Annotated in this window: 37 protein-coding genes; 13 read left to right on the top strand and 24 right to left on the bottom strand. The window is 71.9% G+C overall.

The window, feature by feature from the left end; translation table 11 throughout:
• Nucleotides 1-160: 160 nt before the first annotated feature.
• On the bottom strand, nt 161-673 hold the full coding sequence (locus ACFV20_RS33865; RefSeq protein ID WP_385664133.1) for a MarR family winged helix-turn-helix transcriptional regulator: 513 nt from the start codon (nt 671-673) through the stop codon (nt 161-163).
• A 106-nt stretch (nt 674-779) separates the two neighbouring features.
• Here ACFV20_RS33865 and ACFV20_RS33860 point away from each other — a divergent pair, with 106 nt between their 5' ends.
• The 3 genes from ACFV20_RS33860 (at nt 780) to ACFV20_RS33850 (ending at nt 5,728) form a co-directional block, all read left to right on the top strand.
• A complete protein-coding gene (locus tag ACFV20_RS33860) occupies nt 780-1,760 on the top strand; it encodes an EamA family transporter (RefSeq protein WP_385664130.1) in 981 nt (326 codons plus the stop codon).
• A 225-nt stretch (nt 1,761-1,985) separates the two neighbouring features.
• Nucleotides 1,986-2,420 carry a hypothetical protein gene (locus ACFV20_RS33855; protein ID WP_385664127.1) on the top strand — a complete coding sequence of 145 codons (435 nt, stop codon included), beginning with the start codon at nt 1,986-1,988 and terminating at the stop codon, nt 2,418-2,420.
• Nucleotides 2,417-5,728, top strand: coding sequence for a tetratricopeptide repeat protein (locus ACFV20_RS33850; RefSeq protein WP_385664125.1), 3,312 nt, complete (start codon nt 2,417-2,419; stop codon nt 5,726-5,728). The genes ACFV20_RS33855 and ACFV20_RS33850 overlap by 4 nt, the downstream gene beginning before the upstream one ends.
• Nucleotides 5,729-5,804: 76 nt before the next feature.
• Here the strand turns inward: ACFV20_RS33850 and pepN (ACFV20_RS33845) are convergent, their stop codons facing one another.
• Nucleotides 5,805-8,384, bottom strand: coding sequence for an aminopeptidase N (gene pepN, locus ACFV20_RS33845; RefSeq protein WP_385664122.1), 2,580 nt, complete (start codon nt 8,382-8,384; stop codon nt 5,805-5,807).
• 170 nt (nt 8,385-8,554) lie between these two features.
• Here pepN (ACFV20_RS33845) and ACFV20_RS33840 point away from each other — a divergent pair, with 170 nt between their 5' ends.
• Nucleotides 8,555-9,058 carry a DUF1203 domain-containing protein gene (locus ACFV20_RS33840; RefSeq protein ID WP_385664119.1) on the top strand — a complete coding sequence of 168 codons (504 nt, stop codon included), beginning with the start codon at nt 8,555-8,557 and terminating at the stop codon, nt 9,056-9,058.
• Here the strand turns inward: ACFV20_RS33840 and ACFV20_RS33835 are convergent.
• Nucleotides 9,055-10,071 (bottom strand): aspartate-semialdehyde dehydrogenase, encoded by a 1,017-nt coding sequence (locus tag ACFV20_RS33835; RefSeq protein ID WP_385664116.1) that lies wholly within the window; start codon nt 10,069-10,071, stop codon nt 9,055-9,057. The two genes, ACFV20_RS33840 and ACFV20_RS33835, sit on opposite strands and share 4 nt — an antisense overlap.
• A gap of 371 nt (nt 10,072-10,442) precedes the next feature.
• Between ACFV20_RS33835 and ACFV20_RS33830 the strand changes: the two genes are divergently transcribed.
• Nucleotides 10,443-11,015, top strand: a complete 573-nt coding sequence (locus ACFV20_RS33830; RefSeq protein WP_385664136.1) for an RNA polymerase sigma factor — start codon at nt 10,443-10,445, stop codon at nt 11,013-11,015.
• 1 nt (nt 11,016) lies between these two features.
• Nucleotides 11,017-11,769: a hypothetical protein gene (locus ACFV20_RS33825; RefSeq protein ID WP_385664113.1), complete on the top strand. Its 753-nt coding sequence runs from the start codon at nt 11,017-11,019 to the stop codon at nt 11,767-11,769.
• Nucleotides 11,770-11,829: 60 nt separating this feature from the next.
• Here ACFV20_RS33825 and ACFV20_RS33820 read toward each other — a convergent pair whose 3' ends face one another.
• Nucleotides 11,830-15,141, bottom strand: coding sequence for a S8 family serine peptidase (locus ACFV20_RS33820; RefSeq protein ID WP_385664110.1), 3,312 nt, complete (start codon nt 15,139-15,141; stop codon nt 11,830-11,832).
• Between the two features lie 224 nt (nt 15,142-15,365).
• Between ACFV20_RS33820 and ACFV20_RS33815 the strand changes: the two genes are divergently transcribed.
• The 3 genes from ACFV20_RS33815 to ACFV20_RS33805 all read left to right on the top strand — a co-directional run bounded on the left by ACFV20_RS33815 (nt 15,366) and on the right by ACFV20_RS33805 (nt 19,083).
• Entirely contained in the window at nt 15,366-15,836 is a 471-nt protein-coding gene (locus ACFV20_RS33815; protein WP_385664107.1) for an NUDIX hydrolase, read from the top strand.
• 242 nt (nt 15,837-16,078) lie between these two features.
• Nucleotides 16,079-17,839, top strand: coding sequence for a TIGR03767 family metallophosphoesterase (locus ACFV20_RS33810; RefSeq protein WP_385664104.1), 1,761 nt, complete (start codon nt 16,079-16,081; stop codon nt 17,837-17,839).
• A 98-nt stretch (nt 17,840-17,937) separates the two neighbouring features.
• A complete protein-coding gene (locus ACFV20_RS33805; protein ID WP_385664101.1) occupies nt 17,938-19,083 on the top strand; it encodes a serine hydrolase domain-containing protein in 1,146 nt (381 codons plus the stop codon).
• A gap of 81 nt (nt 19,084-19,164) precedes the next feature.
• On the opposite strand, the gene ACFV20_RS33800 is transcribed toward ACFV20_RS33805, so the two are convergent.
• Nucleotides 19,165-20,205 (bottom strand): hypothetical protein, encoded by a 1,041-nt coding sequence (locus ACFV20_RS33800; protein WP_385664098.1) that lies wholly within the window; start codon nt 20,203-20,205, stop codon nt 19,165-19,167.
• Nucleotides 20,206-20,400: 195 nt separating this feature from the next.
• Entirely contained in the window at nt 20,401-22,980 is a 2,580-nt protein-coding gene (pepN, locus tag ACFV20_RS33795; protein WP_385664096.1) for an aminopeptidase N, read from the bottom strand.
• Nucleotides 22,981-23,118: 138 nt separating this feature from the next.
• Here pepN (ACFV20_RS33795) and ACFV20_RS33790 point away from each other — a divergent pair, with 138 nt between their 5' ends.
• The gene (locus ACFV20_RS33790; RefSeq protein WP_385664093.1) at nt 23,119-23,757 is read left to right on the top strand and encodes a DsbA family protein; all 639 of its coding nucleotides are present in this window, start codon (nt 23,119-23,121) and stop codon (nt 23,755-23,757) included.
• A gap of 3 nt (nt 23,758-23,760) precedes the next feature.
• Here ACFV20_RS33790 and ACFV20_RS33785 read toward each other — a convergent pair whose 3' ends face one another.
• From ACFV20_RS33785 to ACFV20_RS33740, 10 genes are read right to left on the bottom strand one after another with little or no spacing between them, the layout of a single operon-like run.
• The gene (locus ACFV20_RS33785) at nt 23,761-23,988 is read right to left on the bottom strand and encodes a hypothetical protein (protein ID WP_385664090.1); all 228 of its coding nucleotides are present in this window, start codon (nt 23,986-23,988) and stop codon (nt 23,761-23,763) included.
• Nucleotides 23,988-25,022, bottom strand: a complete 1,035-nt coding sequence (locus ACFV20_RS33780) for a glycerophosphodiester phosphodiesterase family protein (RefSeq protein ID WP_385664087.1) — start codon at nt 25,020-25,022, stop codon at nt 23,988-23,990. The genes ACFV20_RS33785 and ACFV20_RS33780 overlap by 1 nt, the downstream gene beginning before the upstream one ends.
• 26 nt (nt 25,023-25,048) lie before the next feature.
• Nucleotides 25,049-26,473 carry an FGGY family carbohydrate kinase gene (locus ACFV20_RS33775; protein ID WP_385664085.1) on the bottom strand — a complete coding sequence of 475 codons (1,425 nt, stop codon included), beginning with the start codon at nt 26,471-26,473 and terminating at the stop codon, nt 25,049-25,051.
• 19 nt (nt 26,474-26,492) lie between these two features.
• Nucleotides 26,493-27,524, bottom strand: coding sequence for a 2-hydroxyacid dehydrogenase (locus ACFV20_RS33770; RefSeq protein ID WP_385664082.1), 1,032 nt, complete (start codon nt 27,522-27,524; stop codon nt 26,493-26,495).
• Nucleotides 27,521-28,615 carry an ABC transporter ATP-binding protein gene (locus ACFV20_RS33765; RefSeq protein ID WP_385664079.1) on the bottom strand — a complete coding sequence of 365 codons (1,095 nt, stop codon included), beginning with the start codon at nt 28,613-28,615 and terminating at the stop codon, nt 27,521-27,523. The genes ACFV20_RS33770 and ACFV20_RS33765 overlap by 4 nt, the downstream gene beginning before the upstream one ends.
• Nucleotides 28,587-29,417, bottom strand: coding sequence for a DeoR/GlpR family DNA-binding transcription regulator (locus ACFV20_RS33760; protein ID WP_385664077.1), 831 nt, complete (start codon nt 29,415-29,417; stop codon nt 28,587-28,589). The genes ACFV20_RS33765 and ACFV20_RS33760 overlap by 29 nt, the downstream gene beginning before the upstream one ends.
• The gene (locus ACFV20_RS33755) at nt 29,414-30,502 is read right to left on the bottom strand and encodes an ABC transporter ATP-binding protein (RefSeq protein WP_385664074.1); all 1,089 of its coding nucleotides are present in this window, start codon (nt 30,500-30,502) and stop codon (nt 29,414-29,416) included. The genes ACFV20_RS33760 and ACFV20_RS33755 overlap by 4 nt, the downstream gene beginning before the upstream one ends.
• Nucleotides 30,499-31,323, bottom strand: a complete 825-nt coding sequence (locus tag ACFV20_RS33750; RefSeq protein WP_385664071.1) for a carbohydrate ABC transporter permease — start codon at nt 31,321-31,323, stop codon at nt 30,499-30,501. Before ACFV20_RS33750 ends, ACFV20_RS33755 begins: the two co-directional genes overlap by 4 nt.
• Complete coding sequence (locus ACFV20_RS33745) at nt 31,320-32,198, bottom strand: carbohydrate ABC transporter permease (protein WP_385664068.1); 879 nt, start codon at nt 32,196-32,198, stop codon at nt 31,320-31,322. Before ACFV20_RS33745 ends, ACFV20_RS33750 begins: the two co-directional genes overlap by 4 nt.
• 2 nt (nt 32,199-32,200) lie before the next feature.
• Nucleotides 32,201-33,622, bottom strand: a complete 1,422-nt coding sequence (locus ACFV20_RS33740) for an ABC transporter substrate-binding protein (RefSeq protein WP_385664065.1) — start codon at nt 33,620-33,622, stop codon at nt 32,201-32,203.
• Nucleotides 33,623-33,778: 156 nt separating this feature from the next.
• Between ACFV20_RS33740 and ACFV20_RS33735 the strand changes: the two genes are divergently transcribed.
• Together ACFV20_RS33735 and ACFV20_RS33730 are read left to right on the top strand one after the other, a co-directional pair.
• A complete protein-coding gene (locus ACFV20_RS33735; RefSeq protein WP_385664063.1) occupies nt 33,779-35,263 on the top strand; it encodes an FGGY-family carbohydrate kinase in 1,485 nt (494 codons plus the stop codon).
• A complete protein-coding gene (locus ACFV20_RS33730; protein ID WP_385664060.1) occupies nt 35,260-35,883 on the top strand; it encodes a histidine phosphatase family protein in 624 nt (207 codons plus the stop codon). The genes ACFV20_RS33735 and ACFV20_RS33730 overlap by 4 nt, the downstream gene beginning before the upstream one ends.
• 150 nt (nt 35,884-36,033) lie before the next feature.
• On the opposite strand, the gene ACFV20_RS33725 is transcribed toward ACFV20_RS33730, so the two are convergent.
• The 8 genes from ACFV20_RS33725 to ACFV20_RS33690 form a co-directional block, all read right to left on the bottom strand.
• Nucleotides 36,034-36,681: a superoxide dismutase gene (locus ACFV20_RS33725; protein WP_385664057.1), complete on the bottom strand. Its 648-nt coding sequence runs from the start codon at nt 36,679-36,681 to the stop codon at nt 36,034-36,036.
• A 131-nt stretch (nt 36,682-36,812) separates the two neighbouring features.
• Complete coding sequence (locus ACFV20_RS33720; protein ID WP_385664054.1) at nt 36,813-38,192, bottom strand: amino acid permease; 1,380 nt, start codon at nt 38,190-38,192, stop codon at nt 36,813-36,815.
• Between the two features lie 120 nt (nt 38,193-38,312).
• Nucleotides 38,313-39,206 (bottom strand): TauD/TfdA dioxygenase family protein, encoded by an 894-nt coding sequence (locus ACFV20_RS33715; protein WP_385664052.1) that lies wholly within the window; start codon nt 39,204-39,206, stop codon nt 38,313-38,315.
• 25 nt (nt 39,207-39,231) lie between these two features.
• Nucleotides 39,232-40,575 carry an LLM class flavin-dependent oxidoreductase gene (locus ACFV20_RS33710; protein ID WP_385664049.1) on the bottom strand — a complete coding sequence of 448 codons (1,344 nt, stop codon included), beginning with the start codon at nt 40,573-40,575 and terminating at the stop codon, nt 39,232-39,234.
• The gene (locus ACFV20_RS33705; RefSeq protein WP_385664046.1) at nt 40,572-41,306 is read right to left on the bottom strand and encodes an ABC transporter ATP-binding protein; all 735 of its coding nucleotides are present in this window, start codon (nt 41,304-41,306) and stop codon (nt 40,572-40,574) included. Before ACFV20_RS33705 ends, ACFV20_RS33710 begins: the two co-directional genes overlap by 4 nt.
• Complete coding sequence (locus tag ACFV20_RS33700) at nt 41,282-42,145, bottom strand: ABC transporter permease (protein WP_385664043.1); 864 nt, start codon at nt 42,143-42,145, stop codon at nt 41,282-41,284. The genes ACFV20_RS33705 and ACFV20_RS33700 overlap by 25 nt, the downstream gene beginning before the upstream one ends.
• Nucleotides 42,142-43,197 (bottom strand): ABC transporter substrate-binding protein, encoded by a 1,056-nt coding sequence (locus tag ACFV20_RS33695; protein ID WP_385664040.1) that lies wholly within the window; start codon nt 43,195-43,197, stop codon nt 42,142-42,144. The genes ACFV20_RS33700 and ACFV20_RS33695 overlap by 4 nt, the downstream gene beginning before the upstream one ends.
• Nucleotides 43,198-43,427: 230 nt before the next feature.
• On the bottom strand, nt 43,428-44,627 hold the full coding sequence (locus tag ACFV20_RS33690; RefSeq protein ID WP_385664037.1) for an ROK family protein: 1,200 nt from the start codon (nt 44,625-44,627) through the stop codon (nt 43,428-43,430).
• Nucleotides 44,628-45,077: 450 nt separating this feature from the next.
• Between ACFV20_RS33690 and ACFV20_RS33685 the strand changes: the two genes are divergently transcribed.
• Entirely contained in the window at nt 45,078-45,698 is a 621-nt protein-coding gene (locus ACFV20_RS33685; RefSeq protein ID WP_385664034.1) for a biotin transporter BioY, read from the top strand.
• Nucleotides 45,699-45,959 lie beyond the last annotated feature (261 nt).

Raw genomic sequence — 45,959 nt, 5'->3', positions numbered from 1 at the left:
GGTCCCACGGCTCCACGCAGCCCCCGTCCATCACGTCCACCCGGCCCACGCCCGCGCCGGCCAGCAGCGAGGCCAGCACGGCCGCCCCCCCCGCCCCCCCCCCGGACAAGACCCCCCGGGGGGCCCCCCCCGCCCCCCCCCGCCGCCGCCCTCGGTGTCGTCAGGGCCTCTCCGTCCCCGCCAGCAGCTCCCGCAGGAGGCCGGCCAGGAGCGCGGCCCGGTCCGCGTCCAGGGCGGACAGCGCCTCCGTCTGGACCGCCAGGCCCGCCGCGACCGCCTCGTCGACCAGCCCGAGGCCCTGGTCGGTGAGCGTGACCCGCAGCCCGCGCCGGTCGTGCGGATCCGGCGAGCGGCGCAGCAGCCCCGCCCGCTCCAGCTTGTCCAGGCGCCCCGTCATGCCGCCGGTGGTGAGCATCAGCGTCGCCGACAGCTGACGGGGGGAGAGTGTGTAGGGCTCCCCGGAGCGGCGGAGGGTGGCGAGCACGTCGAACTCCCCGCGTGAGATCCCGAACCTCGCGTACGCCTTCTCCATCCGGTCGCCCATCGCGAGCGAGAGCCGGCTGACCCGGCCGAAGACCTCCATGGCGGCGGTGTCCAGGTCGGGCCGGACGGAGGCCCACTGCTCGATGATCGCGTCGACGGGGTCCTTGCGCTGCTCCGGGCGTTCGCTCATGGCACGAGTATCGGCCGAGGCTCGGTCACACGCAAGAAAGTAGCTTGACGGAAAGTTGCTTAGCGGTAAGCTACTTTCTGCTGACCTACTCAGAAGGGTGTCTCCCATGGCCCTCTCCCGCCCGGCCCTCATCACCCTCACCGCCCTCGCGCCCGTCTCCTGGGGCACGACCTACGCGGTCACCACCGAGCTCCTCCCGCCCGACCGCCCCCTGTTCACCGCCCTGCTGCGCGCCCTGCCCGCCGGTCTGCTGCTGCTCGCCGTCGCCCGGGTGCTGCCGCGCGGCGCCTGGTGGGGGAAGGCGGCGGTGCTCGGCGCGCTGAACATCGGCGCCTTCTTCCCGCTGCTGTTCCTCGCCGCCTACCGGCTGCCAGGAGGTCTCGCGGCGGTCGTCGGCTCGGCCGGTCCGCTGTTCGTGGCCGGCCTCTCGGCGCTGCTGCTCGGGCAGCGGCCGTCGGCGCGGACGCTGGCGACCGGGGCCGTGGCCGCGCTCGGGGTCAGCCTCGTCGTCCTGCGGGCGGCCGGGGCGCTGGACCCCGTCGGTCTGCTCGCGGCCGTCGCCTCCACGGCGTCGATGTCCACCGGCACCGTGCTCACCCAGCGCTGGGGCCGACCCGAGGGCGTCGGACCGCTGGCGCTGACCGGCTGGCAGCTGACCGCGGGCGGCCTGCTCATCGCCCCGCTCGCCTTCCTGGTCGAGGGGGCCCCGCCGGCACTGGACGGCCCGGCGGTCGGCGGCTACCTCTACCTCGCCCTCGCGAACACGGCCCTGGCGTACTGGCTGTGGTTCCGCGGCATCGGCCGCATGACCGCCACCCAGGTCACCTTCCTCGGCCCGCTCTCCCCGCTGACCGCGGCCGTCGTCGGCTGGGCGGCGCTCGGGCAGGCGCTGACACCGCTGCAACTCCTCGGCATGGGCCTGGCCTTCGGGGCGACGGTGGCGGGGCAGGCCGTATCACGGCCGAAGCCGTCGCACATCGTGGCGGCACGGCGGGAGGTCGTGCTGCGGGACACTGCGGCGGACCGGCGGGCCCGGCGTGCCGCCCCGCTGCCGTGGACGGGGAGGACGGACAAGGGCGTGCGGTGAGCCGGTGCCGAGGAACCTGTGCCCTCGCGGTCATGCGCGTATACCACGACAGGAGCGCATAGGGGCTCACGGCACGCACTGGTCTCGATGCATCGAAGCTCACCCCGTGGTGCGCTCACCGGAGTGCGCCGGGACAGTGCGTCGAAGCCGGTGTCCAACCGTCCGCGACGCGCTACGTTCACAGAGTCACGCGTGGCGGGGGCACTTCCAGGGGGAGGCGAACGGATGCTGACGGAGGCGTTGACGGCACTGGCGGCGGCGGGTGGCACAGCCGTGGTGCAGGCCGCGGGTACCGATGTCTGGGCCGGATGCCGGCAGCGGGTGGCGCGGCTGCTGGGCCGTGGGGACACTGACCGGGAGCAGGACGAACTCGATCAGCTCGATCAGACCGCGGCTGCCCTGGAAGCAGCCGGCAGCAGCGGTGCGGCGGAACGGACGCGCAACGACCAGGAGGCCGTGTGGCGGACCCGCTTCGAGGCGCTGCTGCTGAGTCTGCACGGCGTGGAAAGGGAGCGCGCCGCGGCGGAGTTGCGGGCCCTGACCGAGGAGCGGGCCGCCGCCGGCGGACTGTCGGTGTTCCACAACACCTACTACGGGCCGACCGCCTCCCAGACCGGTGACCACAACGAACAGACCAACCACTTCGGGTCGTCTGCATGACTGGTCCCGTCCCGCTCCCGCCGGGCGTGACGAGGGTGTCCGGCAACAAGTTCAACCACCAGACCGCATTGCAGGCCGGGGCCGGCGGGACCATGAACAACAACTTCAACACGTTCTACGCCTCCCCCCGGCTCCCCGTCTCCTGGCCCCACCAGGTAGGGGTCCTGCCTCGGCAGGCGGACTGGTTTCAGGGCCGTGCGGTGGCCGGGGCGCTGGAGCAGGCGACCGCCGGGGGAGGCACGGCGGTCCTGGGCCAGGTGCTGGCCGGCACGGGCGGGGTCGGCAAGACCCAGCTGGCCGCCCACTACGCACGGGGACTGCTCCGGGACGGGCAGCTGGATCTGCTCGTGTGGGTCACCGCGGCGTCGCGCGAGGCGATCATGGACGCCTACGCCCGGACCGCTGTGGAGGTGTCCGGCGCGGATCCGGCCGGGCCCGAGCAGGCCGCGGAGGCGTTCCTGGCCTGGCTGGAACCCAAACCGGGCCGGCAGCAGCCGTGTCGCTGGCTGGTCGTGCTGGACGACCTGGCCGACCCCGCCGATCTGCGCGGCCTGTGGCCGCCCACGAGCCCGCACGGGCGCACCCTGGTGACCACACGCCGCAGGGACGCGTCACTGTACGGATCCGGACGCCACCTGATCGACGTCGGCCTGTTCACCGAAACGGAGTCCGCCGCTTACCTGACCGCGGCCCTGGCGGCCCACGAGCGGCGGGAACCGGCCGAGCAGCTCTCCGCCCTCGCCCGGGACCTCGGCCATCTTCCGCTGGCCCTGTCCCAGGCCGTCGCCTACCTCCTGGACGCCGGCTTGGATTGCGCCACCTATCGGCAGCGGTTGACCGACCGGGCCAGAACACTGACCGACGTCCTGCCCGAGCCGTCCGGTCTGCCGGACGACCAGGCCACCACTGTGGCCGCCGCCTGGGCCCTGTCCATCGACCGTGCCGACAAGCTGCGGCCCGCGGGACTGGCCCGGCCCATGCTGCACCTGGCGGCCGTGCTCGACCCCAACGGCATGCCCGCCTCGGTGCTGACCGGCGAGCCTGCCCTGACCTACCTCGCCGAGCACCGCACGCGGACGGCGGGGCAGGACCAGCGCCCGGGCGGAGCCGGTCACGTGACCCCGGAGGAGGCGGTCGACGCGCTGCGCGCCCTGCACCGCCTGAGCCTCATCGACCATGAGCCCGGCAACTCCCACCACGCGGTACGCGTCCATCAGCTCACTCAGCGAGCCACCAGGGACGCACTGTGCGCACAGGAGCGGGACGACGTCGCGTACGCGGCCGCCGACGCCCTGATCGCCGCCTGGCCCGACATCGAACGTGACGCCGCACTGGCCCAGGCCCTTCGGGCCAACGCCACGACCGTCGCACGGCGCGCCGAACACGCCCTGTACCGGTCCGGTGCCCACAGCCTGCTGTTCCGCCTCGGCAAGAGTCTGGGCGAAAGCGGCCAGAGCGCTGCGGCCGCGGCCCACTTCCAGCGTCTGGAGAGCACCACTCGCCGACAGCTCGGAGCTGAGCACGCCGACACCCTCACCGCCCGCCACGAGCTCGCCTACTGGCGAGGGGAGACAGGCGACCCGGGTGACGCCGTGTCCGGGCTCGAACAGGTCCTGGCCGACCGGACCCGGTGCCTGGGAAAGGACCACCCCGACACGTTGACGACCCGTCATGACCTTGCCTATTGGCGAGGAGAAGCAGGTGCTTCGGCGCGCGAAGTCGCGGTCGCCTACGAACAGCTGCTCGCTGACCGGACACGGGTCCGGGGGGAGGACCACCCCGAGACACTCAGCACCCGCCACAATCTCGCGTACTGGCGGGACCAGGCAGGCCATCCGGCACGGGAAGTCGCCGTCGCCTACGAACAGCTGCTGGCCGACCGGATACGGATCCTGGGAGCGGACCACCCCGAAACGCTGGTCACCCGGCACAATCTCGCCCACGTGCGGTGGGATGCGGGTGATCGAGCAGGAGCCGTCACTGATCTCGCGCGACTCCACGCCGACGAGACGCGGATCCTGGGCACGGACCATCCGGGCCAGTTCGTCACCCGTCGCAATCTTGCCGACCTGCGGGGGCAGGCCGACGACGCGACGGGTGCGGTCGCCGATCTGGAGCGGCTGCTGGCCGACCAGGTGCGGGTGCTGGGCGAGGACCACCGCGAAACCCTGGCCACCCGCCACACCATCGCCTACTGGCAGGGGCAGGCCGATGCGCGCCCCCAGGACGTCGTCGCCGCCTACGAGCGGCTGCTGGCGGACCAGGTGCGGGTGCTGGGCGAGGACCACCGTGACACCCTCGCCACCCGCCGCGAACTCGCCGACTGGCGGGGGCAGACGGACGGAGCGGCCGGAGCGGTCGCCGACCTGGAGCGGCTGCTGGCCGACCAGGTGCGGGTGCTGGGCGAGGACCACCGTGACACCCTCGCCACCCGCCGGACACTCGCCGACTGGCAGGGGCAGGCGGACGACGCGGCGGGTGCCGCAGCCTCCTTGCAGCTGCTGCTCGCCTCTCAGGTGCGGGTGCTGGGTGAGACCAACCCCGACACCCTCGGCAGTTGCCAGGACCTGGCCCACTGGCGGGGACAGGCGGGCGACGCGGCCGGTGCCGCCGCATCCCTCCGGCAACTGGCCGCCTGGAAGACCCAGCTACTGGGCGAAGACCACCCCGAGACCCTGGCCGCACGCCACCAGTCCGCCCACTGGCGGGGGCAGGCGGGCGACGCGGCCGGTGCCGCCGCGTCCCTCCGGGAGCTGCTCGCTCGCCACCCGAACGCCGCCGGCTCCCTAGCGATGCGTCAGGAACTCGCCTACTGGCTGATGAGGGCGGGGGACACCGAGGAGTCGGAAGCCGTCTACACCGCGCTGTTCAAGGAGATGGGCATGACATCGGTGCACTCGAGCGGAGTGAACGTACCCCTGCTTCCGGGCTGGGAAGACCGCTCCCAGGCCATCGTGGTGCAGACGGAGCAGACGGACGGATTCAGACCGAACATCGTGGTGGTCCATGAGGAGTCGAAAGGACGGACCGTGGACCAGATGGTCGCGGAGACCCTGGCGAACCTCAAGGTCACCTTCCAGCAGTTGAGGGTCGGCCACAGCGAGCCCGCCACTCTGGGACGCCACACCGGCCATCTGATCGATTTCACCTTCACGGCCGAGGGAAAGCGGTACCGCCAGACCCAGTTCTTCACGGCCTCCGGAGCGCACGTCTTCACCTTCACGGCGAGCCACATCGCTCATCGCTTCCCCGCCTTCTGGCCCGTGGCCAGGAAGATCATCGAGGAATCCCGCATCGAGGGCGTCTGACAACTGCCCCGGGCCGGTCGGGGAGGTGCGGGGGGGGGGCGCCGCGGCCCCCCCCCACCGCTCCTCCCGCATGCGGCTACTCCCCGGCCGCCGCGTCCGCCCGCTGGGCCCGCAGGGCGCGTTCGACGCCCGCGCGGGACTCCGAGACCAGACGGCGCAGGGCCGCGTTCGGCTCGGCGGAGTCCAGCCACGCGTCCGTCTTGTCCAGGGTCTCCTGCGAGACCTGGACCGTCGGGTAGAGGCCGACGGCGATCTGCTGGGCCATCTCGTGGGAACGGGACTGCCAGATGTCCTTGACCACCTCGAAGTACCGGTCCGCGTACGGGGCGAGCACCTCGCGCTGGTCGGTCTGGACGAAGCCGCCGATGACCGCCTCCTGCACGGCGTTCGGCAGCTTGTCGGAGTCGACGACCGACGCCCACGCCTCGGCCTTGGCCTCCGCCGTCGGACGGGCAGCCCGGGCCGTGGCGGCGTGACGCTCACCGGCCGCCGTGCGGTCCCGCTCGTACTCGCCCGCGATCTCCGCCTCGTCGAACCGGCCCACCGCCGCGAGCCGCTGCACGAACGCCCAGCGCAGCTCCGTGTCGACGACCAGGCCCTCGATGGTCTGCGAACCGTCCAGCAGCGCCTCCAGCAGGTCCAGCTGCTCCGGCGTGCGGGCCGTCGCCGCGAACGCGCGCGCCCACGCCAGCTGGTGGTCGCTGCCCGGGGCCGCCGCCCGCAGGTGCGCCAGCGTCGCGTCGGTCCAGCGGGCCAGCAGCGCCTCGCGGGCCGCCGGGTCGGCGTACAGGTCGATCGCCAGCTTCACCTGGCGGTGCAGCGACTGCACGACTCCGATGTCGGACTCCTTGCCGATGCCGGACAGCACCAGCGACAGGTAGTCGCGGGCCGCGAGCTCGGCGTCCCGCGTCATGTCCCAGGCCGACGCCCAGCACAGGGCGCGCGGCAGCGAGGACTCGAAGTCGCCGAGGTGCTCCGTGACGAAGGCCAGCGACTGCTCGTCCAGGCGGACCTTCGCGTACGACAGGTCGTCGTCGTTGAGCAGGATCACCGCCGGGCGGCGCTGCCCCACCAGCTGCGGCACGGCCGTCAGCTCGCCGTCCACGTCCAGCTCGATCCGCTCCCGGCGCACCAGCTTGCCGCTCGCCTCGTCCAGGTCGTACAGGCCGACGGCGATGCGGTGCGGACGCAGCGTCGGCTCGCCCTTGGCGCCGGCGGGCAGGGCCGGGGCCTCCTGGCGGATCCCGAACGACGTGACGACACCGTCGGCGTCCGTCACGATCTCCGGGCGCAGCACGTTGATGCCGGCCGCCTGGAGCCACTTCTCCGACCAGGTCTTCAGGTCACGGCCGGAGGTCTCCTCCAGCGCGCCCAGCAGGTCCGACAGACGCGTGTTGCCGAAGGCGTGACGCTTGAAGTACGCCTGCACGCCCCGGAAGAACTCGTCCATGCCGACGTAGGCGACGAGCTGCTTCAGGACGCTGGCGCCCTTGGCGTACGTGATGCCGTCGAAGTTGACCAGGACGTCGTCCAGGTCACGGATCTCCGCCATGATCGGATGGGTCGACGGCAGCTGGTCCTGCCGGTACGCCCAGGTCTTCATGGAGTTGGCGAACGTGGTCCACGCGTGCGGCCACCGGCTCCCCGGCGCGTGCGCCTGGCAGGCGATCGAGGTGTACGTGGCGAACGACTCGTTCAGCCACAGGTCGTTCCACCACTCCATGGTCACGAGGTCGCCGAACCACATGTGGGCCAGCTCGTGCAGGATGGTCTCCGCGCGCATCTCGTACGCCGCGTCCGTCACCTTCGAGCGGAACACGTACTGGTCGCGGATGGTCACCGCGCCCGCGTTCTCCATCGCGCCCGCGTTGAACTCCGGCACGAACAGCTGGTCGTACTTCTCGAACGGGTACGCGTAGTCGAACTTCTCCTGGAACCACTCGAAGCCCTGCCGGGTCACCTCGAAGATGGCGTCCGAGTCGAGGTACTCGGCGAGCGAGGGACGGCAGTAGATGCCGAGCGGGACGGACTGGCCGTCCTTCTCGTACACGCTGTGCACGGAGTGGTACGGGCCGACGATCAGCGCCGTGATGTACGTCGAGATGCGCGGCGTCGGCTCGAAGACCCAGACGTTGTCCTGGGGCTCGGGGGTCGGGGAGTTGGAGATGACGGTCCAGCCCTCGGGCGCCTTCACGGTGAACTGGAAGGTCGCCTTCAGATCCGGCTGCTCGAAGCTCGCGAACACCCGGCGGGCGTCCGGCACCTCGAACTGGGTGTAGAGGTAGGCCTGATCGTCGACCGGGTCGACGAACCGGTGCAGGCCCTCGCCGGTGTTGGTGTACGCGCAGTCGGCGACGACCCGGAGGATGTTGCGTCCCTGGAGCAGACCGGGCAGCGCGATCCGGGAGTCCGCGAAGACCTCGGCCGGGTCGAGGGAGTCCCCGTTCAGCGTCACCTCGTGCACGGCCGGCGCCACCAGGTCGATGAACGACTCCGCGCCGTTCCCGGCCGTCACGTCGAAGCGCACCGTGGTCACGGACCGGTAGGTGCCGCCCTCCTGCGCGCCGGAGAGATCGAGCTCGATCTCGTACGAGTCAACGGCGAGCAGCTGCGCCCGCTGCTGCGCCTCTTCGCGGGTCAGGTTTGTGCCAGGCACGCGGTCATCTCCTCGTTATGGGTGGGTTGCGTCATCTTTCCACGGAGGCCGGGCCTCAGGCGACGACCTGAGCGCCTGCTAGGGATACCCCTCGGCAGGCGAGGGTGCGCGGGAACACGACGTCCGGATCCCGCCGGTGACCGGGGCCCGTGCGCGCGAGCCTGAGGACCATGACGACGACCACGTACACCGCCCGCCCCATCGCCCCGACCGCGCTGAGGGAACTCCGCGCGACGGACGACGCCGGCCGTCCCGCGGCCCCGTTCACCGACCCCGAGGGCGGCGCCCCGCTCCGCTGCTGCCTGCGCCCCAGCACACCGGGCGAACGCCTCGCCCTGGTCGCGTACGCGCCGCTGCGCCGTTGGGCGGCTGAGACCGGCGCCGCACCCGGGGCGTACGACGAACAGGGCCCCGTCTTCATCCACGCCGAGGACTGCGGCGGGCCGGACGGCGGCGCTCTCCCCTTCACGGACAGCCACCGCACGCTCCGCCGCTACTCGGCCGACGGGCACATCCTGGGCGGACGGCCGGTCGACGGCACCGCCGCGGCCTTCCCGCACGCCCTCACGAAAGCATTCGACGACCCGGCCGTGGCGCTCGTCCACGTCCGGGCCGTCGAGTACGGCTGCTTCCTCTACGAGGTGCGCAGGGCCCCCGCGAAGGACAGGGACTAGCCCTTCAGCTCGTCCGCCACCAGCTCCGCGATCTGCACCGCGTTCAGGGCCGCGCCCTTGCGGAGGTTGTCGTTGGAGACGAACAGGGCCAGGCCGTTGTCCACCGTCTCGTCACGGCGGATGCGGCCGACGTAGGACGGGTCCTTGCCGGCGGCCTGGAGGGGGGTCGGGATGTCGGAGAGCTCGACGCCCGGGGCGTCCTTCAGCAGCTCCGCCGCGCGCTCCGGGGAGATCGGCCGGGCGAAGCGGGCGTTGACCTGGAGGGAGTGGCCGGAGAAGACCGGGACGCGCACACAGGTGCCGGAGACCTTCAGCTCGGGGATCTCCAGGATCTTGCGGGACTCGTTGCGGAGCTTCTGCTCCTCGTCGGTCTCGTTCAGACCGTCGTCGACGAGGTTGCCCGCGAAGGGCAGCACGTTGAAGGCGATGGGGCGCTTGTAGACGCCCGGCTCCGGGAAGTCGACCGCCTCGCCGTCGTGGGTGAGCTTCTCGGCGTCGGCGACGACCTTCTGCGTCTGGCCGTGCAGCTCGGCGACGCCCGCGAGGCCGGAACCGGAGACCGCCTGGTACGTGGCGACCACCAGGGCCTCGAGGCCCGCCTCGTCGTGCAGCGGACGCAGCACCGGCATCGCGGCCATCGTCGTGCAGTTCGGGTTGGCGATGATGCCCTTGGGGCGGTTCTTGATCGCGTGCGGGTTGACCTCGGAGACGACCAGGGGCACCTCCGGGTGCTTGCGCCACGCGGAGGAGTTGTCGATCACGACCGCGCCCTGCGAGGCGACCTTTTCGGCCAGCGCCTTGGACGTGGCACCGCCCGCGGAGAACAGCACGATGTCCAGGCCGGTGTAGTCGGCGGTGGACGCGTCCTCCACCGTCACGCCGTCCAGCTGCGAACCCGCGGAACGGGCCGAGGCGAACAGGCGCAGCTCGGTGACCGGGAAGTTCCGCTCCGTGAGGATCCTGCGCATGACCGTGCCCACCTGTCCGGTGGCTCCGACGATTCCGACCCTCACGGTGACTCCCTCTCCTGCGTCTCTTCACGTACTCGTTGCTTGGCCGAGGCTTTTCCATCATGCGGCCGACCACGGCCCGCCTGTCCACTTCTTTCCCCGGTCTGCCCGGAGAATGGGACGGCCTGTCTCGCCCCATGGTTGCGGACCTGCGGTGTCGACCCCGCTGAGCTGGAGGAATTCGTCCGGTGGGGGTCGTGCGCCGCAAGCTCGCCTGCCCATGCCGGTCCCGGCCACACGGAAGTGTGATGTACGCCTCGGCCGCTCCGTGGCCGGATCCGGGCGGCCCGAGCCGGAACTCGGCCGAAAGCCCATCGAACGTTCCGGGCCGTGCCGGCGTCGTAGGAGAAACACGGCTAGGGGGGTGGCTTGTGCTGCTGCGCGGGAGGGCCCGGCGGGCCCGGGAGGCGCACGCCGGGTCCGGTGAGGTTCCACCGAGAGCGGGCGGGCGCCGGAGCGAGTCCGATCCGCTGGACGCGGCACAGGAGCGCCGGGTGCGGGCGGTGCTCGCGCTCGGCGGAGTGCCGCAGGCGGACCTGCCGGACGGGGTGCAGCAGGTCCGCCTGCGGCTGCTGGAGCGGGCCGCGAGCGGCCGGGAGGCGCCGCGGGACGTCTCGGCGTGGGCGGCGGTCGTCGCCTCCAACCTCGCCATGGACTGGCACCGGGCCAAGCGCCGCCAGGAGCGCCTCGGGGAGCGGCTGGCCGCCCTGCGTCAGACGGAGCACCCCTCCGGGGAGGACAGCAGCGTGCTGTCCGTCGCCGTCGCCCAGGGCCTGGACGAGCTGCCCGACGCCCAGCGGCAGGTCGTCGTCCTGCGCTTCTACGCCGACCTGCCCGTCCGGTCCATCGCCGAGCAGCTCGGCATCCCGGAGGGCACGGTCAAGAGCCGGCTGCACACGGCGGTACGGGCCCTGCGTGCCCGCCTGCACGAGGACGAGGTGGTGTGACGTGACCGCCGGGTACGACAAGAACGGGCACGACGAGGCAGCGCTGCTGGCGGCGATCACCGGCGAGGAGCCAGCGCACGAGGCCCGCGCGAGCGACGCCTTCTTGGCCGAGTACCGGTCCGCGACCGCCGACGTGGCGTTGCTGCGCGAGCAGCTCGGGCTCATCGGACAGGCACTCGCCGAGCCCTCGGAGGCACCAGGACCCGAGACCGGCGGCGCCTCCGTGACCCGGCTGGCCGTCCGGCGTAAGCGGCCCGAGCCCCTGGCCCTCGTGCTGAAGGGCCTCGTCGCGGCCGTCGGGGCCAGTCTCGTGATCGGCATGGGCTGGCTCGTCGTCCAGAGCGACGGCATGGGCGCCGGAGACGATCGCGGGTCGGCCGCCGCCGACAGCTCCGCCGGCCGGCCGCACACCGAGGGGGACGCCAAGCTCGGTCACGCCGGATACCTCGCCTGCGCCCGGATCGTCGTCGAGGGCACCGTCGCCGGGGTCGAGACCCTTCCCGGCAGCGGCCAGGACCGGATCACCCTCGACGTCGCGCGCTACTACAAGCCCGACAAGGGCGGCAAGCGGATCATCTTCCCCATGGACACCGGCGTCGACCCCCGGCTCCGGGCCGGTGATCACGTCCTGGTCGGGATCCCCGCCGGTCAGGCCGAGCCGGACATATGGACCACGGGGGAGGAGGCGATCGCCCGCGACCGGGCGTGGATCACCGAGGCCCTGCCCGCCTCGCGCACCCTTCCGTGCCCGTGAGGAGCAGCAGAAGGGGCGGGCGCCCGCACGGACGCCCGCCCCACAGCTGCCGAGGTACCGCTAAGGCAGAACCTTCTCGATCTTCACGCTGCCCACGCCCGCGGCCGTGCCGCGCGCGTTGACCAGCTGGACCTGGCCGAAGAACTCACGCCCCTCGGGAGCGGCCGCGGCGGCGGTGACGCTGCCCGAGACGGTCGCCGAGTCGCCCGTGCCGAGCTTCACCGGCGCCGATCCGTCGACGGTGACGCTGCCGAGGGAGGGGGAGAAGAACACGTCCCGGTAGTCGTACTCGGTGGTGCCGGCCGGCACCGAGTAGCCGACGACCTCGATCGAGTACTTCCCGGCGGCCGGGGAGGGGATGGAGACCGACTCCTCCGAGTCACCGTCCGCGGAGCTGCCCACCTGCGTGCCCGACGCGTCGTACACGGCGAGGTCCAGGTCCGCGGCGTTGTCCGAGACACCGCCGATGGCGACGTCCAGCGACTTGGCGCCCGCGGGCACCTCGACCGTGGTGGTCTGCGTCTCGCCCTGCTTGATCGAGGGGCGGGCCGCCTTGGCCGAGCCGAGCGGGCCGCCGACCAGCTTGCCGTCGAGCGCGGCGAAGCCGTTCGTCACCTTCCAGGAGGCGGCGGCCGGGGTGCCGACCTTCGCCTCGGGCACCGTCACGGTCTCCGGGTCGAAGGCCGCGCCGAGCACGGCGACGTCCAGCTGGTACGGGTTGTCCAGCAGCGGCGACGTACGGCGCGACTCGACCTCGATCTCCCAGACGCCCGGCTGCGGGTCGGCGTAGGAACGCACGTCCGGACGGCAGGTGTTGGCCGGGTTGTCGTAGTTCGGGTAGCAGTTGACCGTCGACGACGGGTCCGACGGCGTGCCGTACGGGTGGATCGAGATGAAGCGCGTCTGGCTCTTGTCCTTCAGCCCGCTCATCGCGACCTCGAGGCTCTTGGCGCCCTCGGGGACGGTGACGAAGTAGTGCTGGGTGCTGTTGCGCTGCACCGAGTTCTTCGCCGTGTAGGTGTACTTCAGCGGCGCGGAGACCACGACCGTGCTGAGGACCTGCCGGTCGATGCCCTCGGTCCTCGGGTCGTCGACCTCCAGGATCGCGCTCTTGATGCCGGCGGACTTCGGCGCGGCCTGGACCTTGACGGTCACCGGCTGGTTCAGCGGCAGCTTCACCTCGTCGGAGCCGACGATGCGGAACGTGCCGCCCGCGTTGTTCTCGAAGTGCAGCTCGTGCCGGATCGCCTTGTCGGCGCCGGACGTACGGGTCAGGGTGATCTCGTACGTCTTCTTCTGGCCGGCCTTCAGGCCGCCCTCACGGTCGTAGAGGCCCGTGCCGAAGCCCGGGGTCTTCAGGAACTGGTCGATCGCGGTGTCGACCGGCGCCTTGACCGTGTAGGAGTGGGAGGTCGCCTCGTCCCGGATCGCGTCCCAGGCGTCGGGGATGTTCATGAGGCCCGCGCCCTCCTCGTACGCCTGCACACCCTTGATGTGGTCGGCGGTGGAGGTGAGGGCGGTGCGCAGGGTCGCCGGCGTGAGGTCGATCTTCTTCTGCTTGGCGGCCGACACCAGCAGCGCCGCGGCGCCCGTGGCCTGCGGGGAGGCCATCGAGGTGCCCTGGAGCATCGAGTAGCCGGCCGGCAGGGAGTAGCCCGCCTCGGCGACCGGGGAGCCCGGCAGCCAGGTCTGCGTGGTGTTGATCGCCGCGCCCGGGGCAACCAGGGTCGGCGTGAAGCCGCCGTCCTCACGCGGGCCGCGCGAGGAGAACGGCATCATCGCGTACTTCTTCTCCACGACCGAGCCGTAGTTGGCGGCCCAGGTCTCCTTGGAGACGGACGCGCCGACCGAGATGACCTTGTCGGCCAGGGCCGGGTCGCCGATGGTGTTGGCGCCGGGGCCGGAGTTGCCAGCGGAGATCACCAGCTGGACGCCGTAGGTGTCGATGAGGCGCGTGTACAGCTCGGCGCGCGCGTTGTTGCCGTCGTTCAGCGCCGGCAGGCCGCCGATCGACATGTTGACGATGTCGACACCGCGCTTGGTGACGAGGTCGATCATGCCCTCGGTCAGCGCCACGTTGGTGCAGCCGCCGGACCAGGTGCAGGCGCGCGAGGAGACCAGCTTGGCGCCGGGGGCGGCACCGTTCATCCTGCCGCCGAACAGGCCGTTGGCGGCGGTGATGCCGGCGACGTGCGTGCCGTGCTCGGACTCGATGACGCCGATGTTGACGAAGTCGGACTTCTTGCCCACCCAGGAGCCGCCCAGCGGGTCCATGGGCACGTCCTTGCGGATCTCCACGACGAACGGCTGCCGCTCGGCGACATCGGTCTTCGGGTCGTCGGTGCCGAAGTACCCGACCTGCTGACCGTCCTTGTACGGCTTCATCGGCTCGTCGTCGCCGAAGTCGTTGTTGTTGTTCAGGTCGACCCGGACCGTGCCGGTCGTGGCGTCGTACAGCACGCCCCACACGTCGGTGGTGTCGCCGTCGCGGTTCGCGTCGCCCTTGGCGTCGCCGCCCGCGGTGTAGGACTCCTTGAAGAGGCTGACGGCGTACGAGCCGGCCGGCGCCTTGTACGACTGGCCCTGGTAGGTGAAGGCCGGGCCGGACACGGCCGTGACCATCGGGCGCCAGGTGCTGTCGCTGTCGATGATCGGGTCGGTGGCCGTCACCCAGTCGACGATCTTCCGCTCACCGGTCGTCGTCTTCTGCAGCGCCGGGTGGCCGAGGTCCACGCCGGAGTCGAGGATGCCGATGGTGACGCCGCGGCCGTCCGCCTTCGGGTGGTCCTCGACGAAGTCGACCGCGCCCGTCTCGAAGGACGGGTTGTACGGGTTCTCGGCCGGGGTCTTCTTCCCCGGCGCGGGGTACGTCCCCTGCGCGGCCGCGGCGCCCTTGGCGGTGTCCGCGCTCGGCGTCGGGTCGTCCAGCGGGATCTCCTCGCGCAGGTCGATGCCGTGCACGGAGGACAGCTTCGCGGCGGCGGCGATCGCCGCGTCCGCCCTGGCCGTCGGGACGGTGGCGCGGACGTAGCCCAGCTTGTCGTCGGCCCGGCCCACCGAGCCGCCCTTGACCGCGTCCAGCTGCCCGGCGACCTGCTCGGTCTTCCCGGGCGCGGTGGCGATCATCATCGTGACGGTCTTGTCGCCGTCGGCCTTGGCCTCCGAGAGCAGGTCCGCGTCGTCCGAACCGAGCTTGGCGGGTGCGGACTTCACGCCCGGGCCGGCCGGGGCGTCCGCGCCCGGGCCGTCGGCGGAGAAGGCCAGCGGGATCGGCCCGGCCGCGGAGAGCGCGGCGACGAGACCGGCGGCCACGGCGACGCGGGCCACGCGTCTCGGGCCCGATATCTGATCGCGCGGGGTGGGAGGGGTCATCGGCATCCCTTGTAGGTAAAGGAACGAGCGGGAAGCGGCCGGGGCCGATCAGCCCTGGTCGCACACGGTCCGAACGGCAGGCCCGGACGATCGCACAGCCTTACGCAAGGGGAATGCGTTTGGGGAGAGTTGACCCAAACGAAATGGATGTATGGGGAAAACCCGCGATGCGATTTGTGAGCATCAGTCCCGAAGGTGGCGAAGAAATCGGTTAACGTCCCGGAGTGCGACAGAAGTTGAGGGTGGCGGCCTACGCCATATGCGTCCGGGACGGACAGATCCTCCTCGCCCGCTCACCCGCCCAGGACGGCACCCCCGAGTGGGTCCTGCCGGGCGGCGGCATGGAGCACGGCGAGGACCCCTACGACACCGTCCGGCGGGAGGTGGAGGAGGAGACCGGGTACCGCATCGAGGTGACCGGGCTGCTCGGCGTGAACTCCTCGCACCGCGTCTTCCGCAAGGGCTTCGGAGCGCCCGTCGACCATCACGGCGTCCGGCTCGTCTACGAGGGCCGCATCGCCGGCGGCGAACTCCGCAACGAGGTGAACGGCTCCACGGACCTCGCCGCCTGGCAGGACCTGGACGCCGTGCCCGGGCTGGTCCGGGTGTCCCTGGTCGACATCGCCCTGCGGCTGTGGCGCGAACGCCCCGTCACCGGACGGCTGGCCGACGCGCCGGACCAGCGCCGGCCGTAGGGCGGATCCCGGTCCGGTACCCCGCAAGATGAACGCCGCGTGACCGGTTCCGGGCCGTATCCGGAGCGCGCGACGACACACCGGGTGGCCCAAGATCCACGTACGGTGATCGGCGCTGCGCGTTGCCACCTCGTTCACGCGCAGGTCATCCCCGCTGCCAACGATCCAGTACGAGCGGGGTGTTCGCGTCAGGAGCACCCCGCGACCACTGCCGACGCGTTCGCACTCGGGGAGAGAAGCGCATGTCGCGCACACGCTCAGTCGCCGGCTCCGGCCAGGGCATCCACCGTCGTTCCGTTCTCGCCGCCGGCGGGGCGGTCGCCCTCTCCGCGGGCGTCGGCTACGCCCTGCGGCCCAGCGACAGCCAGGCCGCCACGGGCACCCGGCAGGCCACCGAGGCCGTCGCCGCCTCCTCGCGGCAGGCACCGGCCGCGCCGCTCGCCCCCTACACCAAGGGCACCACCGTGGCGAACGTCGCCACCCCGCGCGGCGGCTCCGGCTACCGGCGCCTGGGCGACGGCCCCGGCTGGAGCAGAGTCGTCCGCTCCGACCTGGCCGCGCCCAAGTCCGGCCGGGCCGGGCGCCGTACCGCGCTCGCCGCGTTCGTGCAGCTCACCGACCTGCACATCATCGACGCCCAGCACCCGCTGCGCCTGGAGTACCTGCGCGCGGCCGACCGCCACGCCTGGCGGCCGCACGAGGCGCTGACCGTGCAGGGCGCGATCGCGCTCGTCGAGCGGATCAACGCGCTGCGCGGCGCCCCCGTCACCGGCGCCCCGCTGCACTTCGCCATGACCACGGGCGACAACACGGACAACAACGCCAGGACCGAGCTGGACTGGTACCTGAAGATCATGAGCGGCGGGCGCATCACGCCCAACACCGGTGACCCGCGCCGCTACGAGGGCGTCCAGAACAGCGGCCTCAAGCAGTACTGGCAGCCCGACGCCGCCGTCCGCGACAGCGACAAGCAGGTCGGGTTCCCGCACCTGGACGGCTTCCTGAAGGCCGCCATCCGGGAGGTCCGCAGTCCCGGTCTCAACCTGCCCTGGTACTCGACGGTCGGCAACCACGACTCCCTGCCGATGGGCTGCTACGCCTCGCACGGCGACTCGTACCTCACCGAACTGGCCGTCGGCGGCAAGAAGCTGATGAACGTGACAGCGGCCGAGGCCCAGCAGCTCCAGGCGCAGATCAAGAAGGCCCGCGACCCCCGGGGCGTCCGCTACCACGACTTCCTGAAGTCCCATGCCCGGTCCATGCGTTCGGTCACGCCCGACGAGCGGCGTGCGCCCTACACGCCGGCCGAGTACCTGAAGGCGCACCTCGACCCGGCCCACCGCGGCGTCGGCCCGGCCGGCCACGGTTACTCCGCCGCCAACCTGGACGCGGGCACCCAGTACTACGCCTTCCGCATCTCCGACGACGTGATCGGCATCAGCCTGGACACCACCGACTCCGGCGGCCACTACGAGGGATCCCTCGGCACGGCCCAGTTGAAGTGGCTCGACAGGACACTGCGGGAGAACAAGGACTCCTACGCGGTGATCTTCAGCCATCACACCAGCAGGACGATGACCAACCTGCGCAGCGACCCGGCGCGGCCGAACGAGCGCCGCCACGACGGCCAGGAGGTCCTCGCCCTGCTCGGGAACCACCCGCGGGTGCTGGCCTGGGTGAACGGGCACATCCACAAGAACGTCATCACGCCGCACTCGCTGTCCGGCGGCGGCGCCTTCTGGGAGATCTCCACCGCCTCCCACGTCGACTTCCCGCAGCTCGCGCGCGTCATCGAGCTGACCGACAACAAGGACGGCACGATCTCCCTGTTCACCACGCTGGTGGAGTCCTCGGCCCCGCACCGCACGGACTTCTCCGACTTCTCCCAGACCGGACTCGCGGCCCTCTACCGCGAGCTGTCCCTCAACGCCCCCGGCGCGAGCACGACCCTCGGCGGCGACCCGAACGACCGCAACACCGAGCTGGTCCTCAAGAAGGTCTGAAAACCGCTCAACCGCCCGGCGCCGGTCAACCCGGGCCGGCCTGCAGCGGTCCCCTCTCCCGACACAAATCGACAGGACGTGACGGGGGGAACGGGGACATGAGGACACGTGTGAAGGCGGCGGCCCTGACGGCGACGGCGACGGTGGCGCTGGCCGCCGTGGCGACACCGGCCGTGGCGGCGGCTCCGGCCGGTGCGCACGGCGGCCATGACGCGACCCGCCAAGCCGTCCGGGCCGCGGTCGCCGACGGCGTCCCGGGAGTGACGGTGACGGTGCGCCGGGGCCACGGCACCTGGGCGGCCACGGCCGGCGTCGGCGACCTGGAGACGGGCAAGCCTCGTTCGACCCGGGACCACTACCGCATCGCCAGCATCACCAAGACGTTCGTCGCCACGGTCGTCCTCCAACTGGAGGCGGAGGGGCGGCTGTCGCTCGACGACACGGTGGAGAAGTGGCTGCCGGGCGCGGTCCGGGGCAACGGCCACGACGGCCGCCGCATCACCCTCCGGCACCTGCTGAACCACACCAGCGGCATCTTCGACTACCTGGCGGACCCGGGCTTCCAGCAGACCTACATGACCCCGGACGGCTTCATGAAGCACCGCTTCGACGAGGCGGCCCCCGAGGACCTGCTCGCCCTCGCGATGAAGAACCGGCCGTACTTCGAGCCGGGCGCGTCGTTCGCGTACTCCAACACCAACTACCTCCTGGCCGCCCGGGTGATCGAGAAGGCCACCGGCAACGACTACGGCGACGAGATCGACCGCAGGATCATCGCCCCCCTGCACCTGACCTCCACGTCGGTGCCCACCACCCGCGTGACGCTGCCCCGGCCCAGCAGCCGGGGCTACTCGAAACTGGCCAGGGAGACGACGGGCCCGACGTACGACGTCACGGAGCTGAACCCGCGCCTGGCCTACGGCTCGGGCCAGATGGTCTCCGCCTCCGCCGACCTGACCCGCTTCTTCTCGGCGCTCCTGCGCGGCCGGCTGCTCCCGCCCGAGCAGCTGAAGGAGATGAAGACCACGGTCGACTCCGGCGGCACCGACCGCTACGGCCTCGGCCTCGTCGACCGTGAACTCGGCTGTGGCGTGCACGTCTGGGGTCACGACGGCGGCATCTACGGCTCGCACTCGGACGCGGTGACCACCGGCGACGGACGGCACTCCCTCGCCGTCAACCTCAACGGCGACTGGTCGGGAAGCACGGAGGCGATCATCGAGGCGGAGTTCTGCGGCAGGTAGCCCTCCCGGCGGCAGGAGGGGCCGCCGGTGCGTCCCGGCGGCCCCTCCTCTCCCCTCCTGGTCCTGCCCCCGCGTCCGTCACTAACGGGGCAGCACCACGACATACGCGGCCGGTTCGCGGTCGGCCGAGGCCATCAGGGCCGTGCGGAGCACCGTCGCCTGCTGTTCGGGGGCGTCGCGCAGCTTCCTCGGCGTGATGTGGACGACCGTGATGCCCAGCCGTTCCAGGTGCTCGCGCTTGCGGGCGTACTCGGACCACAGGGCGTCGTCGTCCTGCCGGGGCGCTCGGGTGTCGAGTTCCACCGCCACCGCCTGCTCGGGCCAGTACGCGTCGAGACCGCCGAGGTAGGGGCCGCCCGGCAGTCGCAGGTCGACGTTCCAGACCGGGTCGGGCAGGCCGTGCTCGGCGATCATCCGGTACAGCCGGTCCTCCGCTCGCGCCCGGCCCTCGGCGAGCAGGGACTCCACCGCGTCCACGACGTGCGGGCGGCTCAGCAGCCGGGCCTGGTTCAGTTCGCGCACCACGGCCGTCGGGTCGCAGTGGGCGCCGCGGACCGCCTCCGTGAGCAGCCGGCGGACGATGCCCGCGTCCTCGAGCCCGGCCACCGCGTCGGCCAGGGCGCGGGCCACCGGCGCCACCGGCACCCCCGTGACCTGCTCGGGTTCGGGCATGACGGGCGTGCGGACGATGCGCGCGCAGCCCGTGGAGCGCAGCCGACGCATCCGCGGGACCAGGACGTCGATCGCGTCCAGGGACGGCAGCGGGGGAGTGGAGGAGAAGCCGTGCAGCGTCAGCGCGGCCAGGCCGGTGATCATCACCTCGGGGTAGGCGGGGGCGTGTGGCCGGCTCGCCCCGGGCTGGGCCGGCACCCCGGTGCCGCGTTCCCGCGCCGCGAACATCAGCACCGCGTGCAGCCGCTCCTCGCTGGTCGGCGGTCCCGGGTGGAGCAGGACCACGCCCGGGAGGATCCGCTGCCAGGGGCCGCCCGCACGGCACTGGTCGTTCGTCTCGGCCGTGGACACACCGTGCGAGCGCAGCTGTGCCGTCGTCGTCACGCGGGGGCGGCCACCGCCGGACAGCTCGTGCAGCGGGCGGGGGGAGAGCGGGGTGTTGTGGGTCATGCCCCGCAATTTCCCGCGTCGGGACCACCCTTGAACCGCTGTTACAGGTCCGTCGACAAAGACGGACAACCCAGCACTAAAGGACGGATGTTCGGGTGCCGAAAGCCCCTGGTCCGTTCGGGTGCGGGCCAGGGGTTACGGCTTCCGGGCATGCGTCTCGTAACGAAGGCGGAACGCCCCGATCTCAGGCCAAAGCTACTGGTCAGCGGCCTCGTCGCACGCCTGTCCACGCAACGCCCGTGCCAGGTCGTCACGGGACTCCAGCACCAGCCGGCGCAGCGCCGGCGCCGCCTCCTTGTGGGTGTCCAGCCAGGCGTCCGTGGCGTCCAGCGTCTCCCGCGACTGCTGGAGCGACGGGAACAGGCCCTGCACCACGTGCATACCGATCTGGATCGACCGCTCGGCCCACACCCGCTCGATCGCCGCGAAGTACTTCCCCGCGTACGGCGCGATCAGCTCCCGCTGCGAGCCCTGGGAGAAGCCCGCGATGGTCGCCTCGACCATGGCGTTGGACAGCGCGTCCGACTCCACGACCTGCGCCCACGCCTGCGCCTTGACCGCCTCGGACGGGCGGGCGGCCAGACAGCGCACCTGGTGCCGCTTGCCGGAGGCCGTGTCGTCCCGGGTCAGCTCCTCGGCCAGCGCCTTCTCGTCGACGACCCCGTGCGCGGCCAGCGGCTCCAGGAACACCCAGCGCAGCTCCTGGTCGAGGTCGAGGCCCTCGACCGTGGCCGTGCCCGCGAGCAGGTCCCGCAGCAGCGCGAAGTCGGCCTCGGCGGCGGCCGTCCGGGCGAAGAAGCGCGCCCAGGCGAGCTGGTGCTCGCTGCCCGGCCCGGCCGCGTACAGCTCGCGCCGGGCCCCCTCGGCGAGCAGCCGCGCGGCCGTCTCCCGCCGGGCGGGCGCCGTGTAGTGCGTGACCGCCGACTCCGCCCACGCGTGCAGCATCTGCACCACGCCGATCTCGGACTCGCGCCCGCCGAAACGCAGCACCAGGTCCACGAAGTCCCGGGCCGGGAGCAGCGCGTCACGCGTCATGTTCCACAGCGCCGACCAGCACAGGGCCCGCGCGAGCGGGTCGGTGATCGCGCCCAGGTGCTCGCGCAGCGTCGCCAGCGAGGTCGCGTCGAAACGGATCTTGCAGTAGGTCAGGTCGTCGTCGTTGACCAGGACCAGGTCGGGGGCCTCGGCGCCGGCCAGGTCCGCGACGACCGTGCGGGGGCCGTCCACGTCGGTCTCCACGCGTGCGTAGCGCTGCACCGCCCCGCCGTCCGTCACCCGGTACAGGCCCACCGCCACCCGGTGCGGACGCAGTTCGGGGTGGGACTCGGCGGCCTCCTGGACCACCGCCAGCTCCTCGATCCGGCCGTCCGTGTCCAGCAGCACCTGCGGCGTCAGCGCGTTCACCCCGGCCGTCTGCAGCCAGGACCGCGACCAGGCGCTCATGTCCCGGCCGCTGGTCTCCTCCAGTACCGACAGCAGGTCACCGAGGCACGTGTTGCCGTAGGCGTGCCGCTCGAAGTAGCGCCGGGCGCCCTCCAGGAACGCCTCCTCGCCGACGTACGCCACGAGCTGCTTCAGCACCGAGGCGCCCTTGGCGTAGGTGATGCCGTCGAAGTTGAGCTTGGCGTCCTGGAGGTCGCGGATGTCCGCCGTGACCGGGTGCGTGGAGGGCAGCTGGTCGGCGCGGTAGGCCCAGGCCTTGCGGCGGTTGGCGAAGGTGATCCAGCCGTTCGTGAAGCGGGTCGCGCCCACGAGGGAGAACGCGCCCATGAAGTCCGCGAAGGACTCCTTCAGCCACAGGTCGTCCCACCACTCCATGGTGACCAGGTCGCCGAACCACATGTGGGCCATCTCGTGCAGGATGACGTTGGCCCGGCCCTCGTAGGACGCCTGGGTCACCTTCCCGCGGAAGATGAACTCCTCGCGGAACGTCACCAGGCCCGGGTTCTCCATCGCGCCCAGGTTGTACTCGGGCACGAACGCCTGGTCGTACTTCCCGAACGGGTACGGGAAGTCGAAGTGGTCGTGGAAGAAGTCCAGGCCCTGCTTGGTGACCAGGAACACGTCGTCGGTGTCGAAGTAGGGCGCGAGGCCCTTGCGGCACAGGGCGCCGAGCGGGATGTCCAGCGTGGTGCCGTCGGCGAACGTACGCGTGTAGGAGTCCGTCACGTAGTGGTACGGCCCGGCCACCACGCAGGTGATGTACGTCGAGATCGGCTTGGTCTCGGCGAACCGCCACACCCCGTCGGCCTGCTCACCGGCCCCGTTGCTCCACACCGTCCAGCCCTCGGGTGCCCGCACCTCGAAGCGGTAGGGGGCCTTCAGGTCGGGCTGCTCGAAGTTCGCGAAGACCCGGCGGGCGTCGGCCGGCTCGTACTGCGTGTACAGGTACACCTCGCCGTCCTCGGGGTCGACGAAGCGGTGCAGGCCCTCGCCGGTGCGGGAGTAGGCGCACTGGGCGTCGACCACCAGCTCGTTGTCCGCGGCCAGGTCCTCCAGCGTGATCCGGGAGCCGTCGAAGACCTCCCCGGGGTCCAGATCACGGCCGTTGAGTGAGACGGACGTCACACTCGGCGCGATCAGGTCCGCGAAGGTGCTCGCCCCGGGCTCGTTGCAGCGGAAGCGGACCGTCGTGACGGAGCGGAACGTGCGGGGCCCGTCCCCCGGGTCCTCGCCGACCGCGGACCGCAGGTCGAGGGACACCTCGTACCCGTCGACGCTCAGCAGGGCGGCCCGCTCGCGGGCCTCGTCGCGGGACAGATTCTCACCGGGCACGGGCGGCACTCCTCAAGTGTCGTGGGGTACGGCTGAACAGGACCGATCCTGCCACGCGCACCTGACAGGGGGCAGCCGGGAATGAGGCGGGCGCATACCGGCGTTGCCGGGGAAAACGGTTGCCTTCCGAGGAGAGACATGTCGGACAAGACCCCCGTCGACTTCTGGTTCGACCCGCTGTGCCCCTGGGCCTGGATGACCTCCCGCTGGGTGCTGGAGGTGGAGAAGGTCAGGGACATCGAGGTCAGCTGGCACCTCATGAGCCTCGCCGTCCTGAACGAGAACAGGCTGGACGAGCTGCCCGAGGAGTACCGCGAGCTGCTGGAGACCAAGGCGTGGGGCCCCGTCCGGGTCGTCATAGCGGCGCAGCAGGAACACGGCGCCGAGGTGCTCGGCGACCTGTACACCGCGCTCGGCACCCGCATCCACAACCGGGCCGAGGGCCCCGGCAAGGAGACCGTCGCCGCCGCCCTGAAGGACGTCGGCCTGCCGGAGTCCCTCCTGGAGCACTGGGACTCCACCCCGTACGAGGCGGAGCTGCGCGCCTCCCACAAGGAGGGCATCGACAAGGTCGGGCAGGACGTCGGGACCCCGGTCATCGCCGTGCCGGGGCCCCACGGCGAGCAGATCGCCTTCTTCGGCCCGGTCGTCACCCCGGCCCCGCAGGGCGAGGAGGCCGGCCGCCTCTGGGACGGCACCCTCGCCGTGGCCTCGGTCCCCGGCTTCTACGAGATCAAGCGCACCCGCACCAAGGGCCCGGACTTCTCCAACCTGTAGGGCTCATTCGGCGGGGACGGCCTGGATCTTCAGCTCCTCCGGGAGCAGGCCGTCCTCGCCGCGGTTGAGGTAGCGCTGGTACCACCGGCAGCCGACGGCCGTGCAGCGCCAGTAGTCGTCCACGAAGTGCCCGGCCCCCTTCTCCGCGCGGACCGCCGCCCGCTCGGCGGCGTTGAACTTCCGGAACTCCTGCATGCCGCCGCAGGTCCGGCACGCCCGGCTCACCGTCATCAGCCCCTCCTCGCGATCACCGCCAGGTCCGGGAAGTCGGTCACGACCGCATCGACCCCCATGCGGTAGTACAGCGCGAATTCGGCGAACGCGTCCCCGAAATCGTTCGCTCCGCTCCCGCGCCGGAACCGCTCCGGCAGGAACTGGTTCTCCGCGCGGAAGGTGTACGGCCCGATCCGCAGCCCCGCCGTGTGCGCGTCCGCGACCAGCGAGGTGCCGGCCAGCGACGACTTGTCCGGCCCGATCCAGTCCGCGTACCGCGCGATCCCCGCCAGGCCCGCGGGCGTCATCATCTCCCGGTACGTCGTCGAGGGCAGGTCGTACGGGCCGCCCGTCGTCCCCAGCGCCTGCCACAGCGGTACGCCCAGGCCCGACATGCGCCGCAGGCTCGTCGGCTCGAAGGACTGCACCACGCACTCGTGCCGGCCGAGCCGGTTGCGGCGGATCGCCGCGGCCAGCTTCGGCTCCAGCGGCAGGCCGATCGACCGGAAGTACGTCGGATGCTTGGTCTCCGGGAACACCGCGACCGTGCGGCCGTGCTCCCGCGACAGCCGCCGCGCCAGATCCACGACCTCCTGGAAGGTCATCACCTCCGCGCGTCCGTCGAAGACGGTGTTGCGGTTGCGGACCGCGGGCAGCCGCTCCACCGCCCGCAGCGTCTTCAGTTCGGCCAGGGTGAAGTCCTCCGTGAACCAGCCGGTGACCGGCCGCCCGTCGACCGTCTTCGTCGTACGGCGGTCCGCGAACTCCGGGTGCCGGGCCACGTCGGTCGTCTGGGAGATCTCGTTCTCGTGCCGGACCACCAGCACGTGGTCCTTCGTCGGCACCAGATCCGGTTCGATCCAGTCGGCGCCCGTCTGCACCGCGTACGTGTACGAGGGCGCCGTGTGCTCCGGGCGCCAGCCGGCCGCGCCGCGGTGACCGATGACCACCGGACCGCCCCCGCGGGGTGCCGCCCCCGCGGGGGCGGCCGCGGTGGCCGTGGCGGTTCCCGCGGCCGCCGCGAGCAGGAGGGATCTCCGTGCGAGCTGCATGCGACTCCCCTTCGTCGAAGGCAGGTTCATGCGCGGGCCCGGTCCCGGGCCCGCGCCAGCCGGTCCAGGTGCTCCGCGTAACCCCTCGTGTAGAACGCGGCCCGCTCGGGGTCCGGCTCGACGACCGCCGTCGGCTTCGTCCAGGCCACCGCGTCCAGTCCGGCCCCGTACCGTTCCGCCGCCGCCAGGACCGCTCCGCGCGCGCCCACTTCGCCCTCGACGACCCGCAGCGGCCGGCCCAGCACATCGGCCAGCAGCCGCATCCAGGCGGCGCTGCGGGTGCCGCCGCCGCACACGGCCAGGCTCCCGGTGAGGCCGGCCGCCTCCAGGCAGTGCCGGGCCGCGTACCCGATGCCCTCGCAGGTGGCGCGGACCAGGTCACCCCGGGTGGACTCCAGGGAGATGCCCGTGAGTTCGGCGCGCAGCCGCGGCTCGACGAAGGGGGCGCGTTCGCCGGAGGGCGCGAAGTACGGCAGCACCCGGACGCCGTGCGCGCCCGGCGGGGTCCCGGCCAGCAGGCCGTCCACCTCCTCGTGCCGCACCCCGGTCGTCGACAGCACCCAGTCCAGCGCCGCCGTGCCGACCATGGCGGGCATGGCGCGCAGCCAGTGCCCGGGCCGGTCGGTGGAGATGTACAGACCCGCCGGCTCATCGCTCAGGTCGAGTTCGGTGGTGGCGACCAGACTGGCCAGACACGTGCCGACGATCAGCAGACCGTCGCCCGGGGCCGTCACCCCGGCACCCAGCGCGCAGGCCGGCAGGTCGTACGGCCCGTTCGCGATCGGAGTCCCGGCCGGCAGGCCCTCGCCCCGGGCCTCGGCGGTCGCGACCGGGTCACTGACCGGGGCGAGCAGGCCACGCCGGTGGGACAGGCCGAGCAGTTCCACCACCCGGTCGTCGTACGTCCGGGTCCGCGGGTCCAGGAACGGCATCGACGCGTCCGACACATCCGTCGTCGCCGCGGCTCCCGTCAGCCGCCGGAACACCATGTCCTTGCAGTACAGGGCGGCCGTCGCGGCGTCCAGCGCCTTCGGCTCACACCGGTCCAGCCACGCCAGCAGCGGGCCCGGGCAGCCGGGGAACATCGCGCTGCCCGTGCGCCGGAACACCGTCTCGAAGGTGCCGTCCGCCAGCCACCGGTCGACCAGTTCGTGCGCCCGCCCGTCCATCCACGAGGCGGCGGGCCGCACCGGCCGGCCCTCGCCGTCGACCAGCCACACCCCGTCGCCCTGCCCGGTCAGCCCGGCCAGCTCGACGGGCTCGGCCACGGCGGAGGTCAGCGCCCGGAGCACCGAGACGACCTCCCCGTACACCTCCTCCATGTCCTGCTCGACGACGCCGCCTCGCAGGGTCAGGCCCACCGGGCGGGACTCCACGGCCAGCTGGCGGCCGGTGGCGTCGAAGGCCGCCGCCTTGACCACGGACGTCCCCACATCGATGCCGACGTACATGCGGCTCTCCTCCCGGTCCTCAGGTCAGACAGTGCGCGAGCGGCTCGCCGCGCACCCAGCGGCCCACCTCCGCGGCGGCGATCCGGGCGGCCTTCTCCGCGACCGCCCGCGACGCCCCGCCCAGGTGGGGGGTGAGGACCACCCGGTCGGCGAGCCCCAGCAGCCGGGACCCGGGCGGCAGCGGCTCCCGCTCGTAGGTGTCGAGCGCCGCCGCCGACAGCCGGCCGCTCTCCAGCGCGTCGCACAGCGCGCCCTCGTCCAGCAGCGGGCCCCGGGCCACGTTCACCACCACCGCGCCGGACGGCAGCAGCGCCAGCTCCCGGGCGCCGATCAGCCCCCGCGTCTCGGGCGTGAGCCGGGCGTGCAGGGTGATCACCTGCGAGCGGCGCAGGAGTTCGTCCAGCGAGGCCATGCGCAGGCCGTGGATCTCGCCGTGCACATACGGGTCGTGGACCATCACCCGCGCCCCGAACGCGCACAGCACCCGCGCGACCCGGCTGCCGACCGCGCCGTACCCGACCAGACCGACGGGCAGGTCCTCCAGCTCCAGGCCGCTGTGCTCGTAGGTGTAGTACGTCGCCCCCTCCCAACTGCCGTGCCGAGCCAGCGGATCGTGGGCCTGGGGGATGCGGCGCAGGGCCGCCAGCATCATCCCGACGGTGAACTCGGCGGTGGCGGCGGCGTTGCGGCCCGGCGCGAAGCACACCCGCACGTCATGGTTCTTCGCCGCGTCCAGGTTGACGTTGACCGGCCCGCCCCGGCAGACCACGACCAGTCTCAGATCCGGGCAGGCGGCGAGGACCTTCCCGGTGACCGGGCCCATCTGCGTGACCAGGACCTGCGCCCCGGCCAGCGCCTCGATCACCGCGTCCTCGGCGTCACTGGCCTCCTGCACCTCGGCGACCGGCCCGAACGGCTCCAGCGGCCAGCCGAGCCTCAGTTCCCTCACGTCGGCCCGCGCCACCTCGTGCCGCACCGCCCGCGCGATCAGCGACGGCAGGACGAAGTGGTCACCGGCGGCCACGACACGCACGTTCTCCTCGGCAGTCATCGCAGTGCGTCTCCCGTCTCGGCGTCGAAGACATGGGTGTGGCCGGGGTCGGCGGCGACCCGGACCCGTTCGTCGTGGACGAGCCGGACCTCGGGGTCGGTGAGGACGACCAGCGGCCGTTCGACACCGTCCAGGGCGAGGGTGGCCAGGCCCGACTCCAGCAGCGGTTCGTGGGCGACGACCCGGGCGGGCAGACCGCCCTCCCCGGTGAGCCGGACGTCCTCCGGGCGGATCCCCACCACCACCTCCCGACCCCGTTCCACCGGCACGGGCAGTGCGACGCGCACCGCGTCGGAGAGGCGGGCGTGGCCGTCGCCGCCGGAGATGCCGGGCAGCAGGGTGAGGGCGGGTTCGCCGACGAAGTCCGCGACGAACACGTTGGCCGGGCTGTCGTAGATCTCGTAGGGGGTGCCGAGCTGCTGGATGACGCCGTCCTTCATCACGGCGATCCGGTCGGCGAGGGAGAGCGCCTCCTCCTGGTCGTGGGTGACCAGGATCGTGGTGTGGCCCAGGTCCTTCTGGATCCGTTTGAGCTCACGGCGGGTGGTGTCGCGCTGGGCCGCGTCCAGGTGGGAGAGCGGCTCGTCGAGGAGCAGCACGTCCGGTTCGCGGATCAGGGCCCGGGCCAGCGAGACCCGCTGCTTCTGGCCACTGGAGAGACCGGCCGGACGGGCGTCGAGGAGGCCGGTCAGACCGACCCGCTCGGCGATGTCCCGCACCCGGCGCTCGACGTCCCCCTTGGGCCCCCGGGCGGCCCCGCGCCGGGCCTTCAGGCCGAACGCCAGGTTCTCGGCGACCGACAGCGGCGGGTAGAGGGCGTAGTTCTCGAAGGCGACCCCGATGTTCCGCTGCCGGGCGGGCCGTTCGACGACCGAGGTTCCGCCGATCAGGATGTCCCCGCCGGTGACGGACTCCAGACCGGCGATCATCCGTAACGTGGTCGACTTGCCGCACCCGGAGGGCCCGAGCAGCCCCAGCAGCTCCCCGGAGCGCAGGCTCAGGTCGATGCCGCGGACGGCGTCCACCGCCGGCCGGCCCCGCGCGGTGTAGGTCTTGCGCAGCTCACGCAGCTCCAGTCCCGTTCCCGTCATGGCCGCCCTTCATCGCGCAAACCTCGTAACGGACCTTGTGCTCGTCCAGGTCCCGCAGGGCCTCCGGCGACGCCCCGTCGTCGACGAGGACCGTGTCGAAGCGGGACAGCGGGACGACCCGGTGCAGGGCGACCCGGCCGAGCTTGGTGTGGTCGATCAGCAGGACGTTGCGGGCCGCCGCGTCGAGCATCGCCCGCTTCACCGACACGATGTGCTGCTCCTGGTGGTAGGCGTAGCCCCCGTGCACGGCCGACGTCGACGCGAAGCACACGTCCACCCGGAGCTGCTCGACCGCCTCCACGCACGACACCCCGAGGAACGAGGAGTGCAGTGGGTCGTAGTCGCCGCCGAGCGCCATCAGGTGGATGCCCCGCTGGTCGGACAGGAGGTTGATGGCCTCCAGGAAGTTGGTCACGACCGTCAGCGGGGTGACCTCGGCCGTACGCAGCCGCCTGGCTATCTCCAGCGTGGACGTGGAGTCGTCCAGCAGGATCGCCATGCCGGGCTCCACCATGCGCAGCGCGTGCTCGGCGACGGCGGCCTTCTCGGCCCGCATGGTCTTCAGCCGGTACTGCACGTTCGACTCGAAGACCCCCGAGGGCTGCGCGGTCACCCCGCCGCGGAACTTCCGTACGATGCCCTGCCGTTCGAGCTCGTCGAGATCCCGGTGGATGGTCATCAGGCTCACCCCGAACCGCTCGGCGAGCTCCGCCGCCGTCGCCGAACCGTCGGCCAGCACCTGCTCGGCCATGGCGGCCTGGCGCGCCGCGGGCCCCTGCTGTCCACCACTGCTGCTGCTCATGACTCTGTCTCTATCCGTCGTCCCGGTCGCTCCGGCCGGTCGGCCTCGAACAGCAGCAGGTTCTCAGGCCGGACCACGAGCCGTACCGGATCGTCCGGACGAAGGCGCGCCGCGTCCGCCCGGGGCGCCACGAGCGACACCCGCTGCACGCCGGTCCCGAGCCGGACGGTGACCTCGACCGACCGGCCGAGCACCTCGGTGACGTACACGGTCCCCGCCAGTGCGTGGCCCTCGCCGCGCAGGGTGACGTCCCGGGGCCGCAGCCCGACCAGGACGTCCGTGCCGGGGGCGGCCCGGGCGCGGACCGGCAGCAGGACACCGCCGTCCGCGCGCACGCCGCTCTCCGTCACCACACCCGGCAGCAGGTTGATCCGGGGCCGGCCGAAGGCCCGCGCGACCTCCGTGTCGTACGGCCGGTACCAGATCTCCTCCCGGGTGCCGGTCTGCACGATGCGGCCCTGGCGGATGACCCCGATGCGGTCGCCGAGGGCCAGCGCCTCGACCGAGTCGTGGGTGACGTAGAGGGTGGTGGTGTGCTGCACGGCTCCGATCGCCTTCAGCTCGGCCCGCATCTGCTGGCGGAGTTTGGCGTCCAGGTGGGAGAGGGGCTCGTCGAGCAGGAAGGCCCGGGCCGGACGGACCAGTACCCGGCCGAGGGCGACCCGCTGCCGCTGGCCGTTGGACAGCCGGCCCACGGGCCGGTCCAGCAGTGCGGAGATGCCCAGCAGTTCGGCGATGGCTCCGATGCGCTGCCGGGCCTCGGCGGCGGGCAGCCGGTAGCGGGGCGAACGCAGCGGCGAGGCCAGGTTGTCGTAGGCCGAGCGGTGCGGGTAGAGGGCGTAGCTCTCGAAGCACATCGCCACCCCCCGGTCGTACGGCTCGACGCCCCGCATGTCCTCGCCGTCGAGCAGGACCGTGCCGGAGTCGGGCTGTTCGAGCCCGGCGACGGTCTTCAGGGTCGTGGTCTTGCCGGCTCCCGACGGGCCCAGCAGGCAGAAGAACTCGCCTTCCCGCACCTCCAGTTCGAGCTCGTCGAGCGCGACGGTCCTCCCGTACGCCTTCCGGATGCCGCTGAGCCGGATCACGACTTCACCGCCCCGAACGACAGGCCCCGCACCAGATACCGCTGGATCGTCAGCGCCAGCAGCAGGGGAGGTACGACGGAGACCAGCGCGGCGGCGGCCGTGAGGTTGTACTTGGGCCGGTCCCCGCCGAGGAAGGACAGGGCGCCCACGGTCACCGTCTGGGCCTCGTTGGAGGTGAGGATCAGCGGGAAGACGAAGTTGTTCCAGGCGAAGATGAACGCCAGCAGCGACACGGCCGCGATGCCCGGCTTGACCAGCGGCAGGGCCACCTTGAAGAACGCCTGCTTGCGGGTGTAGCCGTCCAGCAGGGCCGCCTGCTCCAGCTCGGGGGTGAGGTCGGCGAAGTAGGACCGCATGATCCACACGATCAGCGGCAGCGTGACGAGTTGCAGCACCCACACCATGCCGACGTACGTGTCGAACAGCCCGAGCTTCTGGTAGAGCACGAACAACGGGATGATCACTGTCAGTTCGGGGGCGAAGCGGAACGACAGCAGCGTGAACATCAGGTTCTCTGAGCCCTTGAACCGCCACCGCGCCGAGGCGTACGCCGCCGGCAGTCCCACCACCAGCGACAGCGCCACCGCCCCGACCGACACCACCAGGCTGTTGACGAAGAACCGCACGAACGGGATGCCCTCGCTGTCGCCGAGGACCGTCCGGTAGCCGTCGAGGGTGGGGGAGAAGGAGAAGTAGGTGGAGAAGAGCTGGTCGGCCGGCTTCAGCGACAGGATCACCATCCAGGCGATCGGGAACAACGCGAACGCGAAGTAGAGGATCAGGGCGGCGTCGCCGAGCCACCCCAGGGCACGTTTCCTCATGTGGTGACCTCCGCGGCCTTCCGCTGGATTTTCCCCAGGTGCTTCACCAGCACCATCGCGGCCAGGTACACCACGGCCCACAGCACGACCGTGTAGGAGATACCGAAGGAGTAGCGCTGGAAGCGGATGGCCTCCAGGTACGCCCGGATCTGGAGCACGACGGTCGCGTCACCCGGCCCGCCCTCGGTCAGGGCGTAGATGATGTCGAACACCTTCAGCGAGTCCATGAACCGGAAGATCACCGCGACCAGCACGTACGGCCACAGCATCGGCAGGGTCAGCCGCCGGAAGGTGTACCACCACCCCGCGCCGTCCACGGCCGCCGCCTCGAACGGGGAGGCGGGCAGCGACCGCAGCCCGGCGAGGGCGAGGATCGCCACGAACGGGGTGTAGACCCACACGTCCACCGCGATCGACGACAGCAGCGCGCCCGTCGGGGTGTCGGTCCACTGCACCCCGCCCAGCCCGAAGGGCCTGAGCAGGTGGTTGACCACCCCCACCGACGGCTGGAGCATCAGCTTCCAGATGATCGCCGCGATCACCGGGGCGATCATCAGCGGCAGGATCAGGATCTTCTCCAGGATCCGGCCGACGACGGTCGACCGGTGCAGCAGCAGGGCGACGGCCACCCCGAGCACGGTCTCCGCGAGGGCCGCCCCGACCGCGTACAGCACGGTCACCCACGCCGAGTTCCAGAACGCCTCCTGCGTGAAGACGGTGGTGTAGTTCTCGAACCGCACCATGTCCGGCTGCGGTTTGCTCGCCGAGAAGTCGAACAGCGTGTAGTACAGGCCGAGTCCGAACGGGTAGAGGATCCCGCAGGTCAGCAGCAGGGCCGGGACGATCAGGAGGTACGGCCGCAGCGCGAGCCGCACGGCTAGCCCACCTTGCCGGCGAGGTCGTCCGCCAGCCCGTCCAGGACCGGCCCGGCGTCCTTGCCGCCGTAGATCTCCTGGAGGGCCGCCGCCCAGCTGGTCGTCGCGTCGAAGAACTGCGCCTGCGGGGTGAACTGGATCTTCGTCTGGTCGACGACGGTCTCGAAGGTCTCCAGGAAACCCGGCAGGTGCCGCATCTTGTCCTTGTACGCTGCGTCGTCCGCGACGGACTTGCGCACCGGGTCGATGTGGTTGTGGGTGACGGCGCTCTTGCGCAGGTGCTCCTTGCCGGTCGCCCACTGCAGGAACAGCCAACTGGCGCTCTTCTTCCTGCTCTTGGCGTTCATGCCGAGCGACCAGATCCACATGTTGGTGGCGAGCGAGCCGCCGGGACCCTTCGGCCCGGGGTGGAAGGCGATCTTCCCGGAGGCGGGGCTCGCGCCCTTCACCGCCTGGAAGTAGGCGGCCGTGTCGGCGTCGAACAGCATCCCCGCCTTCTTCGCGCCGAGGTCGCTGGAGCACTGGTACCAGGTGTACGACGTCCAGGACGGCGGCCCGCCCCGCTTGACCATGCGGGCCCAGTCCTCGGTGAAGGCGACGGCCTCGGGGCTGTTCATGGCGGGGGTGAGCTTCCCGCCGTCGACCGTGAAGTCCTTCAGCCCGTTGCGGGCGTACATCGTCATGAAGCCGGGGTGGATGGTGGCCCAGCTGCGGGACCCGCGTACGGCGATGCCGTACATGCCGTCGAAGCCGGCGCCCGGCGCCTTCCGCTTGATGGTCCCGGCGAGTTCGGCCAGCTCGTCGAACGACTCGGCCGGCTTCAGGCCGAGTGTGCGGAACACCTCGGTGTTGTACGCGACGACGTTGGTCTCCCAGCCCCACGGCAGCGCGTACTGCCCGCCCCGGCCGAGCGGCGCGCCCGCCTTCAGGGACCACTGGTCGGCCCGCAGCAGGTTCGGGAAGAAGTCGTCCTGGTCCCATTCGGCGCCCGTCGCCGAGGAGTTGCGCATCCAGGGCCCGAGATCCTCCAGCCAGTTCGGCGGCCCGTACTGCCACACCATGTACGCGCCGAGCATGAAGACGTCGTAGGAGGCGCGCCCGCTGGACAGGTCCACGGTGAGCTTGTCGAAGTAGTTGTCCTCGGGGAAGACGTCGTACTCGACCTCGATGCCGGTCTTCGCCGTGAACGACTTCAGGTCGGCGATGAGCGCGTCCGTGTACGGGTGCTTGTTGAGCAGGGCCTTGACGGTGGTGCCCTTCTCCCGTTTCCAGTCGAAGGAGCCGGTGACGTCGTCCGCCGCCGAGCCGTCGCTCTTGCCGTCGTCCCCGCCGAACCCGGCGCCGCAGGCCGTGAGCAGGGGTGCCGCGGCAGCCCCGGCGGCGAGCGCGAGGAACCTCCGGCGGTCGTGCACGTGCGTGTCCATCCGTACCTCCACCTGGAAGCTGGCTCACACGTCGGGTCGACTCGTTAACAGAGGGTGGAACGGCTGAAGTTGGGCGTCAATCCCTCGCGCACGGGAAAATATCGGGGCACAGTGAGAAGTTCACAGATCCGGCTGCGACGGTGTGGGAGGTTCCGGATGGTGGACGACGGTGCGGACGAGGGTGCGGGCTGGCTCGGCGTCGACCTGGGCACGCAGAGCGTCCGCGTGCTGCTCGTCACCGCCGACGGCACGGTCCTCGGCCGCGGCTCGGCCCCGCTGACCGGGCGGCGAAGCGGACCGCGGCACGAGCAGGACCCGCTGCGGTGGTGGGCGGCGCTGTGCGAGGCGGCGAGGACCGCCCTCGGCTCGGCGCCCCCGGGCCTGCCGGTCGGCGGCCTCGCGGTGTGCGGCACGTCCGGCACGGTCCTGCTGACCGACGGGTCGGGCCGGCCCGTGAGCCCCGCGCTGATGTACGACGACGCGCGGGCGAAGGCCGAGGCCACGCGGGCCCGCGAGGCGGGGCTCGCGGTCCAGGACACCTGGGCGCTGCCGAAGGCACTGTGGCTGCTCGGCCAGTACGGCGGCGGCTCGCTGCGCCTGACGCACCAGCCCGACCTGATCGTCTCCCGGCTCACCGGCGAGCCGCCCCCGGCCGACTCCAGCCACGCCCTGAAGACGGGCTACGACGTCGAGGGCGACCGCTGGCCGGCCGCAGCTCTGGCCGAACTGGGCGTGCCCGACGACCTGTTCCCCGCTGTCGTCCCCCCGGGGACCCGCCTCGGCGAGGTCCGCCCGGCCGCCGCCGACGCCACCGGCATCCCCGCCGGCACACCGGTGCTCGCCGGGATGACCGACGGCTGCGCGGCGCAGATCGCCTCCGGTGCGCTGCGGCCCGGCTCCTGGAACTCCGTGCTCGGCACCACGCTCGTGCTGAAGGGCGCCGCCCGCGCCCCCGTCCGCGACCCGGCCGGCGTGGTCTACAACCACCGCGCACCGGACGGCACCTGGCTGCCCGGCGGGGCGTCCAGCGTCGGGGCCGGGGCCCTCGCGGCGCACTTCCCGGGGGCCGACCCGGCCGCCATGGACGCGCGGGCCGGGGCGTTCGAACCGTCGCGTGTGCTCGCCTACCCCCTCGTCTCGCCGGGGGAGCGGTTCCCGTTCCGCGCGCCGGAGGCGATCCCGCTCGTCCTCGGCGACCCCGCCGGCGACGCCGACCTGTGGGCCGCGCTGCTCCAGGGCGTCGGCTTCGCCGAACGGCTCTGCCTGGACTACCTGCACCACCTCGGCGCACCCCTGGACGGGCCGCTCACCTTCACTGGCGGCGGCGCCCGCAGCCCGTACTGGAACCAGCTGCGCGCCGACATCCTGGGCCGCGTGGCCCGCGTCCCCGAGCAGACCGAACCGGCCCTCGGCATGGCGGCGCTGGCCGCGTACGGGGTGCTGGGCACCGGCGCGCTCGCGGACGTCACCGCGCGCATGGTCCGCGTCCGGACCGTGGTCGAACCCCGCCCCGCCCGCACCGCGGTCTTCGCCGAGCCGTACGCCCGTCTGGTCGACGCCCTGCGCGACCGCGGCTGGCTGCCCGGCCCGGTCGCCGCGCACGCGCACCGCCGGCTGAACCGGGATACTTCCCCCTCATGAGTACGACCCTCCTGCTGGTCCGCCACGGGCAGACCGTCTGGCACGCCGAGAACCGCTACGCCGGCATCAGCGACATCGACCTCACCGACACCGGCCGCGCCCAGGCCGACGCCCTCGGCCGGTGGGCCGCCGCCCACCCCGTCGACGCGATCTGGACGTCCCCGCTGTCCCGGGCCGTCGCCACCGCCGAGCCCGCCTGCCGCGCCCTCGGTCTCACCCCGCAGAGCGAACCCCACCTGCGGGAATGCGACTTCGGGGTGCTGGAGGGCCGGACCCTCGCCGAGTTCGAGGCCGAGGACCCCGAGTGGGCCGCGGCCTACCGGGCCGACCCGGTGGAGCACTCCTTCCCCGGCGCCGAGGACCCGCGGGCCGCGGCGGCCCGGGGCGTGCGCGCCCTGCGGGGCATCGCCGCCGCCCACCCCGGCGAACGCGTCCTGGTCGTCGCCCACAACACCCTGCTGCGGCTGGTGCTGTGCACCCTGCTGTCGATCCCGGTGAGCGAGTACCGCAGAGTGCTCCCACGGCTGCGGAACGCGGCGGTCAGCGAACTGCGCATGCACCCCGACGGTTCCGCCGCGCTCCTCTCACTCAATGTGCCCTGCGCGAGCGATGTGCCGTAGCACGACGGGGCCCGGCGCGGCGGCCCGGGCCGCCCGAAGCCCTCCACACGGGAAGACCCCCGCGAGTCACGTCCTCGCGGGGGTCTCCTTCTTTCCGCCTGCCGCCGTGAAGGGTGAGAAGACGATCACGAGGCAGGACGCTTCAGGGCCTCAGGGGGCCAGCAGCAGCACGTCCGCGCGGGACTTGGCGGCCTCGTAACGCCGGGCCACGTCCTGCCAGTTGACGACCTGCCACATCGCCTCGATGAAGTCGACCTTCTGGTTGCGGTACTGCAGGTAGAAGGCGTGCTCCCAGGCGTCGAAGACGAGGATCGGGGTGGCGCCCTGTCCGACGTTGCCCTGGTGGTCGTAGACCTGCTCCACGATCAGCCGCCCGCTCAGCGGCTCGTAGGCGAGCACGCCCCAGCCCGACCCCTGCGTGGTGGCCGACGCCTTGGACAGCTGCGCCTTGAACCGCGCGAAGGACCCGAAGGACTCGGTGATCGCGTCCGCGAGCTCACCCACCCCGTCCTGCGCGAGCGGCTCACCGCCCCCGTCCTTCGGGCCGGTCATGTTCTGCCAGTAGATGCTGTGCAGGATGTGCCCGGACAGGTGGAAGGCCAGATTCTTCTCCAGCCCGTTGATCGATCCCCACGTCTCCTTGTCCCGCGCCTCGGCCAGCTGCTCCAGCGTGTCGTTGGCGCCCTTCACATAGGCGGCGTGGTGCTTGTCGTGGTGCAGCTCGATGATCTCGGGGCTGATCACGGGGGCGAGCGCGGAGTAGTCGTAGGGCAGTTCGGGCAGCGTGTAGACGGGCATGGGCGGGATCCCCTCCGGACCTCTTATTGCAACTGTCTTGCAACTGCACGCTAGCAGCAAGAGAGGACCGACGCATGGCCCGGGCATGCGAAAAGGCCCCCGCGTCGCGAGGGCCTTCGGCGGTGGATCTTCTACTGCCTGGCGCGGGCCTTCTGCCACCCGTACCCGACCGCTGCCAGGACCAGGATCATCCCGCCCGTCGAGTACAGCTGCACCCGCGTGTCCGGTTCCCGGGCCATCAGGACGAAGACCGCGGCCATGCCGGCCAGGGCGACCCAGGTCAGCCAGGGGAACGCCCACATGCGCACGGCCAGCTGCTCGGGTGCCTCGCGCTCCAGACGGCGGCGCAGGCGCAGCTGCGAGACGGCGATGAAGATCCAGACGACCAGGATCACCGCCCCGATCATGTTCAGCAGCCAGGCGAAGACGTCGTCGGGCCGCCAGTAGCTCAGCAGCACGCACAGGAACCCGAAGACGCAGGACGCCAGCACGGCGATCCGCGGCACCCCGCCCGAGACCCGGCCGAGCCCCTTCGGGCCCTGCCCGCGCTGCACCAGCGAGTAGGCGATGCGGGAGGCGCCGTAGATGTTGGCGTTCATGGCGGACAGCAGGGCCACCAGCACGACCACGTTCATCAGCTGCCCGGCGCCCGGGATGCCGAGCTCGTCGAGGGCGGCGACGTACGGGCCCTTCTCGACGACCTCCTCGGAGTCCCACGGCACCAGCGTGACGATGACGGCCATCGAGCCGATGTAGAACAGCGCGATGCGCCACATCGCCGTGCGGACCGCGCTCGCGACGCCCTTCACGGGGTTCTCCGACTCGGCGGCGGCGATGGTGACCGTCTCCAGGCCGCCGTAGGCGAAGACCGAGGCGAGCAGGCCGATGACCAGGCCCTCACCGCCGTTCGGCAGGAAGTCGGTGAGGTGCGTCGCGCCCGGCGAGTCCGTGCCGGGCAGGACGCCCGCGATGGCCAGGACGCCGAGCACCAGGAACAGGGTGATCGCGCCGACCTTCAGCGCCGCGAACCAGAACTCGAACTCGCCGAAGTTCTTCACGGCGGCCAGGTTCGTGCCGCAGAAGACGACCATGAACAGCGCCACCCACGCCCACTCCGGCGTGCCGGGCAGCCAGCCGCTGACGATCTTCGCGGCGCCGATGCCCTCCAGGCCGACGGCCGTGCACAGCAGCACCCAGAAGGACCAGCCGGCCGTGAAGCCCGCCCAGGGGCCGATCGCCCGCTCGGCGTGCGCCGAGAAGGACCCCGACGACGGATACGCGGCCGACATCTCGCCGAGCATTCTCATCACCAGCATGACGAGGGCGCCGGAGAGGGCGTAGGCGACCACGATCGAGGGGCCGGCCGCGGCGATACCGGCACCGGAACCGACGAACAGTCCGGCTCCGATCACCCCGCCGAGGGCGATCATCGACAGGTGGCGCTGCTTCAGGCCGTGGGAGAGGGAGGCGTCGTCCGCGCTGGGCGGCGTCTCCGTGGTGGTGCTGGGCATGGGCGCGGCTCGTCCTATGCGTGGTGGGTGTACGAGGGCAAAAACGCCGCCAGTCTCGGATGCCTCTCCGCCGGAGCGAAGAGGCATCCCACCATGCGGACAGCCGCGTCGCTCTGTGTGTCAGGCCGCGACCGGTGTGTAGTGCGAGGCGTCGCCCTCCACGGAGTAGCTCTCCTTGCCCTCGATGCCCACCGGGACGTCCCCGGCGACGGTCACGCGGTGCAGGCGCCGCGGCCGGCCGTCGTAGTTGTCGACGGCGTAGTGCTGGGTGATGCGGTTGTCGAACAGGACGAGCTGGTCCGGCGACCAGCGGTGGCGCAGGACGTTCTCCGGCCGGGTCACGTACGCCTGGAGCAGATCGAGGATCTTGCGCGACTCCCCGGGTGAGAGGCCCACGATCCGCTGGGCGAAGCCGCCGATGAACAGTCCGCGCTCGCCGGTCAGCGGGTGGACGCGGACCACCGGGTGGACCGTGCGGTACTTGATCGAGGTGAACTGGGCGCGCCGGGCAGACTGCTCCTCGTCGACGTCCTCCTCCGGGACGGCGTAGTCGTAGTCGTTGGTGTGCTCGGCCCACAGGGTGTCGGCCAGGCCGCGCAGCGGCTCGGGCAGGCTGCGGTAGGCGGCGGCCGAGCTGGCGATCAGCGTCTCGCCGCCGTAGGGCGGGACGGTGATGCTGCGCAGACTGGTGGCCTGCGGAGGGTTGAGGACGAACGTGACGTCGGTGTGCCAGTGGTTGGCGGCCCGGCCGCCCTCGCTGTCGACGGGCAGCACGTTCGGGGCGCCGTCCACCGCCGACACCGTCGGGTGGGCGGTGGTGATGTCGCCGAAGTGGCGGACGAAGGCCTGCTGGCCGGCGTCGTCGAGGCCCCGCGCGTCGAAGACGAGGGCCTTGTGGGCGTTGAGCGCCTCCCGCAGGGCGGTGGAGGTCTCCTGATCGAGGGGCCGGGTGATGTCGACGCCCTCGACGCGGGCGCCGATGTGCGCGGTGACCTTGTGGATCTCGATGGCCATGACGGGTTCCTTCCGGACGAGGTGTTCAGACGAGGGCGGGGGCGACGACGTGCTGGTTGGCGGGGCGCGGGAGGCCGTAGCGCTCGCGCAGGGTGCGGCGGGGGCTGCCGTACTCGGTGCGGAGCAGCCCCCGGGCGCGCAGGATCGGGACGACGTGGTCGACGAAGGCCTCCAGGCCGGACGGCAGCACCGCGGGCATGATGTTGAAACCGTCCGCGGCGCCCGAGGCGAACCAGAGCCCGATGGTGTCGGCGATCTGCTCGGGCGTCCCGGCGAAGGTGAGGTGCCCGCGCCCGCCGCCCAGCCGCCCGATCAGCTGCCGCACGGTGAGCCGGTCACGCCGGGCCAGCTCGACGATGAGCGTGTAGCGGCTCTTGGCGCCCTCGATGGCGCTCTCCGGCGGCAGGTCGGCGGGCAGCGGGCCGTCCAGTTCCAGGGTGCCGGGGTCGAGGTGCAGCAGCCGCTCCAGACGGTCCACGCCGTGCGTGTGCACGATGTGGTCCTCCAGGAGCCGCTCGTTCGCCCGGGCCTCGGCCTCCGTGGAGCCGATCACCGGGACGATGCCCGGCAGCACCTTGATGTGGTCGGCGTCCCGGCCGGCCGCGACCGTCCGGGCCTTGAGGTCGGCGTAGAAGGACCGGGCGTCCTCGACGGTCTGCTGCGCGGTGAACACCGCCTCCGCGTAGCGGGCCGCGAACCGCTTGCCGTCCTCGGAGGAGCCGGCCTGCACGAGCAGCGGGTACCCCTGCGGTGGGCGGGGCACGTTGAGCGCGCCCTCGACGCTGAAGAACCGGCCCCGGTGCCGGGCCGGGTGGATCTTCGCGTCGTCGCCCCACACCCCCGCCGCCTTGTCGGCGACGATCGCGTCGTCCTCCCAGCTGTCCCACAGCTTCAGCGCCACATCGAGGAACTCCGCGGCCCGCGCGTACCGTTCGGCGTGTGCGGGCTCGGCGTCCAGGCCGAAGTTCCGGGCGGCCTCGGCCCCGGCCGTCGTCACGATGTTCCAGCCCGCCCGGCCACCGCTGATGTGGTCCAGCGTGGCGAACTTGCGGGCCAGGTTGTAGGGCGAGTTGTACGAGGTGGAGGCCGTGGCGATCAGGCCGATGTGCTCGGTCGCCGTCGCCAGCGCGGTCAGCAGCGTGATCGGCTCCAGGGCCCCCGCGGGCCGCTGGGCGAGGTTGTTCCACAGCTGCGGACCGTCGGCGAGGAACAGCGAGTCGAAGGTGCCGCGCTCCGCGATCCGGGCGAGCCGCACGTAGTGCGCCAGGTCCACGTGCGCGTACGGGTCGCTCTCCGGCAGCCGCCACGACGCCTCGTGATGGCCGGTGTTCATCAGGAACGCGTTGAGGTGCAGCTCTCTGCGGGTCATCGATGGTCCTCCGTGACACCGAGCGCGGCCAGCAGCCGCTCCCGGTACTCGCCGAGCAGGGGGTCGCGGTACGACCGCGGGTGCGCGCGGTCGATGGTGAGGTCGAGGCCGATCCGGCCGTTCTCCAGGACGAGCACCCGGTCGGCGAGCACGATCGCCTCGTCCACGTCATGGGTGACCAGCAGCACCGATGGCCGGTGGCGCTCCCACAGCTCCCTGAGCAGCCCGTGCATGCGGATCCGGGTGAGCGCGTCCAGCGCCCCGAACGGCTCGTCGGCCAGCAGCAGTTCCGGTTCGCGCACCAGGGACCGGGCCAGGGCTGCGCGCTGGGCCTCGCCCCCGGACAGCTGGCCCGGCCAGGCCCGCTCGCGGCCCTGCAGACCCACCTCCTCCAGGGCTTCCCGGCCTTTGCGGCCGGCGTCCTTGCCCTCCGCGCCGAGCAGCACGTTGTCGAGGACCCGCCGCCAGGGCAGCAGCCGGGAGTCCTGGAAGACCACCGACACCCGCTCGGGGGCGGTCAGCTGCCCGGAGCCCGTGACGCCGTGGTCGAGTCCGGCGATCGCCCGCAGCAGCGTGCTCTTGCCGGAGCCGCTGTGCCCGAGCAGGGCGGTCAGCTGCCCGGCGGGCAGATCGAGGTCGATGCCGTCGAGGACCGTGCGCCCCTCGAACGACCGGGTCAGGCCGCGCAGTTGGACGGCGGACCGGGTCAGCTGCTCAGTGTGCGGCGCCATGACAGCACCCTCCGTTCGACGATACGGACCGCGCTGTCGGAGATGAGGCCGAAGACGCCGTAGACGACCAGGCCGACGAGGATGACGTCCGTCTGGCCGTAGTTCTGCGCCTGGAACATCATGTAGCCGAGCCCGCTGGTGGCGTTGATCTGCTCCAGCACCACCAGGCCCAGCCAGGAGCCGGTGACCCCGAGCCGCAGCCCGACGAAGAAGCCGGGCAGGGCGCCGGGGATCACGACCTGCCGGATGAACCGGAACTTCGACAGGCCCTGCACCTCGGCGAGTTCGACGAAGCGGCTGTCGATGCCGGACAGCGCGGCGTGCGTGTTCAGGTAGATCGGGATGTACACGACGATCGCGATGATGGCGATCTTGAACGTCTCGCCGATGCCCAGCCAGAGGATGAACAGCGGGATCAGACCCAGGGTGGGGATGGCCCGGTTCAGGTTGACCGTCCCGTCGATCAGCGCCTCCCCGGTCCGGGTCAGCCCGGACGCCAGCGCGAGCAGGACCCCCACGGCCAGGCCGATCGAGAAGCCGGTGGCCGCGCGCTGCAGCGAGGTCAGGATGTCGTCCGGCAGCGTGCCCGCGCTCCACAGGCGGCTGCCGGTCTCCAGCACCGTCCAGGGAGCGGGGATCGCGCCCGGGTCGAGCAACCCGGCGGCGGAGGCGACGCTCCACAGCGTGAGGACGGCGACGGGCCCGACGAGCCGGGTGGCGGGCAACCGCCTGCCCGGGGCCAGCCGCCGGCGCCTGCGCACCTGGTGCGTTCCCTCCACCGGGGCGAGCGGTGCGGGCGCCTTCGTGGTCCGGTGGGTCGTCGTGGTCACGGCGGTCACCTCCGGTACTCCGCGGGTACGGCCTTGGCCGCGAGGGACTCGAAGCGGTGGTCGAACAGCTCGGAGACGTCGAACTTCTTCACGAAGCCGCCCTCCGCGAGCAGATCGGCGGTCTCCTGCTCCCACCGCACGGCCTCGTCCCAGCTGGGCGGGAACAGCGGCTTGTTGGCCAGCGCGGTGATGGCCTTCGCCTGGGGCAGCGTCAGGTTCTGCGTCCCGACGTAGAACTGCTCGTTCCACTCGTCGGGGTGCTCGTACGCCCACACCTGGCCCTTCGCCCAGTACGGCACGTACGCGGCGATGGCGGCGGCCTTCGCCCGGTCGTTCAGCACCGAGACCGGAGCCCACAGCAGGTTCAGCAGGTCCACCACGTCCGTGGGGATCGTGCGCGCGGACTTGTACTGCGCCAGATAGGCGGGCGCCTGGCTGTTGGCGAGCGGGGCGATGTCCACCTGCCCGGACTGCAGGGCGGTGAGGAACTGGTTGCTGGTCAGCGGCACCAGCTCCACGTCGTCGTACTTCAGTCCGGCCTTCTTCAGCGCCCGCAGCAGGACGACACCCTGCGCCTGCCCCTGGGAGAAGGCCAGCCGCTTGCCCCGGAACTCCGCGACCCTGCGGATGTCGCTGCCGGGCTTGGTGGCGAACAGGTAGTTGGGCTTGCGGGTGATGTTGATCGCCACGATCTTCGCGTCGAAGCCCTGGTAATGCGCCTGGATCGGCGGGATCCCCGCGTTGTTGGCGACGTCCAGGGACTTCGCACGGAAGGCGTTGATGACATCGGGCCCCGCGCCGATGTTCAGCCAGTTGGACACCTTGAACGGCAGGTCACGGAACCCGGCCAGCTTGAACTGCAGCTGCTGCGCGCCCTGGTACGACGCGATCTTCAGGCTCGTCCCCGCGGGGACCTTGGAGGCCAGGGGAGCGTCGGACGCCGTCTCGGCAGCGGCGCTGTTGTCGGCGCAGCCGCTCAGGCCGGCTGCCGCGGCCGTCACACCGAGCATCGAGGTCAGGAACAGGCGCCGGTCGACACCGGCGACGGAGGGCGAGGGCATGGGAGTACTCCCTGGGTATGGAAGGCGGCACAGCACACGGAATTCCCGGCGAAAAGAAGCCGGACAAGGAATTCACGCGAATGTCACAAAGGAAGGAGAAGGCGCTCCGTGAACGGGCGCCAGGGCGCGTCAACGGGTCAGCAACAGAGAGTGCGACAGCTCGTGAGCGGGGTCATGAACAGGATGTTCCTGGTCTCCGGCCCTACCTGTCAACATTCCGAGTTTCTGAATTAAATAGCGTCAGGTGACGCCGCCAGCGGATCCCGATAGAGAACGTCGAGCGCCACCGCACCACCGGCCACGGCCAGCACGGAATCAGGGAAAGCGATCGGCGAGACGGTCGCGGCGCGCTCCGCCCCGACCTCTTCCCGCAGCGCGGCCAGACAGTCCTCGCGGTGCATGGCCCCGATCTCCGTCACCACCACCTGCTCGGGGTTGAGCACGTCGAGCAGCAGCCCCACCGCACGCCCCGTCCGCCGCGACCGCTCCCGCAGCAGCTCCGCGGCCACCGGGTCACCGGCCGCGGCCGCGGCGACCACACGCATCGGGTTCGCCGCGTGGCAGACCCCCGCCGCACGGGCCCGCACACACAAGGTGCGCTCGCTCAACTCCGCCTGAAGGCACCCCACCCGGCCGCAACCGCACGGCTCCGTGCCGCCCGGCACCGGCAGATGGGCGATGGACCCCGCCTGGGAACGCGGCCCGTGATGCACCTCGTCATGGGTGGCGAACGCCGCGTCGACCACGTTTCCCGCGAACAGGTGCAGCACACTGCGGCTGCCCCGCGCCTGCCCGAAGAGCCGCTCCGCGTTCACCAACGCCCGTGCGTGCCCGTCCACATGGACCGGCAGCCCGGTGCGCGCGCCGAGCACCTCCCGCACCGCCACCTCGCGCCAGCCCAGCAGCGGATGCTCCACGACGGTGCCCGAGTCCCGGTCCACCCAGCCGCCCGCCGCGAACCCGACCCCGAGCGCCGTGCTGCCGGGCAGGCCGGCGAGCAGCGCCGCCAGACCGTCGGCCGCCCGGGCCAGCACCCGCCCGGGCTCGGTGCCCGTGTGTTTCACCTCGCGCCGGGCCACCACACGGCCGCGCAGATCCAGCAAGGCGACCGTGGTGTACGGCACCGCCACGTGCACGCCGCCCACCACGAACCGGGAGTCGTCCAGGTCGACCGGCAGGTGCGGGCGGCCCACACCCCCGGAGCGCCGCAGCACGGCCGACTCGCGGATGAGCCCCAACTCGGCGAACCGGGCGCAGTAGTCGGTCACCGACGCCGGTGACAGGCCGGTCAGCCGGGCGATGGTGCTGCGCGCGACCGGCCCGTGTTCCAGTACGGACCGCAGCACGACGCTCGCGCTGGTGCGGCGGCGGTCGCTGTCGGCGACACGGGGGATGGGGGACGTCAGAAGGGGAGCCGCGGTACGGGGCATGGGAGTCTTCCTGGAAGCCGGTCCGACACTGTGCCGTCTCGATCGGCGGACCGGATCCCTCCGCCCCGCCTCACAGAGGCCGGCGACAGGTGGCCGTGCCCTGGCGTCGCAGGTCGACGTAGCGACGCGACGAGAAGTACCGGGCCTGGGCAACCATGCCGGCGACGCTAGCAAAACGGCCCCGGGCTGCCCAGACGGCGACCGACGGGCGAGACGGCGTATGCGACGCCTTTGGGGGAAACCTACAGACACCCCTCGACCGGGCTGCCGTGGCACGTGCCTCCTCACCACCGTGACCGGCATCACCCCGTCCTCGGTGTAACCGGCACCCTTTGTTCGGAAGCGACCAACCGCCGGTCCACGCCTTTGTGGACGGCTGACGGTGATCGGGGCGAGAGCGCTGGGATAACGTCACCGTGTCCCACCGGCCCTCACCCTCGCGGAGTCCCCATGAGCACCGCCACCGCCACACCCGCTCGCACCGGTCAGGTCCTCGCCGACCTGCTCCCTTCCCCCAAGCTCTCGGCGGCACTCGAGCAGGGCGGTGCCCCCACCCGAGTCCGGGACGCGGCCCTCGTGCTCGGCGGCGCCGCGCTCACCGGCCTCGCCGCCCAGCTCTCCGTCCCCGTGCCGGGCTCGCCGGTGCCGGTGACCGGCCAGACCTTCGCCGCGCTGCTCGTCGGCACGTCCCTCGGCGCCGGCCGCGGCTTCCTCGCGCTCGCGCTGTACGCCGTGGCGGGCCTCGCCGGTGTGCCGTGGTTCGCGCAGGGCACCTCGGGCGTCGCCCCCTCCTTCGGCTACATCCTCGGCATGATCCTCGCCGCTACCGTCGTCGGCGCCCTGGCCCGCCGCGGCGCCGACCGCTCGGTACTGCGCACGGCCGGCACCATGCTGGTGGGCGAGGCCATCATCTACGCCGTCGGCGTGCCCTACCTGGCCCTCGCCACCGGCATGTCCGCCACCGCCGCCATCGCGGCCGGCCTCACGCCGTTCCTCGTCGGCGACGCGGTCAAGGCGGCGCTGGCGATGGGCGTCCTGCCGACGGCCTGGAAGTTCGCGAACAAGCGCTGACCGTGTCATTCATGGTCCGGTGCCGAACGCGGCTCGAACCTGATCGGCGTTCTCGAAGTGCGGCGGACGTGAAGGCGGCCTTCGTCTGATCCCGTGCTCCATCTCAAAGTGGATCAGGCGAAGGCCGTGTCGTGCGTTCGGTCCATCAGGGCGTGAGGATGCGGCTGCTGCGGCGGGGGGGGGGGCGGGGGGGCGGGGCCCCCCCCCCCCCAAACCAAAAACCCCCGAACTTACCCCCCGTACCCCCCCCGGGCCGGGGGC

The organism is Streptomyces sp. NPDC059696 (assembly GCF_042733745.1).
Lineage (GTDB): Bacteria > Actinomycetota > Actinomycetes > Streptomycetales > Streptomycetaceae > Streptomyces.
This window is presented reverse-complemented; position numbering and strand designations above follow the sequence as displayed.

Excerpts from the sequence above, each read along its gene's own strand:
- ACFV20_RS33865 (WP_385664133.1), bottom strand. The coding sequence starts at position 673 with ATGAGCGAACGCCCGGAGCAGCGCAAGGACCCCGTCGACGCGATCATC.
- ACFV20_RS33860 (WP_385664130.1), top strand. The coding sequence starts at position 780 with ATGGCCCTCTCCCGCCCGGCCCTCATCACCCTCACCGCCCTCGCGCCC.
- ACFV20_RS33855 (WP_385664127.1), top strand. The coding sequence starts at position 1,986 with ATGCTGACGGAGGCGTTGACGGCACTGGCGGCGGCGGGTGGCACAGCC.
- ACFV20_RS33850 (WP_385664125.1), top strand. The coding sequence starts at position 2,417 with ATGACTGGTCCCGTCCCGCTCCCGCCGGGCGTGACGAGGGTGTCCGGC.
- ACFV20_RS33840 (WP_385664119.1), top strand. The coding sequence starts at position 8,555 with ATGACGACGACCACGTACACCGCCCGCCCCATCGCCCCGACCGCGCTG.
- ACFV20_RS33820 (WP_385664110.1), bottom strand. The coding sequence starts at position 15,141 with ATGACCCCTCCCACCCCGCGCGATCAGATATCGGGCCCGAGACGCGTG.
- ACFV20_RS33810 (WP_385664104.1), top strand. The coding sequence starts at position 16,079 with ATGTCGCGCACACGCTCAGTCGCCGGCTCCGGCCAGGGCATCCACCGT.
- ACFV20_RS33805 (WP_385664101.1), top strand. The coding sequence starts at position 17,938 with ATGAGGACACGTGTGAAGGCGGCGGCCCTGACGGCGACGGCGACGGTG.
- ACFV20_RS33800 (WP_385664098.1), bottom strand. The coding sequence starts at position 20,205 with ATGACCCACAACACCCCGCTCTCCCCCCGCCCGCTGCACGAGCTGTCC.
- ACFV20_RS33790 (WP_385664093.1), top strand. The coding sequence starts at position 23,119 with ATGTCGGACAAGACCCCCGTCGACTTCTGGTTCGACCCGCTGTGCCCC.
- ACFV20_RS33785 (WP_385664090.1), bottom strand. The coding sequence starts at position 23,988 with ATGACGGTGAGCCGGGCGTGCCGGACCTGCGGCGGCATGCAGGAGTTC.
- ACFV20_RS33780 (WP_385664087.1), bottom strand. The coding sequence starts at position 25,022 with ATGCAGCTCGCACGGAGATCCCTCCTGCTCGCGGCGGCCGCGGGAACC.
- ACFV20_RS33775 (WP_385664085.1), bottom strand. The coding sequence starts at position 26,473 with ATGTACGTCGGCATCGATGTGGGGACGTCCGTGGTCAAGGCGGCGGCC.
- ACFV20_RS33770 (WP_385664082.1), bottom strand. The coding sequence starts at position 27,524 with ATGACTGCCGAGGAGAACGTGCGTGTCGTGGCCGCCGGTGACCACTTC.
- ACFV20_RS33765 (WP_385664079.1), bottom strand. The coding sequence starts at position 28,615 with ATGACGGGAACGGGACTGGAGCTGCGTGAGCTGCGCAAGACCTACACC.
- ACFV20_RS33760 (WP_385664077.1), bottom strand. The coding sequence starts at position 29,417 with ATGAGCAGCAGCAGTGGTGGACAGCAGGGGCCCGCGGCGCGCCAGGCC.
- ACFV20_RS33750 (WP_385664071.1), bottom strand. The coding sequence starts at position 31,323 with ATGAGGAAACGTGCCCTGGGGTGGCTCGGCGACGCCGCCCTGATCCTC.
- ACFV20_RS33740 (WP_385664065.1), bottom strand. The coding sequence starts at position 33,622 with ATGGACACGCACGTGCACGACCGCCGGAGGTTCCTCGCGCTCGCCGCC.
- ACFV20_RS33735 (WP_385664063.1), top strand. The coding sequence starts at position 33,779 with ATGGTGGACGACGGTGCGGACGAGGGTGCGGGCTGGCTCGGCGTCGAC.
- ACFV20_RS33730 (WP_385664060.1), top strand. The coding sequence starts at position 35,260 with ATGAGTACGACCCTCCTGCTGGTCCGCCACGGGCAGACCGTCTGGCAC.
- ACFV20_RS33725 (WP_385664057.1), bottom strand. The coding sequence starts at position 36,681 with ATGCCCGTCTACACGCTGCCCGAACTGCCCTACGACTACTCCGCGCTC.
- ACFV20_RS33720 (WP_385664054.1), bottom strand. The coding sequence starts at position 38,192 with ATGCCCAGCACCACCACGGAGACGCCGCCCAGCGCGGACGACGCCTCC.
- ACFV20_RS33715 (WP_385664052.1), bottom strand. The coding sequence starts at position 39,206 with ATGGCCATCGAGATCCACAAGGTCACCGCGCACATCGGCGCCCGCGTC.
- ACFV20_RS33710 (WP_385664049.1), bottom strand. The coding sequence starts at position 40,575 with ATGACCCGCAGAGAGCTGCACCTCAACGCGTTCCTGATGAACACCGGC.
- ACFV20_RS33705 (WP_385664046.1), bottom strand. The coding sequence starts at position 41,306 with ATGGCGCCGCACACTGAGCAGCTGACCCGGTCCGCCGTCCAACTGCGC.
- ACFV20_RS33695 (WP_385664040.1), bottom strand. The coding sequence starts at position 43,197 with ATGCCCTCGCCCTCCGTCGCCGGTGTCGACCGGCGCCTGTTCCTGACC.
- ACFV20_RS33690 (WP_385664037.1), bottom strand. The coding sequence starts at position 44,627 with ATGCCCCGTACCGCGGCTCCCCTTCTGACGTCCCCCATCCCCCGTGTC.
- ACFV20_RS33685 (WP_385664034.1), top strand. The coding sequence starts at position 45,078 with ATGAGCACCGCCACCGCCACACCCGCTCGCACCGGTCAGGTCCTCGCC.